Raw genomic sequence first — 41,254 nt, forward strand, 5'->3', positions numbered from 1 at the left:
CTTGGCGGACGCGCGGCGCGCAGCCCGGCGCTGCGCGGGCGTGAGACGGCGCGCGGCCCAGCGTCGCGCCACGGCGCGGCGGACGGCCCGTCGCTCCGCCACTGTCAGACGGCCGGCGCGGCGTCGCGTCCGCATCGCCTCGCGGAGCACCCGCCTCAGGACGCCGGCCTTGCCACGTTCGGCACCGCCGGTCGGGCCCGTGGCATCCGGCACGGGGGACGGCGTGGCCGAGACGAACACGGCCGTCGGCGTGGGCGTGACGGTCGCCGACACGGTGCGGAACGGCGCCGCAGCCTGCGCCCGCGCGTCCGTGGGCCCGGCGACGTGCGCGATCGTCCCGGCGGCCGTCCCACCCGCGAGCACGACGGCGACCGCGACCTTGACGAGCGTCGCGGCAGCTCCACCGGCCACCCCCGCACCCCCTGCCGCACCCACGCCCGCCGCACCGGCACCGCCGCCGCCCGCCGCGGCTCCGCTCGCGCCGTGCGCCGCACCCGCGCCACCCGCGCCCGCCGCCGCGCCACCCGCCACGCCCGCGCCACCTGCCCCACCCGCCGCGATCACCCGCGCGAGGAGTCCCACCGGGACGCTCACCGGGAGCACGGACGCGAGCGCCGCTCGTTGCGTCGCGACGCCGCGCTGGAACGCGCGGCACCCCGCGCACTGGCGCAGATGCCGGCGCAAGGACGCGCGGCGGAGGTCCGGGCCTGACGCCACGGCGAGCGCGGCGCGGATCTCTCCGCACGGGACCGCGCGGGCCGCGCGGTCGGCCATCAGCGCCTGGCGGGCGCGGAAGACGAGCGCCTTCACGCGCGACTCGCTCGTCCCCAGGACTTCGGCGATCCGGCGCTGTGGGAAGTCCTCGAGCTCGGCGAGCAGCAGGGCCGCGCGCTGCGGCTCGGGCAGGCACGCGATGTCGGCGAGCAGCGCGCGCAACTCGCTGCGACGCTCGACCGCCTCCGCCAGGCCCTCGGTGTCCAGGACCGCCTCCAACGCGTCGCTGGACACCTCGCGCCGCGCAGCCAACACCGACAGCGCCCGGTTGCGGGCGATCGTGAACAGCCACGCACGCAGGTGCTCGGGCTCGGTGCCGGACCGCAGCGCCCCGAGCGCGCGCACGAAGGTCTGCTGCAGCACGTCCTCGGCCTCCTCGCGGGTGCCCAGGAGATGCCGGCAGAACGACATCAGCGCGCCGGAGTGGCGCTCGTACAACAGCTCCAGCGCGCGTTCGTCCCCCGCTCCAGCGAGGATCGCGAGGCGCTCGTCCGTCAGGCGGGCATAGGTCATGGCTCGCCTACTCGACCCGGCAGCGGGCCCGAAGTTCGCATCATGCGAGTTCGTGGCGCGCAGACGCTCGGGTTCAGTCGAGAAGTCGCTGCAGCGGGCCGGGCAGTGCGTCTTTGAGCTGTCGTTTGGCCTCGTCGGTCGCACCGTGGACGAGTGCATCGCGGAGGGTCGGCTCGAGCGATCCGGGATCGTCGAGGCCCGCGAGGACCGTGTTCACGTCGATCTTGTCGAGCGACCGGTGCAGGACGCCGGCGGTCGGGAGCAGCTCGTCGACCAGGCGGTCGGGGATCAGCCCGATGAGGCTGCTGGAGATGCCGAGCTGGTCGGCGATCGACGGCAGGAGGGTCGACACCTTCGGCAGCTGGCCGGCCTTGTCGAGCCGGTCGACGCCGGTGCTCAGGCCGTCCTTGATCGCTCGCGCGAGGCCGCGTTCGTCGGTGCCGGTCTCTCTCGCGAGTTCGGCGCGGTCCGCTTCCGATGGCAGCGCGAGCAGCAGCCGTTCGCGACTCACGCCGAGCGTGCAAGCGGCCTCGTCGAGGCCGGTGAGGACGATGGTCTCCGCCAGACCCTCGAGGTCGTTCGTGCTCGTCCGGCCGCGGTCCTGGCAGGGGTCGGCGGCGCGCTGGGGGACGAAGTCGGCGCCGCCGGCGGCGAGCTGGACCCAGAGCAGCCCGCCGCAGAGGACGAGCGCGACGGCGATGAGGGCGAAGCCCCGGGAGCTCATTCCCGGGTCGCCTTCTCACGCAGGAACAGGGCGGGGAGGATCGCGAGGAGCGCGAGCACGGCGGCGGCGAGAAACGCGGAGCGGAACGCGCGGGTCGCGGCGCGCTCGAGCTGGTCGTCGAGGCGGACCTCGAGCGCCTCGGCGCGTGCGGTCTGCTCCTTCGGCAGCTGGGCCTTCTCGAACGCGATGTCGAGGTCGGGGACGCGGCCGTTCTCCGCCTCGAGCTGCGCTCCGAGGCCGTTGGCGAGCTTGAGCTTGCTCGACGCCGGCAGGTCGGAGTCGAGCACCTGCGCGGCGATCGCCTCCTGCGCCGGGCGCTGCGCGTCCTTCAGGTCGGACGTGAAGATCGGCGTGAGGATCACGAGGCCCACCACGATCCCACCGTGACGCGCCGCGATCGTCCAGCCGCCGTGGAGCGCGCGGGGCACCCGGTCGGCGAGCGCGGACCGGGTCAGCGAGTCGACGGTCAGACCGAGCCCGAGGCCGACGAGGACCTGCGCCGGGATCGTCCACGCCGGGTTCGCGTCCGGCAGCAGGCCGAGGCAGGCGAGCCCACCGCCGACCAGGATCGAGCCCGCGATCGCCTCGGCGCGGCTCCCGGCGCGCAACGTACGGACGAGCGCGCCGGCGGCGACGGCGGCGAGCGGGATCGCGCTGACCGTGACGGCGGCGAGCGCCGGCGAGCGGCGCCAGCCCTCGACGATCAGGAGGACGAGGAGGAACAACGCCGCGGTCAGCGCCGCCGAGATGAGGGCGAGCGCGAGGTTGGCCGGGATGTCCGGGCGGTCGGACGGGCCGTCCTGGCGCTCGACGCTCGAGCGCAGCCGGAGCGCCACCGGCAGCGCGAGGAGCACGAGCGGCACCTGGATGATGAAGATCGACTGCCAGCTGATCGCCGCGGTCATCAGGCCGCCGACCACCGGCCCGATCGCGGACCCCGCGACGCCGGCGGCGGCCCACCGGGCGGCACCGCGGCGTTCGTCGTGCGAGGCCGCGACGAGGAGCTCGAGGCAGGACGCGATCACGAGCGCGCCGCCGATCGCCTGCCCGACGCGCGCGATGATGAGGACCTCGAGCGTGCCGGCGAGCGCGCAGCCGGCCGACGCCGTCGCGAACGCGACGAGCCCCACCGCGCCCGTGTAGCCCGCGGCCCCGCGCGTGCAGAGCTTCGCGGCGGGTACCGCGGCCAGCGCGAGCACCAGGTTGAAGCCCGTCAGGACCCACGCGACCTCTGACACCTCGGCGTCGAGCTCGCGCAGGATGCTCGGCAGCGCGAGCGTGACGATCGCCGAGTCCGCGAGGACGATCCCCACCGCGAGCGACAGGAGGGCGACCGCGACGGTCGACGCGGGCGGCGTGGGCTTCTCGAGGGCCGTCAAGAGGAGGCGTCCCTCTGACGGCCGTGGACGCGCATGGCGGCGCCGGCCTCGCGGGTGACCCAGTCGGCGATTGAGGTGGTGTAGCCCATGACGAGGCCGATGATCACCATCATGCCGACCGCCGGTCGAGATCCGTGCTCGACCGGCGGTCCGGTGCGGTCAGTCCGCGTCGAACGCGACGTTCGCGGGGGTGCTCAGCTCCTCCGCGTCGCGGCGCCGGATCAGCAGCGCGCCGGCGATCGCGCCGCTCGCAGCGAGCACCGCGCCGGCGAGCAGCGCTGTGTGCATCCCGTTGACGTAGTCGCCGGCCGAGCCGCCGCGCAGCAGGTCGCCGGTGGGGATCAGCGCGCCGAGGCCGGCGACGCCGATCGCGATCCCGGCCTGGCGGAACGTGTCGTTGATGCCGGCCGCGAGGCCGCTCTGCTCGGCCGGGACGGAGTTCAGCGCGACTGCGCTGACCGACGGGTTGAACAGGCCGGTGCCGATCAGTGCCACGGTGATGCCGGGGAGCAGCACGACCCAGGACGAGTCGACCTGGGCGACCGTCAGCATCGCCATCCCGGCCGCGACCAGGAGCAGGCCGCCGGAGACGAGGACGCCGGGGTGCACCCGCTGGCTCAACTGCGCGGTGGCGCCGGAGACGACGACCATCACGAGCGTGCTGGGGACGAACACCAGACCGGCCTCGATCGCGGACAGCCCGAGCACGTTCTGGAGGTAGATCGAGCAGTAGAGGTAGATCGCGAAGAACGAGCCGGAGATCGCGAACGCCGTGAGCTGCGCGCCGGTGAACGCGCGCGAGCGCAGCAGCGCAAGCGGCAGCATCGGATGCGTCGAACGCGCCTCGATGACCACGAACGCGACGAGCAGCGCCGCCGCGCCGGCGAGTGCCGCGACGATCACGCCGCTGCCCCACCCGTCCTCGTTTCCGCGCAGCAGACCGAAGACGAGCAGGAACAGCCCCGAGGTCAGCGAGAGCAGGCCGGGAACGTCCACCCGCGGCGCACGCGGATCGCGGGACTCGCGGACCTGACGCAGCGTGACGGCCAACGCGGCGACCCCGATCGGGATGTTCACGAGGAACACCCAACGCCAGCCCAGCGCGGTGGTCAGCACGCCGCCGACCGCCGGCCCGATCGCAAACGACGCGCCGATCGTGGCGCCGTAGGCGGCGAGCGCCGCGGTCCGCTGACGCTCGTCCGGGAACGCGTCGGCCAAGAGCGCCAGCGAAGTGGCGAAGAGCAGTGCCGCGCCCAGCCCTTGGACGGCCCGCGCGGCGTGGAGCAGCTCGATCGAGTCAGCCGCCGCGCATGCGCCCGATGCCACCGTGAAGACCACGAGCCCGGAGGCGAAGACGCGGCGGCGCCCGAAGCGGTCGGCGAGCGATCCGGCCGTCAACACGACGGCGGCGAGCGCGAGCGTGTACGTGTCCACCACCCACTGCAGACCGCCGATCCCGGTGTCGAGGTCTTCGCCGATCGAGGGCAGGGCGGTGTTCACCACCGCGATGTCCAGCATCAAGATCGCGGTGGCGGTACACACCACCGCAAGCGTCCAACGTTGTACGACGGTCATCTCAGGAAGCGGTCCTTTCACAAACGGGGGACCACGAAGCCTGTCCGGGCAGGGTTGCCAGAGCTTTGCCGGGAGGTTGCCCGTCCGTTCATAAGCCCGCGTCATGGCTGCCAGCAGAAGGATGAGTTGGACTTCTGAACGGTGCGGTGGCACGATCGGTGGCGATGGAGATCCGCCACTTGCGCACGATCGTCGCCGTCGCACGCCACGGCTCGCTGACCAAGGCCGGCGACGAGCTGTTCCTCACGCAGTCGGCCATCTCGCAGCAGATCCGGCGGCTGGAGGAGGAGCTGGGCGTCGAGGTCTTCCACCGCACCAGCCGCCGTGTGCAGCTGACCCCCGAGGGTCACGTGATCCACGGCCACGCGCAGCGCGTGCTCGCCGCGGTGGACGCGCTGCACGGCGATGTGGAGGAGCTCACCGGGCTGCTGAGCGGGCAGGTGCGGATCGGCGGCATGTACCCGACCGGGCCGTACGACCTCTTCGCGATGCTCGCCGGCTTTCGCGCCGCGCATCCCGGCGTCGCGATCCACATGGTCGAGGGCACCCAGGACGACATCCTCGCCGCGCTGCGCGCCGACGAGCTCGACTGCGCCTTCACGGCGCTCGATCCCGACACGCTCGGCGCGGAGTACGAGGTCGCCCTGCTCGGGACGGACGAGCTCGTGGTCGCGTTGCCGGTCGGCCATCCGCTGGCGCGCGAGGCGCGCATCACGTTCGACCAACTCGCGGGTGAGGACCTGATCGCCTACCGCGAGAACTCCGCGCTGCGCCGGCGCCTGGAGCGCAAGATGGCCGACCACGGCGTCGAGCCGCGCAATGCCTTCATCTGCACCGAGATGGGGGCGGTACGCGCCCTGGCCAGCAAGGGGCTCGGGGTCGCGGTGATCCCGCGCTCGGTCGCCGCCGAGCCCGGCCCGCCGATCGAGCTGCGCCCGATCGCGCCCGAGCCGCTGACTTGGCCGGTCGCGCTCGTGTGGCGCGCCGACCGGCGCCAGACCGTCGCGGGCAAGGCCTTCCTGGCCGTCGCGCTCGAATTCGCCCAGCGCCCCGGGCGGCGCGGGCTGCGCGCCGCCTGAGCGCTCCCGCCCGGCGTCAGGCGACGTCCCACGCCTGCGCGGCGACCTGGCTGACGATCCGTCCTTCGCGCAGCTTCGCGGTGGCGACGCAGAGGACGCGGGTGCCGTCGGGGTAGCGGCAGCGGACGGTGAAGCCAAGGACGCCGTCGCCGGATGCGACGTCTTCGACGGAGTGGGTCATCTCGCGCGAGAACAGGTCGGCGATGTAGGCATCGACGGCTTCGCGGCCCTCGATGCGCTGCGGGTGGCTGGGCGTGTGCTCGGCGTCGACGAACTCGAGCGTGGCGTCGTCGGCGTGCAGCGCGGCCAGGGCGGTCGCGTCGCGCTCGGCGAAGGCGCGTCGCAGCGCGGCGACGTCGAAGGTGTGGGTGGTGGGGATGGTGGTCATGGATGCCACTGTCCCGGCCGCCCGTCAATGCTCCGTCATCCGGTCGTCAAGACGGCCTTTGCCGGTTAGAGTTGGCCGGTGCTGCGCGTGCAGCTGCTCGGGGAGTTGCGGGCCGAGATCGACGGTCGCCCTGTCACGCCGCCTGCAAGCCGCCGCGCGTGGAGCCTGCTGGCGTGGCTGGCGATGCATCCGGGTGAGCACGCGCGCGGGGCCGTCGCCGCCGGTTTCTGGCCCGACGTCCTGGACTCGAGCGCCCGCGCGTCGCTGCGCAGCGTGTTGTGGGAGCTGCGCCGCGTGCTCGGGAGCGACGCTGCGCTGGTCGCGGGCCGTGAGCGGATCGCGCTCGTCTGCGAGACCGACCTGGCCGAGTTCGAGGCACTCGTCGTGGCCGGACGGCTGGAGGCCGCGGTCGCGCTGCATCGCGGTCCGCTGCTCGCCGGCCTCGACGACGACTGGGTGCTGGAGGCGCGCGATGAGCTCGTCGAGCGGCTCGGCTCCGCTTACGGGCGGCTCGCCGCCGCGACCGCCACGCCCGGCGAAGCCGTCGGCTGGGCCCGCCGCCGGCTCGCGCTCGACCCGCTCGACGAGGACGCCGCGCGCGAGCTGATGCGCCGGCTGGCCGCGGGCGGCGATCGCGCGGGCGCGCTCGCGGTCTACGACCGGCTGTCGGACCGGCTGAGGACCTCGCTCGGCCTCGCGCCGTCGGCCCAGACGCGCACGCTCGCCACCACCCTGCGCGGGGCCGAGGCCGCGCCCGGCGCACCGCAGGCCGACGGTCCGCCGCTGATCGGCCGCCAGCACGAGCTGGCCGCGATCACCGAGCTGTGGGAGCGCGTCACCGCCGGCGCCGGTGCCGTGCTGGTGCTGGGCGGCGAGGGTGGCATCGGCAAGACGCGCCTGGCCGCCGAGCTCGTCGCTCGCGCCCGCGCGACCGGCAACGCGCGGGCGGCTCGCTGCAGCGCGGTCGACCTCGGCGGCGCGCCGCCGTTCGCGCCCTGGATCGAGCTGCTGGCCGACCTCGCGCGCGAGCTTGCGCCACCGCCCGCCGACAGCCAGTGGCCGGAGGAGCTCGGCCGGCTGTCTCCGTCGCTGCCGCGCCGCCTCGGGCGCCCGCGCGCGGCGGCGGCCGACGTGCCGCCCGAGCTCGCGCGCGCACGGCTGTTCGAGGCGGCCGTGGAGCTGGCCGAGCACGCCACCGCCGACCGGCCGCTGGTGCTCGTGTTCGACGACGTCCATCTCGCCGACGTGCCGACGCTCGAGCTCGCCGCCTACCTCGCCCGCCGCATCCAGCTGCTGCCGGTGCTGATCGTGCTCACCCGCCGCATGACGCCGCGCCGCGACGAGGTCGACGCACTCGTCCATGCGGCACGCGGTCGCGGCATCGCCGTCCGCGAGCTGGAGCTGCAACCGCTCACGCGCGCCGCGCTCGAGGCGCTCGTCGAGGCGGTCAGCGCCCTCGACGCGTCCGCCCGCGAACGCGTGATCGCGGTCGCCGACGGCAATCCGCTGCTGGCCTTGGAGAGCGCCCGCGCCGGCGCGAGCGCAGACCGCGGGCCGCCCGCGTCGCTGCGTGGCACCGTGCGGGCGGCGATCTCGCGGCTCGACGAGGCCGCGCGCGAGATCACCGAGCTGACGGCCGTGGCCGGGCGCCCGCTCGATCGGCTCGAGCTCTCTGGGCTGGCCCGGCCTGAGGCGGTGCTCGCCGCCATGGACTGCGGGCTCTTGCGCAGCACCGACGGGCGTTTCGGCTTCCGCCACGACCTGCTGCGCGAAGCGGTGGTCGCCGACCTCGATGACGTCCGTCGCGCGATCCATCACGAGACGCTCGGCGGTGCGCTCGGGGCGAGCCCCGCGGAAGCCGCGCGCCACCTGCGCCTCGCCGGGCGCGACGACCTCGCCGCCGCGCGCCTCGTCGAGGCAGCCGGGGTCGCCGTGCGGGCGACGGCGCTGGTCGAGGCGACCGCCTATCTGACCGAGGCGGTCGAGCTGCGCCCGGCCGACGCCGCCACGCGGCTCGAGCTCAGCGACGTCCTCGCGCAGCTCGGCCGGCGCGACGCGGCCACGACCGAGTTTGAGCGGGCGATCGTGCTGCTCGCGCCTGATGACTCCGCGGCCCGGGCTGCCGCGCACCGGCGCGCCGCGCTGTGGTATCGCGGCCCGCTGTGCGATCCGGGGCGGGCACGCCGCAGCGCCCAGCAGGGCCTCGACGCGCTCGACGCCGGCGGGGTGGCGGACGCCGAATCGCGCGTCGAGCTACTGCTGATCCGCGCCTGGTGCGAGGTCACGATCGAGGGCTCCGGCGCCGCGAAACGGTCGCTCGCCGAGCTCGCGTCGCTCGGACTGGACCTCGAGCGTATGCCGCTGTGGCGCCACCACCTGCGCACCGTCGAAAGCTTCGCGCTGATCGCTGAGGGCCGGATGGGGGAGGCCGAGGCGGCACTGATCGCGTCCGCCACGGCGGGCGAGGACGCGGGACGCCCGGACCTCGCCTACAGCGGCTGGTCGAACGCTGCCTGCATGGCCGTCGCGACGGGTGACCTGGAGCGTGCGCTCGAGCACGCCGACCGCGGGGCGACGATCACCGCGCCGTTCCCGGCGATCGCGTTCCAGACGGCCGCGCTGCGCGCGAACGTGCTCGCGCTGCTGGGCCGGCACGCCGAGGCGCGCACCGCGGACGAGCGGCAGGCCGAGCTGGCGGCGCGGCTCGGTACGCCGGCGACGATCGCGCTCGCCGACCATGACGCCGGTCTGCTCGCCGGGCTGGCCGGCGACCACGAGCGCGCGCAGCAGTGCCTCGGCCGTGCGCTCGCCGGCGACCCGCCGATCGTGCGCGCCGACGCCCGCCTCCGGCGCGCCGAGGCGCTTGCCCGGCTCGGCCGCGCGGATGAAGCCCAGGCCGAGCTGCGCGCCGCGGCGTTGGAGCCGGTCCGGCCCGCCCACCGTCCCGCGGTGCTGGTGGCACGGATGACGTTCGTCCAGGCGCTCATCGCCCGCGCCCAGGGCGACGCCGAGCTGACGCAGACGCGGCTGCGCGAGGCCGAGCGCCATTGGCAGCGCCTCGCCGGCCTCCAGCTGTTCGCGAGCGAGCACCTCGCGTCGCTGGTCGACCTCGGGCGCCCGCCCGTCACCGGCATCGTCAATCCGTCCTACGAGCTGGAACGCGTGGCCGATGAGCTGCGCAGATCGGAGCCCCTTGCCGACGTTCGATGACAGCACGACGACGACCGCGCCGGTCGAGGAGGTCTGGAAGCTCCTGTACGACCCTTCCCGCTTCCCCGAGTGGTGGGAGGGGATCGAGACCGTCGAGCGCCACGGCCGCGACGGCCAGGGCGACATCACGCTGTACCCGCGCGGCTACCCGGACTTCCCGATGCCGCAGCAGCTGCGCGCCGGCGGCGACGGCCGGACGCTGACGATCTCGTGCCTCGTCAGCTACCTGGTGTTCGAGTGGCAGCTCGCGGCGCTCGAGGCGGGGACCCGGATCGCCGTCCACGTCGAGATCCCCGAGCAGGAGGCCCACCGCCTGGATGGGCAGCGCGCCGCGGTGAGCGCCTCCTTGCGCTCACTCGCCGCGCTCGCCGCGGCTACGGACGCGCCTCGAGCACGAGGTTGAACGGCGTCTCGGCGCTGCGCCGCACGCGGGTGAAGCCGCCCTCGCGCAGGACCTCCGTGAGCCGCTGCTCGCCGGCCTGGGCGCCGAGCGCGAGCCCGACCTCCTGGCTGAGCGACGCGGGCGTGCACAGCATCGTGGAGCCCGCGTAGAACACCCGGCCGACCGGCGTCAGGTTCTCCTCCAGCGCATCGCCGGCGAACGGCTCGACGACCATCCACGTCCCGTCCTGGGCGAGCTGCGAGCGGATCTGGCGGGCGGCGCCGACCGGGTCGCCCATGTCGTGCAGCGCGTCGAACACGCACACCAGGTCGTAGGGACCTCCGCCGATCTCCTTCGCCGACGCGACCTCGAACGTCACGCGGTCGGCGACGCCGGCGCGTTCCGCCGCGCGGCGCGCGGCCTCGATCGAGCCCTCGTGGTAGTCGGAGCCGGTGAAGGTGGAGCTCGGGTACGCCTGCGCCATCAGGATCGTCGAGGCGCCGTGCCCGCAGCCGACGTCGGCGACGCGCGCGCCGGCCTCGAGCTTGGCGACCACGCCCTCCAGCGACGGCAGCCACGAGTCGACCAGGTTGGCCAGGTAGCCGGGGCGGAAGAAGCGCTCGGTGCCCTCGAACAGGTCGGGGTCGTGCTCGTGCCAGCCGAAGCCCTCGCCGGTCCGGAAGCGCTCGGTGATGTGCGGCTCGTCCTTGAAGATCGCCGCCAGCAGCTGGAACGCGCCCGGGATGAACACCGGACTGTCGTCGTCCGCGAGCGCCAGCGCCTGCTCGGGCGGGAGCCGGAAGCTCCGGCTCGGCGGGTCGTACTCGACATAGCCGCTGGCCGCCTGCTGGCTCAGCCACTCGCGGACGTAGCGCTCGCGGCAGCCGGTGCGCTCGGCCAGTTCGGCCGGGGTGACGGGCGCGCCGTCGGCCATCGCCTTGTACAGGCCGAGCTTGTCGCCGATCAGCACCAGCGGCGCGGTCGCCCCGGCGCCCATGTCCTGCACGAAGCGCCCCATGAACGCCTCGAGCTTGCCTTCGTCGATGGTCGGCGCCGACATGCCATCTCCTCCACGATCGTTTGACGCGTCGCAGCCTCGCCGGCGCCCGTCATCGCACCGTCAAGCCCGCGTCAAGCGCTTCCCGCCGCGGCGCGGCGCCGCTTACCTCCGGGTCCGTCGCCGTGCTGACGGCGCCGCCGCGCGCGGGGGATATACGGGTCAAGGCGGTCGCGACGGTGGCCGACGAACCGGGCATGCCGCCCTTCACCGCCAGCCTCACCTACCCGTTCTGGACGATCGAGACGGCGCGCCAGCGCGGGCTGTGGCGCCGCTCGCCCAAGCAGCTGCTGGTGCCGCAGACGCGCCCGGAATGCGTCGGCGGGTGGCTCGTGGAGTACCTCGAAGCGCATCCACACGACCACGCGTTCGCGAACCTGCGCGTGCTCGAGCATCCAATGGAGGGCATCACCCCGCTCACCGTCGACAGACCGCGCGGCTTCATCGACTACGCCCGCGACCCGCTCGCCGGCGTCACCTACCTCCCCGATCTCCAGCGCGAGGCGCTGTCCACCGTCTCGTAGGGAGCCGCTACGGTTCATTGCGCAATGCACCGATCCAAAGGCTTTTCCTACTGAGACTCGTCTTTGAGCCCTCCGCGGCGGACTATCGCCGGTTCGGTCCGCGCTACGAGAGCCTCGCGACCTGCCTGCGTGACGCGGGCTGGGACGCGACCATCGTCGTCAGTCGCGAGGAGCGGCGCAGCGCGGTCGCAGAGCTGGTCGTGCGGGTGCTGGACCCCGCCGACGACGCCACGCTCGACGCCCTGATCGCCACGCTCGCCACCAACGTCAGCGAGGCGCTTCCGCGGCTGCCGCAGCCGCGCGGCCGCGTCGTGATCTACGGGCTCGACCGTCAAGTGCTGCGCATCGTCGAAGTGACGAGCTAAGCCCCCACTACAGCGGGCGCGTGCCGAGCGCGCAGCCGGCTCACCAGCCCGTCGATGCCTGCCCACAGCGCGAAGGCGAGCCCGCCGGTCGTGCCGGTCGCGGTCATCAGCACGCCCGCCGCCGCGGCCGCCGCCACGCCGTCGCCGCCGAGGATCACGACCGCCGCGGCAGCCCCTACCGCCGGGCCGACGGGCAGCTGCCCGAGGGTGACGACGGCGATCAGCACGGCGATCGCGTCGAAGAACGACGCGTCGACGCCGACCGCGTGCAGCAGCAGCCAGTTGCGGAAGATCTGCGAGAACACCGCGACGAGCACCCAGCACACGACGCGCCCGCCACCGCGCAGGCTGCGGATGACCGCCAGCCCGCGCCACAGGTCGCGACCGGTGCACAGAGAGAGCCGGCGGAGGCCGGTGCCGAGCAGCGCGATCACCGCGCCGGCCACGAGCGGCGACCACCACGGCAGGCCGAGCGGCCCGACCAGCGTGAACGAGCTCAGCGCCGCGAGGGCGATCTCGACCGACAGGATCGGCACCTCGGCCGCGATCAGCGTCGGCACCTGCGGGCACACCTTCGGGCTCGAACGGCGCAGCGCGACGATCCGCGCGGCCGCGCCGAGCTGACCGCTCAACAGGCTGCCGAGCACCTGCATGCTCGAGGCGCGAAACAGCACGCGCCGCGAGACCCGGCCGCCCGCTGCCTCGATCGAGACGTGCCACGCCTCGGTCCGCGCGAGCAGCGCGACGATGTGGATCACGACCGTGATGGTCAGGATCCACCACGGCGCGCCGGACAGGGCCGCGGCGAACTCGTCCCGCCGGCCCGCGAGCAGCAGGCCGAGCGCGCCGAGCATCAGGACCGCCCCCAGCGTCGCCACGAGCACCGGGTGCGCTCGTCCGAACCCGCGCAGGCGGGTCAGCGGACGGCGCATTCGACCTCGGGGCGCGGGGGTCAGGCCCTGCTCAGCCGCGCCTGCGGCTGGGGTCGTTCGCCGAGTGCCGGATGGGCTTCTCGCCCACGGGTCGGTCGGCGGCCGCCAGGCGTCGTTCGGCGGCCTCCTCCTTTAGGCGCTTCTGGGCCAGGGCGTATTCGGCCCCGCGTTCAGCGGGTGACGCCGAGACGCGCTTCGGGGGCCGGGGGAACGAACTTTGCGGCGGCGCCATGGCGACGCTCCTCTCGCTCCTTCATGGGATCGTCGCTCGCACGGCGAAGGAGCGGAGCCGCTCGCGTGCGGGTGTGCTCCCTCCAGCTTATCGGGCCTGGGGGACACTCTCGACCGGATTGTCAGCCAACTGGGTCGCGGCTTCGCGCGCGCGGTACGTTCCACGCTCGCGCTGGGCGATGGTCACCCGCTCGGCGGCGATTCCGGCCGCCGTGGTGGCGGATCGGCGCGCGTCGCGCACGCGCGTGAGTTGGGAGCGCCGCGCGGCGGCGGGCATCGGGGTGGTGGACTGCGGCATCTGGGCCGTCCTTTGTTCTAAGTGGGTGTGGCGACGCCGTCTGACGGGCGCCGAGCAAGGGGTATTGCCTTCGATCCGGGCGCGGAGGCCTGCACAGCAGCGACTGCGGCGCCGGAGCGGCGATACCCGGGCGCAGAACGCCCGACTTGCACACAATCACACTACCAGTGCCCAGACCCGGTAGGGTGCGGTTGGCCGTGGGACCTCCCGCGGCGTCTATCGGTCGCTCCGCGCCCGTGCACCCGACCAGGAGGGCACGATGCCCGCCGCAAGCTCGCAGGACGCTCGGCTCGCCGACGCCGAGATCAGGGCCGTAGTCGTTCGCCTCGCTCGCCCAGACGGCGACGGCGGCGCTGTCATCGAGCGCGCGGCGATGATGGCGGAGGGCGCGCTGGCGTCCTCGATCGAGGAGTGGGTCCTTGCTCACGGCGGTGAGCCCGAGGCGCCGGTCATCACCGCCTCCGGCCCCGGTCTCTACCGAGTACGGCCCGACGGCCCGCTCGCCGCGCGTCGCCCGCCGCGCCGCTACGTCCTTCCCGCGCACGCGCTGACCGAGTCCGAGTAGTCCCCTGATCGGGGGACCTGTGTGTCCTCCGATCACCTGCCGATTACCGGCGCATGGCCCAACGTCTGTTGCTCGCGCTGCGCCGGCAGCCGGTCGCGTTTCTCGCACTCTTCGTCGCCCTCGGCGGCAGCTCGTTCGCCGCGGTCAGCGCCGCCAAGCCCGGGACCGGCGACGTGATCGTCGGCTGCGTGGCCAAGGACGGCAAGCTCCGGGTCGTCGCCGCCGCGTCGCGCTGCACGGCCAAGGAGACCGCGATCTCGTTCAACCGCGAGGGCAAGCAGGGCGTGGCGGGCGCCGACGGAGCCGATGGCGCCGACGGCGCCGCGGGAGCCGACGGAGTCGACGGCCGCGACGGCAAGGACGGCGCGACCGGCCCCAAGGGCGCGACCGGCCCGGCAGGGCGTGACGGCACCGACACCGGCGTCGCGGGGCCCGCGGGTCCGGCGGGCGCGGACGGGCAGTCGGTCACGGGCACCGCCGAATCGGCGGGCGCCAACTGCGCCACGGGCGGCGTGAAGTACGTCGCGGCGAGCGGGACCAACTACGTCTGCAACGGCGCCACCGGCGCGACCGGCGCCTCCGGAGCGACTGAGACGGCCGCGTCCTTGCTGACCAAGCTCCTCACCGTCGACGGGACGGGCTCGACCCTCGATGCCGATCGGCTCAACGGTCTCTCCAGCTCCGCGTTCCTGCGCACCACCGACTTCAACAGCACCTTCGACACCCGCCTCGGCACGCTCTTCGGCACGGGCATCCAGACGCCGAGCATGAGCTCGTCCGGCAGCGCCGTGGACTGCTACATCGGCCAGGTCCTGCTCACCGCGTTCTCGTACGTCCCGCCCGGCGCCGCGGTCGCCGCCGGCCAGACCCTGGCGATCTCGCAGTGGTCGGCGCTGTTCGCACTTCTCGGCACCACCTACGGCGGCAACGGCACGACGAACTTCAACCTCCCCGACCTGCGCAAGCAGGCCCCCGGCGGCATGACTTACAGCATCTGCGTGAACGGTGTCTGGCCGGCCCGCGATTGATCGGTAAGGTCGCGCCGGCCATGGAGACCGTGACCTGCATCTATCGCGCTCCGATCGCGGTCGGTCACCGCGTCGAGGTGCGCTGGTTCGAAGCGTCGAGCGCCGGAATCTTCGGCACCAAGCTGGACGAACAGCCGCACCAACCGCTCGTCAAGGATCTCGAGACGGGCATCGAGTACATGGGCGACTGGCTCTTCAAGCACACGGGCGCCAAGCGGGCCAAGCGCGCGCTCGCGATCGACGAGCACATCAAGAAGGAGCTCGAGGTCGTCCGCACGCTCGTCGGCACCGTCAGCCGCTGCCGCGTCGTCACCGTCGCGTGGAGCGAATACGACATCCAGACCCACCTGGACGTCGAACCCGACTAAGAGCCTGTTGACGAACATCGGTCGGACCGACCATTCGTCAACAGACTCCTAGCCATAGCGCGTCAGTTCGAGCGCGCACCAGACGGACTTGCCGTCGTGGATCGGCCGCGTGCCCCACTCGTCGGCCATCATCGCGACCAGCTGGAGGCCGCGGCCGTGGACGTCGTTCGTGGTGGGGCGCAGCTTGCGCGGGACCGCGGTGGCGGTGTCTTCGACCTCGACGACGAGGTGTTCGCGGGCGTGGCGGAGGTGCAGGTGGATCGGGGCGCGGCCGTGGACGATCGCGTTGGTGACCATCTCGCTCACGAGCAGGATCGCGTCGCGGGCGAGTGACACCGGCAGCGACCACTCGTCCAGCGTGCCGCGGGTGAACGAGCGGGCCTGGTGGACGGCGCGCACGTCGTCGTCGATCGAGAGGTTCGCCGACGGCGGCGGGGTCTGGTCTGAGACGGTGGCGACGAGCACGGCGACGTCGTCGTCGCTGCCCTCGGGCGCGAGTGCGTGTACCAGCACGCCGGGGATGTCGGCGATCGACCCCTCGACGTGCCCCAGCAACGCGGCCAGCTCGTCGATCCCGATGTCGAGGTTGCGCGTGCGGCGCTCGACGAGCCCGTCGGTGTAGAGCGCGAGCAGCGAGCCGACCGGTAGCGCCACCTGCTCCTCCTCCAGCGTCAGCGGCCCGGCGCCGAGCGGCGGCCCCGCGGCGCCGGTCAACCGGCGCACACCCGCACCGGGCACGGCCAGCAGCGGCGGCAGATGCCCAGCGTTGGCGTACATCAGCGTCCGGTCGCGAGGATCGAAGATCGCGTAGATGCAGGTGACGATCTGCACCTCGCCGAGCTCGCGCACGACGCCGTCGAGGTACTCGAGCACGTCGGCGGGTGGGAGGTCCAGCCGCGCGTACGCCCGCACCGCGGCGCGGAGCTGACCCATCACGGCGGCGGCGCGCACGCCGCGCCCCATCACATCGCCGATCACCAGCGCGGTGCGCCCCGCGCCCACCTCGATGACGTCGTACCAGTCCCCACCCACCTGCGTGTCCGCGACGCCCGGCTGGTAGAAGGTCGCGACCTCCAGCTGATCGGGATCGAAGTCCATCGGTGGCAGCAGGCTGTGCTGGAGCTCGTCGGCGATCGCGCGCTCGCGCCCGGCGGCCTCGCGCTCAGCCGCGGCGGCCGTGATCGCCTGCTCGGCCGCACGCTGCGCGGTGATGTCCTGCAGGCTGCCGCGCAGCCGGACCGGCAGCCCGTCGCCGTCGCGTTCGAGCTCGCCGAGCACCCGCACCCACGGCTGCTCGTCGTCGAGCCCCACGAGACACACCTCGAGGTCGACCGGCCGGCCCGCGGCGCCGCCCTCCAGCGCGGCCCGCACGCGCTCCAGATCGTCCGCGGCGATCCGCCGCGCGAGCGCGTTCTCCAGGCCTTCCGAGCGCAGCTCCTCGGCGCTCAACCGGACGAGCCGGGCGAGCTCGTCGGAGCCGGAGATCGCGCCCGTCGCGAGCTCGATCTCCCAGCTCCCCACACGCGCCAGCCGCTGCGCCTGGTCGATCAGGTCCTGGCCGCGGCGCAGCTGGTCGCGCGTGCGGCGGACCCGTTCGAGCTCGAGGTTCGCGGCGACGCGGGCGAGCAGCTCGCGGGCCGCGAACGGCTTGATCAGGTAGTCGTCGGCGCCCGCCTCCAGGCCCTCGATCGTGCCCTCCTCGCCCGCACGCGCGGAGAGCATGATCACCGGAACGCTGGTCGTGACCGGGTCCGCCTGCAGCGCCGCGAGCAGCCCGAAGCCGTCGAGGTTGGGCATCATCACGTCGGTCAGCACGAGGTCAGGTGGATGCGCGCGCGCCCGCTCCAGCGCGATCGCGCCGTCGGCCGCGGTCTCGACCGCGTAGTCGCCCGCCAGCAGCGTCGCGATGTAGTCGCGCATGTCCGCGTTGTCGTCGACGACCAGCACCCGCGGTGCGTCCGGCGCGACCTGGATCGTCTCGGCGAACCCGGTCTCGCCGAGCCAGCGCATCGCCTCGACGAGGAAGCTCTGCGCCTGCTGGCGAGCGGTGACCGCGCTCTCGCTCGCGCCACGGACGTCCTCGGCGGGGAGGTGCGCGGCACCGAACGGCACGGTGACCGTGAACGTCGAGCCCTCGCCGCGCGCGCTGGACACGGTCGCGCCGCCGCCGTGCAGCGCGGCCAGCTCGGCGACCAGCGCCAGGCCGATGCCCGAGCCCTCATGCGAGCGCGAGCGCACACCCGCCACGCGGTGAAAACGTTCGAACAACCGCGGCTGCTCTTCGTCCGGGATGCCGATGCCGGTGTCGGCCACCGTCAACCGCGCCTCGCCGTCCACGGCTGACACCGCGACGGCGATGCCACCCTCGAACGTGAACTTCAAAGCGTTGGATACGAGATTGAGCACGATCTTGGCCCACATCTCGCGATCGACGAAGACGGGCTCGGGGAGCGGCGGGCAGGAGATCTCGAGCGTCAGCCCCGCCCGCTGTACCGCCGACTCGAACATGCTCGCCAGCTCGGCGGTGTAGCGGGCGAGATCGACCGCCTCGTAGTGCGCCTGGGCCTGGCCCGACTCCAGCCGCGAGAAGTCCAGCAGCGTGTTGACCAGCTTCAGCAGCCGCTGCGCGTTGCGATTGATGACGTCGACGCGCTGGCGCTGCGGGTCCGCGAGCGGCGTATCGGTATCGATCAGCGCGTCCTCGGCCGGGCCGAGCAGCAGCGTCAGCGGCGTGCGCAGCTCGTGGCTGACATTGGTGAAGAACGCGGTCTTCGCGCGGTCGAGCTCGGCCAGCGCCTCGGCGCGGCGGCGCTCGGCGCCGTACGCGCGGGCGCTCGCGATGCCACCGGCGATCTGCCCGGCGACGAGCCCGAGGAACGCGCGATAGTCGTCATCGAGCGGCCGGTAGCGGTTCAACCCGGCGACCAGGAATCCGGACGGCGGCCCCTGACCCTGCTGTGGCAGCGGGAGCACGAGCGCGGCGACCGGCGGCTCGTCCCACGCCCCGGTCGGGAGCGCCTCGAACGCGAGCTCGACGAGCTCGGTCGACCCCGCGGCCGCCGACGCCACCGGCCACGCCGAGGCGGCGGCCGCCGGATGCTCGGGCGAGATGCCGGTCGCGCGCCCGAGCCACGCCTCGCCGTTCTCCTCACCGAAGAGATGGATGAGCGAGAACGGCACGTCGTGCGCGTTGTCGGCCAGCGGCTGCGAGACCGCCGCGAGCACCTCCTCCACGGTCAGCATGCTCGCGCCCGTGCCGAGGTCGCGCAGCGTCGCCATCCGCCGCTCGCCGACGACCCGCTCGGTGTCCTCGCTGACGACGCACAGCATCCCCGCGATCCGGCCGTCGTCGTCGGCCAGCGGGCTGTAGGAGAACGTGTGGTAGGTCTCCTCGACGTACCCGCTGCGCTCGAGGAAGAGCAGCAGCGCCTCGTCCCAGGTCGCGATCCCGGTGCGCATCACCGTCTCGATGCGCGGGCCGATGTCAGGCCAGATCTCCGCCCACACCTCGCGCGCCGAGCGCCCCAGCGCCCACGGGTACTTCTTGCCGAGCGTGTCGCGCCGGTAGGCGTCGTTGCAGAAGAACGTCAGCTCCGGGCCCCACGCCATCCACATCGCGAAGCGCGACGTGAGCACCACGCCGACGATGGTCTGCAGGCTGCGCGGCCACTCCTCCGGCGGCCCGAGCGGGTGCGCTTCCCAGTCGACGGCCAGCGTGTCGTGCCCGACCGCGCCGGCCGCCCGAAGCGTCGCGCGGATCCCCGACTCGACCGAGCCGACCTCGTCGGTCACGACGGCTCGCCGGCGAGGAACGCGTCAGGGTCGTCGACGAACTCGAGCACCTGCATCAGGCCCGACATCTCGAGGATGCGATGCACGTCGGACGCGCCACCGACCGCCACCGCGAAGCGGAACCCGTGCTTGCGCGCACGCTGGTTGGACTCGACGATCAGCCCGAGGCCGCTGGAATCCATGAACGTGACGCCCCGCAGATCGAGCACCACGCTCCCGTCGCGGGTGCGATGCTCGGCCAGCGCGGCTTTGACCTCCGGCGCCGACCAGAGGTCGATCTCCCCGGTCGCGATGACCACGACACCCGCGTCGCGCTGCTCCCAGCGCACGTCGAAGGGGCGCTCCTCCACGGACATGAGGCGAGTCTAACCCGCACGGCAGCGGCCAAACCCCGCTAAGTCCAGGGTCGAGTCCCGATTGCCTGAAGGCGTGGATCCGGCCAACAATCGCTCATGCCATCCAAGAGACTCCTCGCCGTCGCGCTCGCGACCGCGGCAGCGATACCAGCCGGCAGGGCCGCGGCCGATGTCAACGCAGGAAGCGAGACCGCGGTCGGCGGGCCCGTGTCGGCGACGCTGACGTGGGACGCGGGTGACGGCCCGCGCAACATGCGGCTCGCGATCGCGCGCAACGGCGTGACCGGGCTGGACCGGACGATCCCGCAGACCTGCGGCGAGCAGTGCAGCCGCTTCAGCAACGATGCCGACACGTTCGCGGTCCGCGACCTCGACGGAGACGGGGAGGACGAGGTCGTCCTGCGCGTGAACTCGAGTGAGCCGTGCTGCTTCGCGCTCGGCATCTTCGACTACCAGCCCGCGACCGGGACGTACCGCGAGTTCGTGCGCGTCTCGGAGTCCTCGGTCGACATCGCCGACCTCAACCGCGACGGCCGGCCGGACCTCAAGACCTCGGACTCGCGGATCGACGGCGGGCCGGTGCGGATCTTCCAGTACACCCGCAACGACACCGGAGTCACGCTCGACGATGTCACGCGCCGGTTCCCCGGTCAGATCCGCGAGGACGCGCGGTTCGCCAAGACGCTGTTCGCGAGCGGCCGCCGTCCCGACCCGGAGTCAGCGAGAAGCTATGTCAGCGAGTACGTCGCCGACGAGTTCCTGCTGGGGCGCGGGCAGGCCGGGCTGAAGGAGCTCGACCAGCAGCGCCTGCGCGGCGTGCTCGGGAAGCCGAAGGAGGCGAAGGCCTTCCGGCGGTCACTGCTGCGCAAGCTGGACCGCTTCGGCTACCGGTGACCCGGCAGGGCGCGCGGCGGGGTTCCCCTTCCACCGCCGCGCGCCCCGAGCCGGGACCGACGACGACTCGCCCTTCGGGCTCGCGTCGTAGAGAGGCGTCGCCCAGGGGCTCCGCCTCTCGTCTCCCGCAGGGACGGCTCAGCCGCCCTGGGAACTCAGGCCTGGACGGCAGCCACGGGATCGGGGTTGACGATCACCGTGTCGGCGACGAGGGTGATCTCGTCGGCCGGCATGCCGGCGCGCTCAGCCTGCTCGCGCACCTTCTCGATACTCGTGCCTTCGTAGATGCACACGGTGCCGAGCTTGCCGGATTCCTCCTGCACGACGTAGGTGCGGATCCAACGGACGTCGTCCGTCATCTCCGCGCCCACCTGGGCAGACTTGGCCGCGGTCGCCTGGAGCTCCTCAGGGGTGCCCCAGAAGTCACGGCGGCGGATGGTGTACAGGTTCATGGACTGGCCTTTCATTGGACTTTGTAACCCTTGGAGGACAACTCCTCGGTGGCCGCCTGCAGCTCGCGGGCGCCGGTGCTCTCGTCGAGGCCCTGGAGGACCTTCAGGAGCTTGTCGTTGTCCTTGGAGCGCGCCGCGGTGGCCGCGTCGTCGAACGTGTCGGCGAGCTTGTGCAGCCCGTCGACGATCTGACCGTGGGCGTGCTTGGCATCGTCGGGCGGCGTGATCTTCCCGAAGTTCTCGGCGGCGACATCCATCGCCTTGCTGCCGGACTCCAGGCGCGCGACGGCACCCGCCCCGCCGACGGCGTCCGGGCCGAGCGACGCCGTCGACTTCTGCAGCGATGCCACAGCGTCGTTGAGGCTCTTGACGTAGTCGTTCTTGCTGACGCCGGAGCCGCCGCATGCGGCCACGAACAGGCAGACCGCCAGCGCCCCGGGGGCGACCGATCTCCTTCCGATTCGCTCAGAGAAAAAACGCATCGTGCTCCTTGGTCTTGAGAGGGAGTTGAAAAGTCCGCCTACCAGCGCGTGATCTCGATCGGTCCGTCCCCTACGGCCGCCGGACCGACGTCCACGAGGCGGGTCCGGCGGCCGCTGCGCACGAGCCAGTCGATCTCATGCGGCGCCCTGGGAAGGGAGAGCCAGACGGGCAGGCGGGTCGTGTCGAGCGACTTGACGGTCGCCGGGAGGCTCGGCTGCGCCTCCGAGCGGGCCTCGACGAGCAGCAGGTCGGGGCCTTCGGCGGCGAGGACGCGTGCGAGGCGGTTCATGGTCAGCCCGCCGTCGGGCAGATCGACGCTCGCGTCGACGGAGAACGCGACGGCGACCTCGCCGACGCGCTTCTGCGCGGCGATCGCGAGCCGCGCGAGCCGGATGCCACGGCGCGCGACCGCCATCCAGCGATCGGGCTCGGTGGACAGCCACGCCGCCGCGGCGACGCCCCAGGTCGCGGTCGTGAGGACGTCCGCTCCGGCGCGCACGTCGCGGCGGTGACGCTCGAGGACCGACCCGGGGTTGGTCACCAGCGAGCGCAGCGCGTGCCGGCGCTCGATGTCACGACGAAAGGCGTGTCCGCTGTCGATGGTCAGGCGACGTTCGGAGACGAAGGCCTCGCGGATCGCGGTATAGGGGGAACGCGTCGCGGTCGCGGTCGAAGTCATGCCCGCATTGTGCGAGTGACCCGGCCACCCGCACAATCGGGAACGAACCCTGGTTTTAGGCGGCCAGGCTCCATTGCGCGGTGTCGCCGTACCCGCTGTCGGACGTGTACTCGAACGTGTCCAGCTTGGCCTTCTTGGGCACCTCGAAGGCGATGCAGACGCTCTTGGACTTCCCGGTCTTGAGCTTCAGGCTCGGGTTCTTGCACGGGTTGGCGGTGCCGTTGATCTGGATCAGCGTCGTCTGCTTGCCGCTGCCGCCGCCCACGAGCTTGAGCTTGCCGTTCGGGAGCGGGTTGTCGTAGGCCAGCTCGCCCGTGTTGGTGAACTTGAACTGCAGGCCGATCAGCTTGCGGTTGGACTTGATGTCATAGCCCTTGAACGGGCCTTTGACCTTGCTCAGCGTGACCTTGATCTTGGTCTTGGTGTGGTCGGAGGGGTCCTTGTTGCCCAGGCCGGAGCCGTTGAGCTCCAGCGAGTCGCCGAGCGCGCCCTTGACCGTCACGGGGTCTTCGATCCCGTCGCCGTCGTCGTCCTTGATCTCCGCTGCGGTCGCGGTCGCCGTCGGCGTGGCGGCGGCCTTGGTCGTCGTGGAGCCGGAGGAGGTCGAGGCGCTGTCGCCGCTGGAGGATGACCCGCAGCCCGCCACCAGCGCCAGCAGCGCCAGCAGGCTCAGGAGTCCGCCGGGCCCGGTGAGGCGCGGCGGTTGACGATCAGCTCGAAGGCGTCGGCGACGTGCCACTCGAGCGAGAGCATCACCGCCCGCCCGCGCGCGTCGTAGTCGACCTGATCGATGTGCAGCAGCGGCGTACCGCATTCAACCTCCAGCAGTTCGGAGAGCTTGTCGTCGGCGAGAGTGGGGATGAGCTCGGCGCTGGCGCGGGACACGGGGTGGCCGGCGGTCTCGAGGATCACGTAGAGCGAGCTGTCCAGCGCGTCCTGCGCGATGCCGTCCAGCAGCGCGGCCGGGATGCGATCGCGCGAGTAGATCACCGGGCGGCTTCCGGCGAGGCGCACGCGCTCGACCTCGAGCAGCGGCTCGCCGGCGCCGAGGACGAGCTGCTCGGCCTCGAACGGGGTCGGCTCGCGCAGCGCCTTGCTGATCACGGTCTCGCCCGGCGTGTGACCCGCCTCGCGGATCATCGCCGTGTAGGAGACCGTCGTGTCCAGCGCGTGGCGGCTGCGCGGCGCCTTGGTCACGTACGTGCCCGACCCGTGCCGGCGGGTCAGGTAGCCGGCTTCGAGCAGGCCGAGCACGGCCTCGCGGACGGTCGCGCGGCTGACGCCGAAGCGATCGGCGAGCCGGTCCTCGTTGGGCAGCTTGTCGCCCGTGACGAGCTTGCCCGCGACGAGGTCGTCGAGCAGTCCTTGGCGCACCTGGTCGACCAGCGACGGCCGTCGCGCCGTCGTCACGCGGTCACCCCGAGCACGGCCGCGACCTGGCCCGCGACCGTCGGCCCGCCCGGGAGCTGGTTGGCGAAGATCGCGCTGCCGATCGTGAAACCCCAGGCGCCGGCTTCCTCCAGCGCCGCGATCTGCTCGAACGAGTGCACGGAGCCCGCGGCGATGACCGGGCCGGACGCGGCGGCCGCCACGGCGCGCGTGAGCGCGATCGGGTCCTCGGTCGCGTGCCGGTAGGCGAGCAGGTCGACGCCGTGCACGCCGTCGAGCGCGGTCAGCGCGGCGGCGTGCTCCGCGATTGCGGCGATCGAGCCCTCGAGCACGCTCGGATGGCCGACGATCGTGCCCGGGAACGGGCAGTAGTTGACCCCGCTGTCGCGCAGGATCGTCAGGCCCTCGCGCGCGTGCGTGCCCCCGAGAACCCAATCGACGCCGATCTCCAGCGCCGCGCGCAGCGAGCGCAGCTCGTCCTCGGCGCTGGTCGAGACGACCTCGAGCATGACCTCCATCCCCGCCTCGTGCGCCGCGGCGGTCACCTCCGCGAGCGTCTCCGGCGGCGGCCCGATGTCTTTGAAGCCGACATACCGCAGCCCGCTCTCGCGCAATGACATCAGCACGTCGGCGGCATCGCCGACGGTGACGTCGTCGCGGGTGAGCATGAAGACGAACTCGATCAAAGCCCTGCTCCCAACCTCGCCGCGGCGACGAGCAGCGCGTCGACGCCCGCGGAATCCCAGATGCCCATGAAGAAGGCGAGATCGGCGACGCTGAACCGATCGCGCATCAGATGCCCGTGGGCGAGCGCCCAGCGTGCCGTGCTGTCGCGCACGCCGAGTTGGGTCAGCCGCACGGGCGCTCGCGCCGCGCGCAGCGCCTCGACCAGCCGCTCGGGTGAGACCAGCAGGCGTTCGAGCTCTGAGTCGAACGCGGGCCAGCGCTCCCACAGCGTCTCCAGCTCCGCGCGCGCGTCGTGCCAGCGCTCGAGCTTGATCCGGTAGTCGGCCCAGCACGCCTCGCCCACCCGCCCGGAGGGGTCGAGCTGGGCGAACGCCGCGCGGACCTGCGGCTCGAGCTCGCGCTCGGACGGGAACCGCAGCATCCGCAACCCGCCACAGCGCGCGACCGTGCGCACGCGGGCCCACAGCATGGCCGCGAGCACCGAGAGCGCGCCGACCTTCGCCCCGTGCAGCGGCGCCGGGACGCCCGGCCGCTCCGCCATCTCCAGCAGGTGGCTGACGGTGTGCTCCATCCCGGAGCCCGGCGCCGTGCGACCGGCGACGCCCATCGCGATGCCACTCAACGTCAGCGCGGCGCCGAGGTGCTCGATCGCCTCGGGCTCGGCGCGATGGATCCCGTCGGCGTGCTCGAGCACTGCATCCACGTGCGCGCGCGCGAGCTCGACCGCGAACGCCGAGTAGCTGTCGTCCTGGCCGACCAGCTGCGCCAGCCGCCAGTCGGCGGGCGCGGTGTAGGTCGCCAGCAGGTCGCCGAAGCCGGCCCGGTTGAGCTCCACCGGCGCGCGGGTGATCACGTCGCTGTCGATCACCAGCCGTTCCGGCCAGCGCGTCGGCGTGGTGTGCTTGACGCCGTTGACCAGCAGCACGGACTGGTCGTCGGCGAAGCCGTTGACGCTCGCCGCCGTCTGCACCACGACGTGGGGGACGCGGCCGAGCTGCGCGCTGACGGCCTTGCCGACGTCGGCCACCGTGCCCGAGCCGACGCTCAACACCACACCCGCGCCGCTGCAGGCCTTGACCGCCCGGCGCAGCGTCAGCGCGTCGGCGTGGACGTCGGCGTTCTCGTCGCCGACGCGCACCCGCCGGACCGGCAGCCCGGCGGCGGCGAGCGCGGCGGTCACCCGCGTCTTGACCTCGCCGCGCGTACTGTCCATCGCCCGCGCGTCGGCGATCAGCGCGACGTCGCCGTCACCGCGGCGCACCTCGGCCACGACCTCGGCGATGCGATCGAGGACGCCCGCGCCGAGCAGCAGCCCGCCGAGGCCGAGCGGGCGCAGCGTCGCGGCCTCGTCGCAGGACGCCAGGCGCACGCGGAGCGCGGCCAGGTCACGCGCCACGTCCGGCGCGGAAGGGGGAGGTGCGAGGCTCATCCGAGCGATCCTTCGACGCCGTCGAACAGCCGCCGGTAGGAGGCATAGGCCTCCGCGTAGGTATCGGCGTGCAGCGGGCGCGGCAGCACCGGGTCGGGGGCGAGCTCCACCGACGCGCTCGCGGCCTCGCCGAGGTCGCGGAACGCGCCGTCGGCCACCCCCGCGAGCATCGCCGCGCCCGTGCTGGTGGCGCACTCGCTCAGCACGGCACGGACGGCGCGACCCGTGACGTCCGCCTTGATCTGCAGCCACAGCGCGGAGCGGGCGCCGCCGCCGACGACGCGGATCTCCTCGCCCGCGAGCTCCAGGGCGGCGAAGCGGTCGACGATGTCACGCAGGGCATAGGCACAGCCCTCGAGCACGGCGCGCGCCATGTGCGCCGCGTCGTGGCTGAGCGCGAGCCCCGCGAAGCATCCGCGCATGCGGCTGTTCCAGCGCGGCGCGGTCGAGCCGGAGAGCGTGGGGAGGAACAGCGCGCCGTCGCTGCCGGGCGGGGCGAGCGCGGCGAGGCCGAACAGCTCGGCCTGCGGGATGCCCTGCGTGGCCGCCCACCACTGCGTGCTGCCGCCGGACACGAAGCCCGGGTTCTCGATCAGGAGCATCTCGTCGACCGCGTGGGCGTGGGACTCGATCAGGCGCTGCTCGTCGACCACCGCCTCGCGTGAGGGCACCGCAACGGGTTCGGCGGTGCCGGTGACGTCGACGATCACGCCCGGCTCCAGCGCACCCGCGCCGAGTGCTCCCGCGTGGTCGTCACCGGTCCCGGTGATCACGCGGCAGTGGCGGGAGAGCCCGAGCGCGTCGGCGACCTCGGCGCGCAGCGTCCCGAGCACGGTTCCGGCGGGATGGATGGCCGGCATGCGGGCCGGGTCAAGGCCCGCGTGGGCGATCAGCTCCTCGCTCCACGCGCGCTTGCCGAGGTCATAGAGCAGCGTCGAGGAGGCGTGCGCGTGGTCGTGCGCGACCTCGCCCGTCAGCCACCCGTTCATGTACGCGCCCGCCGAGGCCAGCCAGCGCGTCGCCGCGTAGTTGGACGGCTCGACCTCGCGCAGCCACATCGCCTTCGGCGCGACGTGCGACGCATCCGGGTTCAGGCCCGTGCGGCCGACGATCTCGGGCTCGCCGACGGCCTCGGCGAACGCTTCGGACTGCTCGGTCGCGCGGCGGTCGAGCCAGATGATCGCGGGGCGCACCGCCTGCAGCTGGGCGTCGAGTGCCACGAGGCCGTCGACCTGGCAGGCGAGCCCGACCATCGTGACGTCGTCGCGGCCGAGACCGGCCCGCGTGCGCGCCTCGCGAACCGCGCCGATCAGCGCCTGCGTCCAGTCGCGCGGGTCCTGCTCGGCCCAGCCGCCGGTGGGATGGTGCATCGCGCAGGGCGAGCTCGCCGTGGCCAGCGGCCGCCCGCGATCGTCGGCGACCACCGCCTTGACGCTCTGGGAGCCGACGTCGACCCCGATCACGCAGGCCACTTATCCGACCCCGACCGTTTCGCGCGCCTGCTCGGCGTCGGCGCTGGCCAGCACCGCGCCCGCCAGCTCGAGCTGCTTCGGCCGCTTCGACGCCAGCCACTGCGCGCCCGCGGCGGCGAGCACGATCCAGATCACGATCAGCCACGGGAACCACGTGTACGGCCGCACCGTCTGCTCGAGGATCTGCCCGACGAGGAGGGCGACCATCAGCGACGCGCCGCCGAGCGGGAGGACGCCGTGGCGGATCAATTTGAAGCGCCCGGACGACGCGAAGTAGCGTGCCGCCGCGAGGTTGGTCAGCACGTACACCGGGAGGATCCCGAGTGTGAGCAGGAAGCCGAGGTAGCCGTAGACGTTGGAGCCGCCGACCGGGTCGCCGAGGCCGCCGCTGACCGCGCCGACGCCCAGCGCGAGCACGATGGCGAACGCACCAGTTGCGAAGATCGCGTACGACGGGGTGCGTCGCTTGGGATCGATGAACGCCAGCGGCGACGGCAGCAGACCCTCGCGACCCATCGTGTTGAGGATCCGCACGATGCCGTTGGACGAGTTCAGCATCACGGCGAACATGCTCGAGACCGACGCGATGATCACCGGCCACTTCATCCACGACGCGTAGGTCGCGGCGAGGTCGTTCCACGGCGTGGACGTGCCGTCGAGCTTGTTGGTCGCCTCGATGCCGAGCCCGTTGACCTCGGCCCAGATGCAGAAGACGTAGATCAGCCCGACGAGCAGGACGCTGATGAGCACGGCGCGCGGAACGACCCGGCGCGGCTCGCGCACCTCGTCGCCGAGCGTCGCCGCCGCCTCGAAGCCGACAAAGCTCAGGGCCGCGAAGACGAACCCGGTGGTGAGTCCATCAAAACCGTTGGGCGAAGCCGACGGGGTCAGCGGATGCAGCGTCAACCCGTCGTGACCGCCGTGGCCGACGACGATCAAAGCCAGCCCCACGACGACGAGGACCTCGAGCGTGAAGAGCACGAGCGCCGCCCGCAGCGACGACCGGATGCCCTCGAACGCCAGCAGCATCATCAGCCCCGCGGGGACCAATCCGATGATCCACCACGGAACATTTGAACCGAACTCGCTGCGGAACGTAGTTTGGAGATAAGACCCGATCAGACCGACCTCGGCAGGAGGCAGTAGGGCGTACGCGACGAACATCAGGCCCCCGGTGACGAAGCCCGCTCGCGGGCCGAGGCCCCGGGTCACGTAGGTGTAGAAGGCACCGGCGCTCGGCAGCTCGCGCGCCATCTCCACGATGCCAGACGCGGCGATCAGGATCGCGATCAGGCAGACGAGGTAGACGAACGGTGTCGCGGCCCCCGAGAACGGCGTGGAGAACTGGGGGTTGAAGAACGTCGAGACCGCCGGTCCCATGATCGCGGCGGACATGATCACGGCCCCCGTGAGACCGACCGCATTGCGCCGAAGTCGCGGCACAGCGGGGACGCGAGGTGCGGCAGTGGACGTCATCCCTGCTCCTCTCGATGCGCTCGACATTTGGCCTGAAGATGTCTAACGTCTGACGACTTTTGTGTCAAGGCGGCCAGCACCAGGAACGACATGAAGAGGCGGAAATCGATGTTGAGAACAAGCGGAATAAAACCTCGATCGAGACGTCGGCTGAGTCAGTGACCACCGCGCTCTCCCCACGCAGGTCCAACCTGCACGTCGTCCCCTCGCCCTCCGCTCCGTCGCCGCTGATCGAGCGCGCCGTCGAGCTCGATGTGCTCCGCTCCTCGGTCGCCCGGCTGGAATCGGGCGCCAGCGGCGTCGTCGTCCTGGAAGCTCCCGCCGGCCTCGGCAAGACCGCCCTGCTCGAGTACGGAGCGAGCGTCGCCGCCCGGTCCGGCTTCCTCGTGCGCCGGGCGGCACCGGGTCCGCTCGAGCGTCACTTCGCGTTCGGCGTCGTCCGCGCGCTGCTCGAAGGCCCCGTCCGCGAGGCGTCGCCCGGCGAGCGCGAGCACCTGCTCGATGGTGCCGCGGCCGCCGCGGGCGAGCTGCTGCTCGACGGCACCGCACCCGCCGGCGACTCGGCGATGCTGATCGCCCACAGCGTGCTCTGGCTGTGCTCGGCGATCGCGGAGCGGCGGCCGTTGGCGCTCGTGATCGACGACGCCCAGTGGGCGGACCGCGCGTCGCTCGAGGTGCTCTCCTACCTGGCGCGCCGCGTCGACGATCTGCCGCTGCTGCTGCTGATCGGCGCGCGCGCCGACGACCCCGACGCGGCGTCGGACCTGCTGACGCTGCTGGGCTCGGTGCGCTCGGCGACCGTGCTGCACCCGCAGCCGCTGACGGCGCGCGGGGCGACGCAGCTGATCCGCCGCCTCGCTCCCGAGACGCCCGCCGCGGTGTGCCGCGACTGTCATCGCGCGGTCGGCGGCAACCCCTGGCTGCTGGGCGAGCTCGGCCGCCAGATCGCCGCCCATGGCCCCGAGGCGCTCGAGGACTCCGAGCAGGACGCGCCCCATGTCACAGCGATCGCCCGCACCGTCGTGCGGCGGCGCCTGGCGGAGCTGTGCCCGCGCGACCGGGGCGTCGTCGCGGCGCTCGCGGTGATCGGCGACGGCGCTCCGCCGCACGTCCTCGCCGCCGTGGCCGGGGTGCCCGTCGGCGAGCTCGGCCCGGCGCGCGACGCGCTGCTGGCCGCCGGGTTGCTGGACTCCGGCTTCGAGGCACCCAAGACGCTGCCGTGCTCGGCCGCGCCGTCGGCCGGCATGCGGTTCGCCCACGGCCTGATCGCGGTGGCGATCGCCGAGGAGCTGCCGCGGACCGAGCGTGAGCGGCTGCACCGCGAGGCGGCGCGGGCGCTGATGGACTGCGGCGCCGACCCGGGAGTGGTCGCGTCGCACCTGCTCGAGTGCGGCCCGCAGGCGGACCCGGGCGTCACCGAGTTGCTGTTGCGCGCCGCGGCGGCAGCGGCCCGCGGCGGCGTGCCGCGCGCGGCGGCGGCCTACCTCGAACGCGCACTGCAGGAGCGCGCCCCCGGCGACGACCGCGGCAAGATGCTCGCCCGCCTCGGCACGGTCGCGTTCGACGCCGGCCTTCCGGACTCGCGGCGCCGGCTGCGCGAAGCACTGCGTGAGGTCGACGACCGCGAGTGCCGGATCGACGTCCTGACCCGGCTGGCGGCGCTGAACCTGGTGGACGCCGGAGACGAGGGCCTGGCGCAGGTCTTCGAGCAGGAACTGGCCGGCGAGGACGATCCCGACGTGCGCCTCGCGGTCGAGGCCGCCTCGCTGGACGCGCTGCTGATCTTCCCCGAGCGCCACGCCGAGCGTGCGCGGCGGGTGGCGGCGATCGATCTCTCCGAGAGCGCGGACCCGCTGCTCGAGCGGGTGGTGCTCGCGCACCGGGCGTGGGTCGGGACCGAGCTCGGCGCGCCGTCGGCGTCGGTGTGGGCGGCGATGGCCCGCAGCGCGCTCGACGGCGGGCTGCTGCGTGAAGAGGCGCACTGGCGTTCGGCGTATTCGCTGTCGGCGCGGGTGCTCGTCGCCACCGACGATCCGCAGGCCGGCGAAGCGATCGCCGGCATGCGCGACGTGGCGCTGGAGCGCGGGTCGCTGCGGCTGCGGGTGGCGGCGGAGTGGTACGCGGCCGACCACGCGCTGCGGACCGGGCGGGTGGGTGAGGCCGAGAACCACGCCCGCCTCGCGCTCGACCTCGTCGACGACGACACCAACGTCTTCAGCGGCGGCGCGGCCGAGGTGCTCGTCTGCGCCCTGGCCGAGCGCGGCGCCTTCGGCGAGGCCCGCGAGCTGCTGCGCGAGCGGCGGCTGGACGGCGCGCTCGGGTTCGCGGTGTGGGAGATCGGTCTGCGGCACGCCCGCGCCCGGTTGTGGCTGGGCGAGGGTGACTTCGAGCGCGCCTACGCCGAGGCGATGGAGGCGGGCACGCTGCGCGCCGAGCAGGGGCGCCCGAACCCATCGCTGGAAGCCTGGCGGTCGACCGCAGCCCGCGCGCTCGCCCACCTCGGGCGGCGCGAGGAAGCGATGGCGCTGGCCGACGCGGAGCTCGCGCTGGCGGAGCGCTTCGGCGCCCCCGTCCCGATCGCCACCGCGTTGCATGCCCGCGCCGTCGCCGAGCCCGACCACGAGACCCGCATCGCGCTCTGCCGTCGCGGGTTGGCCGTCGCCGCGGGCTCCTCGGGGCTGGAGGCCGTGCGCCTGCGGCTCGAGCTCGGCAGCGCCCTGGCGTCCTTGGGCCGGCGGGTGGAGGCGCGCGACGCGCTGCGCCCGGCGCTCGCCGACGCCGACGCCGCGGGTGCGGTCGCGTTGGCCCAGCGGGCGCGGCGCGAGCTCGTCGCCACCGGCCTGCGCCCCCGCCACGCGGCGATCGAAGGCGCCGCGGCCCTGACCCCCCGGCAGCGCCAGATCTGCGAGCTCGCCGCCGCCGGCAAGGGCAACCGCGCGATCGCACAACAGCTGTTCCTCTCGATCAAGACCGTCGAGACGCACCTGGCCGCGGGCTACCGCAAGCTCGGCGTCAACACCCGCTCGGAGCTGGCGGCCGAACTGGCGGCGTAAGGTTGTGACATGGGACAGGACGATCCGCCACCTGACTCAACCCGCACGGGTGAGGCGGCGATCGTCTGGCTCGCCATCTTCCTTGGGTCGAAGGTGGTGCGCGCCGTTTTCAGAATGGCGAGGGCGGTCTACAGGGCGATACCGGCGGACGACCGGCCGCCACCGCCCGTCGTCGGCCTGCTGATCGACGTCTCGGCCTCGATGCGGGAAAGCTTCACCAACGAGGCCGTCGGCGAGACGAGTCGCTTCGAGTCCGCCCTCGCGGCGTTGGGCGACTTCGCACGCCGTGGCGGGACGATGGTGACGTCGCGGCTTGAGGGGCAAGGGAATGCGGTCCGGGTCTTCGCGTACGCCTTTGGCGTCCGAGGGACATCCGACGGCGTGTGCGATCTCCTGTCGCTGATGACGCTGTTGCGCGGCAGGCCGGAGCCGGAGGAATCCGGCGAGGGCGAGGACGATGATGCGCCGGTGATGAGCGATCCATACGAGTATCTGCGAGCGGTCGCCGAGCACGAGCAACGCGGGGGATGGGCCGCGTGGATCGACACGAACGTCGATCGGCGGAGCGCGGCGAACCTGGCGGCCAATCTCCACAGTCACCCTGCGCTGTCGTCGATGTTGCGCGACGTGCTGCCGGACCTGTCCAGCGCGGACATCGAGGTGCTCCTGTCCGCCGAGCGAGCGCGTGCGGCGCGAGGCGTGCGCAACGTCCGCGGCCGGTACCGCGCCACGCGGGAGATCGGGGGCTCGGATGCTGTCGCAGCGGCGCGACAGGTGCATCGCGCAGGTGGGCGCGATGCGCTGAGGCAGAAGGTGGTCGTCGCGAATCGGATGGTGACGACGCTGTCACACCACGTTCTCGACGAATCGGAGCTCCGCGCGGCACTGGATGACCCCGAACTGCGGGAGCTGATCCAAGCGTCGCTCCGGGCGCGTCTCGATGAGGCCGGCGACACCACTCTGACGGTCGATCAATTGGCCGAGCTCCTCCGCTCGCCCGCGGTCGGCGACGCGCGCGGCCTGAATGACCTGCTCTATGGCACCACGCCCATGTGCGCCGCGCTGGAGAAGGCCGAGCGGCGATTCGCGCGCCTGCGCGGGGCGGAGGACGCCGTTCTCGTGATCGTCTCCGACGGCGACCCGACCGATGGGGAGCCACTCGCGACGGTGGAGCGCATCCGCGCTCACGGAGTGCTTGTGATGTCCTGCTTCGTGACGCGCAAGGATCTCCTCGCACCGCGATCGCTCGCGACACACCCCGGGGAGGATTGGGACCGCGCGGCCCGCCTCATGTTCGAATGCGCGTCGCCGGCGGACGACGCTCCGCAGACGCGCTTTCTCCTCGATCACGGATGGAGCGCTCCGCCGGGGGCTCGCTTCTTCGCCCAGTTGAACCACTCGGCGGTTCTGTCCGAGTTCCTTCGGTCGGCAAGAGGCTGACCGCGGGCGGCGTCAAGCGCCGCGTCGCCCCTGTCGAACGGCTTGCGCGGCCTGGCGAAGGTCCTGAAGGACCTCGAGGAACGCCTGATCGCGCTTGGCCTTCGTGTCGTAGTCGAGTTCGATCGTGCGACCTTCGCGTGGCCGCGCCTGCGTCTCGGCCAGCCACTCGTGCGCCTGCCAGTCACACGGACGCAGGATGATGGGCAGAATGCGCGTCCCGACCCGCCGGCGCGCCTCGAGGAAATGCTCCATCTCCACGCTCTGGCAGTACCGCGAGCTCAGGAACGCCTGACTTACCAGCGCGAGGACGATGTCCGTGGTGTCGATGGCGGCGCGGATCTTCGTGTCCCAGAGCTCGCCCGTGGCGATGTCGCGGTCGGTGAAGAACTCGAGCCCTTCGTCGCGCAACGGCGAGAGGTAGCCCAGGAGCGAGTCGTCGGCGAGATAGTGCGCATCCTGGTGGCTGTAGGTGACAAACACCCTCACCGGCGACTCGACCAAGGCTTGAGCCGGCTTGCGGTCGGACGGTTCGAGCGGACTCAAGATCACCTTCGAAAACTCCGTCAGGACCTCCGACTGGTTGATCTGAGTGAACAACCTGGCGTCCGGGTCCACCGTCCACCGATGCTCGATCAGATACGCGTCGAATGGGGAGCGCTGCGGAAGCTGGGAAGCGCACTCGAACATCAGCCGGGCACCTCGGGGCCAGCCGGGGCGCGGTGATCCGTAGAGCCGCCGGGACTCCGTGAGATCCTCGTCCGTGAGCAGACACGACACGATGACCACGTCGGCAGCGCGGATCTCCTCGGCGACGGCTCGTATGGTGTCGCCCGAGGCGTCCGTGGGCTCCCCGTCCGACACGATGAACAGGATCGGCGGCGGGGCGTAGGCGCGCGACGCGTGCTCGCGACCGATGCGGGCAAGGGCGGTGCTGAACGCCTCGGCCATCGGTGTGTCACCGAACATGTTCGGGACCAAGGTCTCGATGTGCTCCTGATAGGTCGGCCACGACCGCGCCAAGCGATCGATCGTCACGGCGCTTCCGGCGTCGTCGTCCAGTACGAGCAGGTCGCGGACCTTCGGTCCATCGTCGCCGAGGAAGAATCCGAGCGGATTGCCGAAGCCGAATCCGTACGCGAACAGACACAGGCGCGGGCTGACCCTTCCGCCGACCCCCTCGGTACAGAGCCGTGCGGCGGAGGCGATGAGGTCGTCGAACGAGTTGCGGAAGCTTTCGAGGCGCGTCCGTGCGGTAGGCGAACGGCTTTGGATCGACGACATCATCGATGACGAGACGTCGACCAGCACGCCCACGAGCATCGGGAACTCCACGGACGGCCGTGGCGCGCGCACGGCTGGGTGGAAGTCGCCTCCTGGCATGGTGCGCCGGCTCAGGTGCTCCCAACATGCGGCATGGGCCTGACTCTTCGCCATCGGAGGGCGCTTGTCAAACGCCCGTCCCGCCGGCGGGACGGGTCGGGGCGGCATGGTACGGCTGCCCGTACCAGAGCCAAATCTCAGGGGTGTCCACCGATTGTCAGGGGTCGGGGGTGACCCCGATAGTCGGAGTGATGCGTTCCTCCCCAGCGCTCCTCCTTCTGCTCGCGGCCGCTCTCGCGGTGCCCGCCACGGCGGCGGCCGACGACTCGTGGTCGGTGCCGCCTGACGGCGCGTCGCACCCCGCTTCCTCCTGGCCGCACGCCACCCGGTTCGAGATGCTCGAGTTCACGCTCTACGACGACGAGGACGCCTCCCACGTCACCGTGGCGACCGACCGGACGATGGACGACGTCGTCGCGAGATACGACGTCGCACCGCGCGACGGGCTGCCCGAGATCACCTCCGCCCGCACCGGCCCGGACGACCAGTGGGTCGGAACGCCGGGCGTCTACTACTGGCAGGCGGGCGACGAGCCCGTGCACACCCTGCGGATCACGGGTGCGGAGAAGACCCTCGCCGCGCAGGCCGGGGTGACGACCGTCGAGTTCAACGCCGCGACCGCGAACACCGAGGCCGACCTGACGATCCGCGGCGACGGGCTCGTCGACGAGGCCGACGACGTGACGATCACGCAGACCGCGACCAGCTATGTCATCAGCCGCTCGGGCGGCGGGCTCGCGGCCGCGAACGCGCCGTGCACCGGCGGCGGGGCCGCGTCGGCGGTGACGTGCCCGATCGCGCCGAGCATCTCGGTCGACCTCGCGGGCGGCGACGACACGCTCTCCACCAACCACGTCACCCACCCGATCCTCGCGGCGGGTGGAGCGGGCGACGACCACCTGCAGGGGGGCGGGGCCGACGACGTGCTCGCGGGTGGAGCCGGCAATGACACGCTGACCGGCGGCGGGGGCGTCGACGAGTTCTTCGGCGAGTCCGGCAACGACGTGATCGAGGCGCGTGACAGCGTGCCGGAGCGGATCGCGTGCGGCGCCGGCGACGACCAGGCGCGCAACGACTTCACCGACATCCTCGCCGAGTGCGAGCGCGGCATCGACGGCGACGCCGACGCGTTCGCCTCGGGCGTGGACTGCAACGACGGCATCGCCGCGATCCACCCCGGTGCGCTCGATATCTTCGAGAACGGCATCGACGAGGACTGCGACGGGCGCGATGCGGTCAACCTCGACCGCGACGGCGACGGCTTCCCGATCCCGGGCGACTGCAACGACGCCGACCCCGCGATCCACCCCGGCGCGCTGGAGATCCGCGGCAACGACGTCGACGAGAACTGCGATCGCAAGGCCGAGCGCTTCGGCCTGCTCCGCTCGCTCGTGGCCAGCAACTGGCAGTTCGGCGGCAGCTATTCGAAGGTGCTCACGATGGACATCCGCAACGCACCCAAGGGCGCCAAGATCGCGCTCAGTTGCAAGGGTTCCGGCTGCTCACTGAAGGGCACGAAGCGGGCGACGGTCGACCGCGACCTCGCGCCGCTGCACCTCAAGCCGTTCCTCGGCAGCGCCAAGCTCAAGAAGGGCGCCGCGGTCACCGTGCAGGTGCAGGCCACCGGGCTCGTGGGACGCGTCTACACGTTCAAGGTCGCCCGCTACGGCGAGTTCCCGGCACCCACGATCCAGTGCCAGGCGCCGGGTGCGAAGGAGGCCAAGTCATGCTGAAGCGCGCCCTGCTCCTCGCGTTGACCATCAGCGCGCTCGCCCCGGCCGCCGCGGCCCATGCCACCGGCGTCTTCCAGATCGCCGGACCGACGGTGATCTACACCGCCGCGCCGGGTGACATCGACCAGATCGCGGCGTTCGAGACGCCGACGACGATCCGCTTCACCCGCTTCGGCGGTGCGAGCCTCGGGCCCGGCCCCGGCTGCAACTTCGTCGGCGCCGACCAGGACACGATCGACTGCGCCAAGAACGGCGTGACGTCGGTCGTGCTGAACCTCGGCGACGGCGACGACGTCGCCTCGATCAATCCGTCGCTGAAGATCCCGGTGATCTTCAACGGCGCCGACGGCCGCGACGGTCTGTTCGGCGGCGGTGGCACCGACATCTTCGACGGTGGCCCAGGCGATGACAATGTCATCTCCCGCGACGACCGCGCCGAGCAGGTCGACTGCAACGACGGGCATGACACCGCGATCTCCGACGACGGCGACACGCGGATCTCCTGCGAGGAGGTCCAAGGTGACGCGGACGGCGACGGGGTGCGCTTTCCGGCCGACTGCGACGACACCAACCCGGGCATCCACCCGGGCGCCGCCGACGTGCCCGACAACGGCGTCGACGAGGACTGCTCGGGCGTCGATGCCATCGATCTGGACCGCGACGGCGACGGCTCCCCGCGCCCGCAGGACTGCGATGACACCGTCGCGGCCGTCCACCCCGGCGCGAAGGAAGTGATCGGCAACGCGGTGGACGAGAACTGCGACGGGCGGATCGAGCCGTACCCACCGCTGACCGGGTCCATCCAGGCGACCTGGAAGCCCGACGGCAAGGGCACGACCAACGTGATCCTGGTCGCCAAGGGCTTCCCGGCGAGCGCGCGGATCGTCGTCACCTGCCGTGGCGCGAAGGCGTGCCCGAAGCAGGCGGTCGCCCATGTCAGCGCAGCCACGAAGAACCTCAACCTGCACAAGGTCCTCGGCAAGCGCCGGTTCCCGAAGAAGGCGCGGATCGAGGTCTCGGTGACCCGCGATCAGCGGATCGGCCGCGTCCTGCAATACAACATCGGCACGCCCGGTCTGCCGAAGGTCGCGTTCCTGTGCAAGCCCCCGGACGCCGAGGCCGGCCCATGCTGATGCGCGAGGCACGGACGCCGTCGGCGAGCATCCGCCGCGCGGAGGCCAACCACGCGCTGGCCCGCGAGGTGGGGTGGAAGGGCTCGCGCGGCACCAACGCCAAGCAGCGCCGCACCGAGGCGGGCGAGCATGCCGTGGAGCGGATCCCGATCGACGGCATCAAGGGGGCGGGACTGCCCAGCCGTGCGATCGTCGTGATGCCTTCGCAGCTCTCGGGCGAGGCCGCGATCGACGTGCTGCTGCACCTGCACGGCTTCACGCCCGGCTACGCGACCGGCGACGACCTCGGCGTCTACAAGATCGAGGCGCAGATGGCCGCGGCGGGCAAGGAGCTGCTCGGCATCCTCCCGCAGGGCAGCGAGAACTCCGACTTCAACGGCGCCGCCGACGGCAAGGCCTTCGACGCCGACGCGTTCATCGCCGCCGTGTTCAAGCGCCTGACCGACGAGGGGTACGGCGTGCCCGCGCCGGGGCGGGTGATCATGTCCAGCCACAGCGGCGGCGACCAGCCGCTGACCGAGACGCTCAAGCGCAAACCGCCCGAGAAGCTCGCCGGGCTGTTCCTGTTCGACACGATGATCGCGTCGGCGTTCGGCGGGTCGGTGTGGGCGTACGTCGACGGGCGCATCACCGCCGAGCTCGAGCACCTCAAGCAAATGCGGCTCGCCGACCCGCAGTCGCTCGCCGTCGAGGCGCAGATGGCGACCTGGATCCAGCAGAACGGGTTCCGGCTGATGGTCGTCTACCGCAAGGGCGGCGCCTACCAGGCGGCCGCGAAGGCGATCGAGGCGAACCTCGACGCGCGCTTCGCCGCGCTCGCCAAGGAGCTCGGCAGCCCGCTCGTGCTCGAGTCGATGCGCGACCACTACGCCGTGCACGAGGTCACCGAGACTGCGCGGATCCAGCACATGGACGTGCTCGCGGGCGACGACGCGCTGCGCAAGGCGATCGAGACGCTCCCGACCCCAGAGGCGCTCGAGGGCGTTCCGCGCGAACACGCGGAGGGCCGGCCGATGGATGACATCGACGTGCCGCAGCTGATGCGGCTCGCGTCCTACGGTGGCAACCACGCGATCTCCCGCCTGCTCGCCCGCGACACCGCCCTGGCCACCGAGACCGTGACGGTCACGGTGCGCTGGAACCAGACCGAGCCGCCGAAGGAGTACCTCAAGGACGCGTTCGACGACCACCCGGTCAGCTGGAAGGCGGACGTCTACGTCGACGGCAAGAAGGCCGGCAGCGGTGACGGCTCACTGGACCTCGAGCTCGTCAAGGGCTCAAAGCACGAGGTCAAGATCGTCCCCACCGGCGACGACTACTACCGGGCCGCGTCGAAGAAGATCACCGCCGAGGCGGGCACGAAGGACATCAAGCTCGGCTACAACCGCGAGAACCGCAACTTCACCGACCAGTCCTGGGAGCACCAGGGTCTCGATGCCACCAAGGCCGGCGATGTCACCGGCGACACGCTGCTCGGCTTCAGGGTCACGGTCAACAAGCTCGTCCAGCCGACGGTCACGAAGACCAACAACTACTTCAACTCCAACAAGCTCACCGACGCCGACCGCGCCGAGATCAAGGCCTCGCTGCTGTTCATCCAGGGCTACAACCGCCGTACGACCAGCACCGGCGCCTTCAGCAACCACTCCACCGGCTGCGCGATCGACATGAACGTCAACGAGGCGACCAGCCAGAACGACCATTTCAAGGACGACGAGGGCAAGTTCAAGTCGCGGATGGAACTGTTCGCCCACGTGGTCGGGCGCGAGTCCGGCTGGGGCTCGTGGGACGGGTGGGCCGAGAAGGACACGAAGAAGTGGCTCGAGGCGTCGCGCCTGTTCAACGTCCACTTCCCGCTGTTTCTCTCCGAGCTGCTCGACGACGTCAAGGGCGGCAACTCGAACACCGCGCTCGCGCAGTGGGGCGAGGCGCTGGACTGGATGGCCGACACGACCGGCATGGTCGGGCGCATGCTCGTCGGCTCGCAGGACGCCACCAAGCTGCGCACCGCGGCGAAGGCGGCCGAGAAGGCCGGTAAGCCGATCACGGCCAAGTGGCTCGAGAAGACCGCCGACGACTGGCCCGCGATCCGCGGCTGGATCGAGGGTGTCGTGATGTATGACACCGAGCACTGGGCCTACGTCTCCGAGCACCGGGCGAAGGTCGCCGCGGGCACGGAGAAGCGCACGCCCAAGGGCGAGCTGCACGGGATGATCCCGCTGCACCCGAAGCTCGTCGAGACGCTCGAGGCGGGCGGGTGGACGTGGCTCGTGGACCTCCAGCACGCCAAGGACTTCATGCACTTCGAGGACCGCGCGGCGTTCGCGGCGCTCCAGCGATGACCGGCCTCTTCGTGTTGTCCGCCGTGCTCTTGGGCGCGGCGTCGGGGGAGCGCGTGCACCCGGTCGCGATCCCCGCGCGGCCGGCTCCGGCGGAGCGGGTCGTGCTCCGCTTCCGGACGCGCGATGCCACGGACGGCGTCTACCACGCCGAGGCGCGGCAGCGAGGCTGCGACACCGCCCGCGGCCGTGGCCTGACCGCGCCCCGCAAGGGCCGCGTCGTGCGGCTCAAGCTCTCCCCGCCCGGCGGCGGGTGGTGCGTTGGGGAGCACCGGGCCACGGTCTACTTCAAGCAGACCGTCCATTGCCCGCAGCCGATCCAGTGCGGGGACAGCGTCGAAGTCCCCGTCGGCTCGACGACGTTCACGGTTCAGGCGTAGTTGACGGTGACGGTGTACTCGGCGTCGCCACCCGTCCCGGTCGCGGTGGCGTAGTCGAACGGCGCGTTCCACACCAGGCCGGCGACCAGGTCGTCGTCGCCGAACGTGTCCTCGTCGAGCACGTCGACCTGGACCGGATCGGTGAACGGCAGCGCCCCGAACTTGGAGAGCGAGAGCAGGAAGTCGTGCGTCTCGCCCGCGCCGAGGCGCTGCACCGGCGTCCGCACGCCCGCCACTCGCGCGTAGACGTTGTCGGGGCCGATCAGGTCGCCGGTCTTGGCGACCGCCACCCGGATCGCGACGTTGCGCTTGCGCAGCTCGCGCTCGAGCAGCCCCGCCCGGAACTGCTGCCGCTCGTCCTGGGTTCCCGCGCGCCGGGCCGCCGCGAGCAGATTCGCGACCTCCAGGGTGGGCAGCACGACCGGATCGACTTCGAGCGGCAGGTCGACCGTGTCGTATTCGGCGCCCGTCGAGCTGTCGGTGAACTTCTGCGCGTTCCAGCGTTCGGCGGCCTCCATGAACGCGGAGCTCGGGCTGCCCTCGCGGACCACGGCGATCGGCGTGGGGAGGAGCTGGACGGTGGGATTGCACGGTTGGCCGTGCTCGTCCTTGTCCCAGGCGTTCTTCCAGCCCCAGGTCACCGAGCCGAGATAGAGGCCGGAGAACGGGCCTTCGACGACGAGCGCGGTGACCTCGAACGTCTGGCGCCAGAGCTGGCCGTCGACGGCGTAGGAACGGATCGGCTTGTCGTGCAGCGTGGCCGGCACCGGCTCGGACGTGCCGTCCCGGCTGCCGTTCGTCCCCGCGCCCGCGGCGGTCGCGTCGCCGAGGTCGGTGGACACACCGCCGCCAGGGCCGTACTCGACCGCGTACTCGGGGTTGGTGAACGGCAGCGAGTGGCCTTTGCCGGCCCGGTCCTGGTCGATCGCGCGGCCCGGGTCACGCGAGTCGGGTCCGAGCTCGAGCGCACCGCCGTGGTCGTCGTCGGGGTCCGGGACCATCGGCCCCGCTTCGACGGACTGGTAGGACCCGGTGACCGTCTGCACGAGCCGGATCTGCTTGGAGATGATCGGCGAGCCGGCCTTGAACCAGAGGTCGATCACGGCGCCGCCGCTGTGCAGGTTCGAGACCCCGGCGTAATTCGTCGTGCCCCACTGCCCGCCCGCCGTCGTGACCGACTGATCGGCCAGCAGCTGCACCTCGCCGGCACGGGCGCCGCCGACGTCCGGGACCGGCCGCCCGGCCGCCACCGCGCTCGCCGCGCGCTCCGCGGCCGCCTCCGCGCCGGCGGCCCC

36 protein-coding genes are annotated in these 41,254 nt (G+C 72.4%); 15 read left to right on the forward strand and 21 right to left on the reverse strand.

Annotated elements, in window-relative coordinates:
- The 4 genes from OM076_RS39885 to OM076_RS39900 all read right to left on the reverse strand — a co-directional run.
- A partial coding sequence (locus OM076_RS39885; protein ID WP_270045776.1) for an RNA polymerase sigma factor occupies nucleotides 1–1,287 on the reverse strand: 1,287 nt, incomplete at its 3' end.
- Nucleotides 1,288–1,360: 73 nt separating this feature from the next.
- Complete coding sequence (locus OM076_RS39890; protein WP_270045777.1) at nucleotides 1,361–2,011, reverse strand: hypothetical protein; 651 nt, start codon at nucleotides 2,009–2,011, stop codon at nucleotides 1,361–1,363.
- Nucleotides 2,008–3,390, reverse strand: coding sequence for an MFS transporter (locus tag OM076_RS39895; RefSeq protein ID WP_270045778.1), 1,383 nt, complete (start codon nucleotides 3,388–3,390; stop codon nucleotides 2,008–2,010). Before OM076_RS39895 ends, OM076_RS39890 begins: the two co-directional genes overlap by 4 nt.
- Before the next feature lie 159 nt (nucleotides 3,391–3,549).
- A complete protein-coding gene (locus OM076_RS39900) occupies nucleotides 3,550–4,932 on the reverse strand; it encodes an MFS transporter (RefSeq protein WP_270045779.1) in 1,383 nt (460 codons plus the stop codon).
- 197 nt (nucleotides 4,933–5,129) lie between these two features.
- Here OM076_RS39900 and OM076_RS39905 point away from each other — a divergent pair, with 197 nt between their 5' ends.
- Nucleotides 5,130–6,044, forward strand: a complete 915-nt coding sequence (locus OM076_RS39905; RefSeq protein ID WP_270045780.1) for a LysR family transcriptional regulator — start codon at nucleotides 5,130–5,132, stop codon at nucleotides 6,042–6,044.
- A gap of 16 nt (nucleotides 6,045–6,060) precedes the next feature.
- Here OM076_RS39905 and OM076_RS39910 read toward each other — a convergent pair whose 3' ends face one another.
- Nucleotides 6,061–6,432 (reverse strand): nuclear transport factor 2 family protein, encoded by a 372-nt coding sequence (locus OM076_RS39910; RefSeq protein ID WP_270045781.1) that lies wholly within the window; start codon nucleotides 6,430–6,432, stop codon nucleotides 6,061–6,063.
- 78 nt (nucleotides 6,433–6,510) lie between these two features.
- Here OM076_RS39910 and OM076_RS39915 point away from each other — a divergent pair, with 78 nt between their 5' ends.
- Both OM076_RS39915 and OM076_RS39920 read left to right on the forward strand, forming a co-directional pair.
- Complete coding sequence (locus tag OM076_RS39915; RefSeq protein WP_270045782.1) at nucleotides 6,511–9,642, forward strand: ATP-binding protein; 3,132 nt, start codon at nucleotides 6,511–6,513, stop codon at nucleotides 9,640–9,642.
- Entirely contained in the window at nucleotides 9,626–10,045 is a 420-nt protein-coding gene (locus OM076_RS39920) for an SRPBCC family protein (RefSeq protein WP_270045783.1), read from the forward strand. The genes OM076_RS39915 and OM076_RS39920 overlap by 17 nt, the downstream gene beginning before the upstream one ends.
- On the opposite strand, the gene OM076_RS39925 is transcribed toward OM076_RS39920, so the two are convergent.
- Complete coding sequence (locus OM076_RS39925) at nucleotides 10,017–11,084, reverse strand: class I SAM-dependent methyltransferase (protein ID WP_270045784.1); 1,068 nt, start codon at nucleotides 11,082–11,084, stop codon at nucleotides 10,017–10,019. The genes OM076_RS39920 and OM076_RS39925 overlap by 29 nt on opposite strands.
- 20 nt (nucleotides 11,085–11,104) lie before the next feature.
- On the opposite strand from OM076_RS39925, the gene OM076_RS39930 reads away from it, so the two are divergent.
- Nucleotides 11,105–11,605 carry a hypothetical protein gene (locus OM076_RS39930; RefSeq protein WP_270045785.1) on the forward strand — a complete coding sequence of 167 codons (501 nt, stop codon included), beginning with the start codon at nucleotides 11,105–11,107 and terminating at the stop codon, nucleotides 11,603–11,605.
- Nucleotides 11,606–11,622: 17 nt separating this feature from the next.
- Nucleotides 11,623–11,970 (forward strand): hypothetical protein, encoded by a 348-nt coding sequence (locus OM076_RS39935; protein ID WP_270045786.1) that lies wholly within the window; start codon nucleotides 11,623–11,625, stop codon nucleotides 11,968–11,970.
- Here OM076_RS39935 and OM076_RS39940 read toward each other — a convergent pair.
- Nucleotides 11,967–12,902: a hypothetical protein gene (locus OM076_RS39940; RefSeq protein ID WP_270045787.1), complete on the reverse strand. Its 936-nt coding sequence runs from the start codon at nucleotides 12,900–12,902 to the stop codon at nucleotides 11,967–11,969. The two genes, OM076_RS39935 and OM076_RS39940, sit on opposite strands and share 4 nt — an antisense overlap.
- A 319-nt stretch (nucleotides 12,903–13,221) precedes the next feature.
- Nucleotides 13,222–13,431: a hypothetical protein gene (locus OM076_RS39945; protein ID WP_270045788.1), complete on the reverse strand. Its 210-nt coding sequence runs from the start codon at nucleotides 13,429–13,431 to the stop codon at nucleotides 13,222–13,224.
- Nucleotides 13,432–13,690: 259 nt separating this feature from the next.
- Between OM076_RS39945 and OM076_RS39950 the strand changes: the two genes are divergently transcribed.
- From OM076_RS39950 to OM076_RS39960, 3 genes are read left to right on the forward strand one after another with little or no spacing between them, the layout of a single operon-like run.
- Nucleotides 13,691–13,996 (forward strand): hypothetical protein, encoded by a 306-nt coding sequence (locus OM076_RS39950; RefSeq protein ID WP_270045789.1) that lies wholly within the window; start codon nucleotides 13,691–13,693, stop codon nucleotides 13,994–13,996.
- A gap of 53 nt (nucleotides 13,997–14,049) precedes the next feature.
- Complete coding sequence (locus tag OM076_RS39955) at nucleotides 14,050–15,024, forward strand: phage tail protein (RefSeq protein WP_270045790.1); 975 nt, start codon at nucleotides 14,050–14,052, stop codon at nucleotides 15,022–15,024.
- Between the two features lie 20 nt (nucleotides 15,025–15,044).
- Entirely contained in the window at nucleotides 15,045–15,392 is a 348-nt protein-coding gene (locus tag OM076_RS39960) for a hypothetical protein (protein ID WP_270045791.1), read from the forward strand.
- A gap of 48 nt (nucleotides 15,393–15,440) precedes the next feature.
- Here the strand turns inward: OM076_RS39960 and OM076_RS39965 are convergent, their stop codons facing one another.
- Both OM076_RS39965 and OM076_RS39970 read right to left on the reverse strand, forming a co-directional pair.
- Nucleotides 15,441–19,184: a SpoIIE family protein phosphatase gene (locus OM076_RS39965; protein WP_270045792.1), complete on the reverse strand. Its 3,744-nt coding sequence runs from the start codon at nucleotides 19,182–19,184 to the stop codon at nucleotides 15,441–15,443.
- Nucleotides 19,181–19,540, reverse strand: coding sequence for an STAS domain-containing protein (locus tag OM076_RS39970; protein WP_270045793.1), 360 nt, complete (start codon nucleotides 19,538–19,540; stop codon nucleotides 19,181–19,183). The genes OM076_RS39965 and OM076_RS39970 overlap by 4 nt, the downstream gene beginning before the upstream one ends.
- A gap of 96 nt (nucleotides 19,541–19,636) precedes the next feature.
- On the opposite strand from OM076_RS39970, the gene OM076_RS39975 reads away from it, so the two are divergent.
- Nucleotides 19,637–20,434: an FG-GAP repeat domain-containing protein gene (locus OM076_RS39975; RefSeq protein WP_270045794.1), complete on the forward strand. Its 798-nt coding sequence runs from the start codon at nucleotides 19,637–19,639 to the stop codon at nucleotides 20,432–20,434.
- A gap of 155 nt (nucleotides 20,435–20,589) precedes the next feature.
- Here OM076_RS39975 and OM076_RS39980 read toward each other — a convergent pair whose 3' ends face one another.
- From OM076_RS39980 to OM076_RS40020, 9 genes are read right to left on the reverse strand one after another with little or no spacing between them, the layout of a single operon-like run.
- Nucleotides 20,590–20,886 (reverse strand): DUF4242 domain-containing protein, encoded by a 297-nt coding sequence (locus OM076_RS39980; RefSeq protein ID WP_270045795.1) that lies wholly within the window; start codon nucleotides 20,884–20,886, stop codon nucleotides 20,590–20,592.
- An 11-nt stretch (nucleotides 20,887–20,897) separates the two neighbouring features.
- Entirely contained in the window at nucleotides 20,898–21,368 is a 471-nt protein-coding gene (locus OM076_RS39985; protein ID WP_270045796.1) for a hypothetical protein, read from the reverse strand.
- A 38-nt stretch (nucleotides 21,369–21,406) separates the two neighbouring features.
- Nucleotides 21,407–22,048 carry a homocysteine S-methyltransferase family protein gene (locus OM076_RS39990; protein WP_270045797.1) on the reverse strand — a complete coding sequence of 214 codons (642 nt, stop codon included), beginning with the start codon at nucleotides 22,046–22,048 and terminating at the stop codon, nucleotides 21,407–21,409.
- A gap of 55 nt (nucleotides 22,049–22,103) precedes the next feature.
- A complete protein-coding gene (locus OM076_RS39995; RefSeq protein ID WP_270045798.1) occupies nucleotides 22,104–22,787 on the reverse strand; it encodes a hypothetical protein in 684 nt (227 codons plus the stop codon).
- Complete coding sequence (locus OM076_RS40000) at nucleotides 22,718–23,458, reverse strand: GntR family transcriptional regulator (RefSeq protein WP_270045799.1); 741 nt, start codon at nucleotides 23,456–23,458, stop codon at nucleotides 22,718–22,720. Before OM076_RS40000 ends, OM076_RS39995 begins: the two co-directional genes overlap by 70 nt.
- Nucleotides 23,455–24,123, reverse strand: a complete 669-nt coding sequence (locus OM076_RS40005; RefSeq protein WP_270045800.1) for a hypothetical protein — start codon at nucleotides 24,121–24,123, stop codon at nucleotides 23,455–23,457. The genes OM076_RS40000 and OM076_RS40005 overlap by 4 nt, the downstream gene beginning before the upstream one ends.
- Nucleotides 24,120–25,553 (reverse strand): iron-containing alcohol dehydrogenase, encoded by a 1,434-nt coding sequence (locus OM076_RS40010; RefSeq protein ID WP_270045801.1) that lies wholly within the window; start codon nucleotides 25,551–25,553, stop codon nucleotides 24,120–24,122. Before OM076_RS40010 ends, OM076_RS40005 begins: the two co-directional genes overlap by 4 nt.
- Complete coding sequence (locus OM076_RS46575) at nucleotides 25,550–27,016, reverse strand: xylulokinase (RefSeq protein WP_270045802.1); 1,467 nt, start codon at nucleotides 27,014–27,016, stop codon at nucleotides 25,550–25,552. Before OM076_RS46575 ends, OM076_RS40010 begins: the two co-directional genes overlap by 4 nt.
- 9 nt (nucleotides 27,017–27,025) lie before the next feature.
- Nucleotides 27,026–28,420, reverse strand: a complete 1,395-nt coding sequence (locus tag OM076_RS40020) for an APC family permease (RefSeq protein ID WP_270045803.1) — start codon at nucleotides 28,418–28,420, stop codon at nucleotides 27,026–27,028.
- Between the two features lie 239 nt (nucleotides 28,421–28,659).
- On the opposite strand from OM076_RS40020, the gene OM076_RS40025 reads away from it, so the two are divergent.
- Both OM076_RS40025 and OM076_RS40030 read left to right on the forward strand, forming a co-directional pair.
- Nucleotides 28,660–31,554 carry an ATP-binding protein gene (locus tag OM076_RS40025; RefSeq protein ID WP_270045804.1) on the forward strand — a complete coding sequence of 965 codons (2,895 nt, stop codon included), beginning with the start codon at nucleotides 28,660–28,662 and terminating at the stop codon, nucleotides 31,552–31,554.
- A 9-nt stretch (nucleotides 31,555–31,563) separates the two neighbouring features.
- Nucleotides 31,564–32,994 (forward strand): hypothetical protein, encoded by a 1,431-nt coding sequence (locus OM076_RS40030; RefSeq protein WP_270045805.1) that lies wholly within the window; start codon nucleotides 31,564–31,566, stop codon nucleotides 32,992–32,994.
- A gap of 12 nt (nucleotides 32,995–33,006) precedes the next feature.
- On the opposite strand, the gene OM076_RS40035 is transcribed toward OM076_RS40030, so the two are convergent.
- The gene (locus OM076_RS40035; RefSeq protein ID WP_270045806.1) at nucleotides 33,007–34,302 is read right to left on the reverse strand and encodes a TIR domain-containing protein; all 1,296 of its coding nucleotides are present in this window, start codon (nucleotides 34,300–34,302) and stop codon (nucleotides 33,007–33,009) included.
- Between the two features lie 263 nt (nucleotides 34,303–34,565).
- Between OM076_RS40035 and OM076_RS40040 the strand changes: the two genes are divergently transcribed.
- Genes OM076_RS40040 through OM076_RS40055 form a run of 4 tightly spaced genes read left to right on the forward strand, consistent with a single transcriptional unit; the run spans nucleotide 34,566 to nucleotide 39,959 of the window.
- Nucleotides 34,566–36,107 carry a MopE-related protein gene (locus OM076_RS40040; protein ID WP_270045807.1) on the forward strand — a complete coding sequence of 514 codons (1,542 nt, stop codon included), beginning with the start codon at nucleotides 34,566–34,568 and terminating at the stop codon, nucleotides 36,105–36,107.
- Nucleotides 36,101–37,240, forward strand: a complete 1,140-nt coding sequence (locus OM076_RS40045) for a putative metal-binding motif-containing protein (RefSeq protein ID WP_270045808.1) — start codon at nucleotides 36,101–36,103, stop codon at nucleotides 37,238–37,240. The genes OM076_RS40040 and OM076_RS40045 overlap by 7 nt, the downstream gene beginning before the upstream one ends.
- Nucleotides 37,234–39,582, forward strand: a complete 2,349-nt coding sequence (locus tag OM076_RS40050) for a hypothetical protein (RefSeq protein WP_270045809.1) — start codon at nucleotides 37,234–37,236, stop codon at nucleotides 39,580–39,582. The genes OM076_RS40045 and OM076_RS40050 overlap by 7 nt, the downstream gene beginning before the upstream one ends.
- Nucleotides 39,579–39,959 (forward strand): hypothetical protein, encoded by a 381-nt coding sequence (locus tag OM076_RS40055; protein WP_270045810.1) that lies wholly within the window; start codon nucleotides 39,579–39,581, stop codon nucleotides 39,957–39,959. Before OM076_RS40050 ends, OM076_RS40055 begins: the two co-directional genes overlap by 4 nt.
- On the opposite strand, the gene OM076_RS40060 is transcribed toward OM076_RS40055, so the two are convergent.
- On the reverse strand, nucleotides 39,950–41,254 hold a 1,305-nt coding region (locus tag OM076_RS40060; protein WP_270045811.1), incomplete at its 5' end, for a hypothetical protein. The two genes, OM076_RS40055 and OM076_RS40060, sit on opposite strands and share 10 nt — an antisense overlap.

The sequence above is a fragment of the Solirubrobacter ginsenosidimutans genome (assembly GCF_027587205.1).

Coding starts and splice junctions, on each gene's coding strand:
- OM076_RS39910 (WP_270045781.1), bottom strand. CDS start 6,432: ATGACCACCATCCCCACCACCCACACCTTCGACGTCGCCGCGCTGCGA.
- OM076_RS40050 (WP_270045809.1), top strand. CDS start 37,234: ATGCTGATGCGCGAGGCACGGACGCCGTCGGCGAGCATCCGCCGCGCG.
- OM076_RS39950 (WP_270045789.1), top strand. CDS start 13,691: ATGCCCGCCGCAAGCTCGCAGGACGCTCGGCTCGCCGACGCCGAGATC.
- OM076_RS39890 (WP_270045777.1), bottom strand. CDS start 2,011: ATGAGCTCCCGGGGCTTCGCCCTCATCGCCGTCGCGCTCGTCCTCTGC.
- OM076_RS39955 (WP_270045790.1), top strand. CDS start 14,050: ATGGCCCAACGTCTGTTGCTCGCGCTGCGCCGGCAGCCGGTCGCGTTT.
- OM076_RS39945 (WP_270045788.1), bottom strand. CDS start 13,431: ATGCCGCAGTCCACCACCCCGATGCCCGCCGCCGCGCGGCGCTCCCAA.
- OM076_RS39985 (WP_270045796.1), bottom strand. CDS start 21,368: ATGCGTTTTTTCTCTGAGCGAATCGGAAGGAGATCGGTCGCCCCCGGG.
- OM076_RS39990 (WP_270045797.1), bottom strand. CDS start 22,048: ATGACTTCGACCGCGACCGCGACGCGTTCCCCCTATACCGCGATCCGC.
- OM076_RS39940 (WP_270045787.1), bottom strand. CDS start 12,902: ATGCGCCGTCCGCTGACCCGCCTGCGCGGGTTCGGACGAGCGCACCCG.
- OM076_RS39925 (WP_270045784.1), bottom strand. CDS start 11,084: ATGTCGGCGCCGACCATCGACGAAGGCAAGCTCGAGGCGTTCATGGGG.
- OM076_RS39960 (WP_270045791.1), top strand. CDS start 15,045: ATGGAGACCGTGACCTGCATCTATCGCGCTCCGATCGCGGTCGGTCAC.
- OM076_RS40020 (WP_270045803.1), bottom strand. CDS start 28,420: ATGTCCGCCGCGATCATGGGACCGGCGGTCTCGACGTTCTTCAACCCC.
- OM076_RS40045 (WP_270045808.1), top strand. CDS start 36,101: ATGCTGAAGCGCGCCCTGCTCCTCGCGTTGACCATCAGCGCGCTCGCC.
- OM076_RS39970 (WP_270045793.1), bottom strand. CDS start 19,540: ATGTCCGTGGAGGAGCGCCCCTTCGACGTGCGCTGGGAGCAGCGCGAC.
- OM076_RS40010 (WP_270045801.1), bottom strand. CDS start 25,553: ATGAGCCTCGCACCTCCCCCTTCCGCGCCGGACGTGGCGCGTGACCTG.
- OM076_RS39975 (WP_270045794.1), top strand. CDS start 19,637: ATGCCATCCAAGAGACTCCTCGCCGTCGCGCTCGCGACCGCGGCAGCG.
- OM076_RS40040 (WP_270045807.1), top strand. CDS start 34,566: ATGCGTTCCTCCCCAGCGCTCCTCCTTCTGCTCGCGGCCGCTCTCGCG.
- OM076_RS39980 (WP_270045795.1), bottom strand. CDS start 20,886: ATGAACCTGTACACCATCCGCCGCCGTGACTTCTGGGGCACCCCTGAG.
- OM076_RS40055 (WP_270045810.1), top strand. CDS start 39,579: ATGACCGGCCTCTTCGTGTTGTCCGCCGTGCTCTTGGGCGCGGCGTCG.
- OM076_RS40030 (WP_270045805.1), top strand. CDS start 31,564: ATGGGACAGGACGATCCGCCACCTGACTCAACCCGCACGGGTGAGGCG.
- OM076_RS39905 (WP_270045780.1), top strand. CDS start 5,130: ATGGAGATCCGCCACTTGCGCACGATCGTCGCCGTCGCACGCCACGGC.